Below are 56,845 nucleotides of genomic sequence, written 5' to 3' on the forward strand. Positions count from 1 at the left end.
TCGTCATACACCCACGCGCTGCGCTTGCCCGAGCAATCCGTGTACTGTGTGAGCAGCCCCGCGGCGTTGTAGGCCAGCAGTTTCTCGCCACCCCGGGCGTCCCGGATCGCAACCGGATTGCCCGCCGCGTCATAGGCGTATTCGGTCTTGTTGCCCAGCGGATCGATGGTCTCGATCAGATACCCGCGCGGGCTGTAGTCGCGCTGCCACAGGCCGCCTTCGGCGTCGCGGATCTTGAAAAGCTGGTCCTGGTCGTCGTAGGCGTAGTGGACCGAGGTGCCATCCGCGCGCAGATGTTCGAGCAGATCGCTGCGCTCGTCGTAGGCGTAGCTGTCGATGTTGCCGTCGGGGTGGATGTGCGTGACCACGTTCTTGGCGTCGTCGCGATACAGCCATTCCGACAGGCCGTCCGGGTGCACGATGCGGTAGGTATAGCCGTCGATGTCGTAGTAGTGCTCCGTGACGTGGCCCAGGGCATCCGTGACATAGGTCAAGCGGATCTCGGGGTGCCAGCGCAAGCGCGTGTCGAAGCTGCCGTCGTCGGCCCATTCGCGGATGGCGCGCGCCTTGGGGCCGGAACCTTCCCACTCCAGGTTCATGCCGCGTCCGGTGCGGTCGGTGTAGCGGGTGATGAGGTGCTGGCGATAGTGGTAGTCCCACTGGGCGCCGTGTTCGTCGCGCGCCTGCAGCAGGTCCCCTTGCTCGTCGTAGTCGTAGCCGGCCAATTGCCGCTGCGGTTGTCCGTCCTTGAGTTGCCAGAGCGCCACGATGCGGCCGGCGGCGTCGATCTGCGTGCCGACGTGGGTGTGGATGGCATCGTCCAGATACGTGACGAGGTCGGACAGCACGCTGCGCCGCCCGACTGTGTGGCGATAGAGCAATGCAACGCGCGCACCATTGCGCAGGTGGATGCCCGTCAGCCGAAACCGCCGGCCCTCGCGTTGGTAGGTGGCGCGCCGCTCGTACCCTTGCGCCACGGTCAGTTCGCTGTCGGAGGTGCGCACTACCGTCAGGTTCTCGACGGGGTCGTAGTGAAATTTGCCGACGCCCGGTAACGGCCAGGCGTGCGTGCGCCCGTCGGCGGCGTGATAGCGCAGGGTTTCGCGGTCCGCGCCTGCCGTCTTGATATCGATGCGCGTGGTGTATTCGTTGACCCAGCGTGCGCCGATGACGCCGTTGTCATACGCGGCCAGATCCGAGGAATACGTGCGTGCCCAGCGCAGCGCAAAGGGCCCGGGCAGCGAGCAATCCACATGCGTGATCCGCTCAGTCCCCATCGCAAAGCTGATGCTGTGGCAGGTCGCCGGACACGCGCCGCTCTTGTCCGGATTGGCATTCCGCCGCGCGCGGGCCTGGCGGCGGATGCGCGCCAGGCGCATCGAACGCGCCATCTGCCGGGCCTTGCTCGCCACGGCCGGTCGCACGTTCGCGCCGATCGCGTACCCCTTGCGCTGGCGCCACAGCACCACGGCCACCGACAGTTGCATGAGCAGCGACGCGATGCTGTTGACGTTGTTCTCGTCGGCCAGCGATTGCATGCTGTCATTGACTTGCGGCGCCAGGGCATTCAGGCGCTGGGCGGAGCGCAACATCAAGTCGCGCGCCTTGACGGGCAGCAGGTCCTTGGCGGCGTTGCCGACCGACTGCTTGCTGCCGCGCACGCCGCTACCCAGACCATCCCACAGGTCGCGCGCGGCACCCAGCGGCGAGTCCCACTTCTTGTCCCACGCGGACGAGAGCTGTTCGCCCGCCTTCTCAAACGAGGCGTCCGCGTTGGCGGGCACGGTCAGGCTGACCAGGACATCGGCCAGCGCCTTGATGATTTCTTCTGCCTTGGCCCCCGCATCCTGCAGCAGCCCTTCCAGCCGGGCCTGCGCCTGTTGCGCAAAGTCTTCGATGTCGCCGGCGATGTTCTCGCTCAGGTGAGCCGCCAGGGCCATGATGATGGCGTTGCCCAGGCCCGCCTTGGCCTGGCGTGCGACCTCCTTTTGCACGAGAAACAGCGCGGGCCGCAGGCTCATGCGCGCAGCCGCCGTGCCAGGCACGGGCAACACGCCGAAGAGGTTGATGCCCAGGCTGACCCAATCCAGGAATTGGGTGGGATTGCTGTCCACCAATGTCGTGATGTCGCCGATGGCGTCCACCAGCGCCATGAGGTTGCCCAGCACCGGCACCGCGCCCGCGGCCGCCTTGATGCGCGGCAGCGTGACCCAGCCGTCGCTGTTCTCGCGCAGCCACTGGTCAAAGGCGTTCTGGCCGGCTTCGACGTCTTCGGGGGCAATGGTGTTCAGCGGAGCGACGACGCCTTGCGGGCCGTCCAGGTCTTCGTCGCTCCATTGGATGCCGTCGTTCTCGGCTTCGGCTTCCTGGTATTCGGCTTCGGTGTAGTCCTCGTCAACCGGCGAGGCGATTCGATTTGGAACAGATGGGGCAGCGCCTGGCGGGGTTGGCATGACGGAGTCCGGTGTCGTCGCAAAGGCCTTCAAGAGGCCGGAGGCATCCCGGTGCGGGAATGCGGCGACATATGCGAAATCCGTGCCAGGGTTAGCGGTGCAAAGAAAACCCCTGCAACATCAAGGCCTTGAAGCTGAGTCTCGCGCGAATCAGCCAGCCGATCGCCATCGCGGCTCAAGAAAAGCCGCGGTTTGGCCGGAAAATCGGGCCAAATTTGGCCCGTTTATTTCCAAGTTATTGATAAATAAGAAAACGCACCGGGCCAGATTTGGCCCGGCCGGGTCAAATCTGGCCCAAAGCGCCCGTCGGAACGCGATCAGCCGCGACGCAGCGCACCCGTTTCGCCGTGGCTATCCAAACAAACGCGAGACCCCGGCGGCCCCGCCGACGCCCCCTGCCACGCCAGGTCAGAATCGGTGCCGCATTCCCACCGCATACTGTGCCTGGTGCCACGACGGATCGTCCCAGGCACCCCGCATGTAGCCGTAGATCGCGTACACGTTGGTGCGCTTGGACAGGTCGTACACATAGCCCGCCGAATACACCTGCTGGGAGTGCGTGGCGCCGTCGCGTTCAAGGGAACCACCGCCCGGCAGGCTGGCCTGCCATGACGCCATCACGGTGCCCGCCCCCGCGCGCCATGTCGCGCCCGCCATCACGCCGTGGACCGTGCTGCCCGGGAAGTAGCTGCGCTGGCCGGGCGATTGCACGGCCGGGATGGTGGACCCATTGCGCATCACGGACCAGCCGGCGTAGAACGTGAACGCGTCCACCGTGGCGCGGCCCGCGAGCGTATAGGCGAAGGGCTGGCGATCGGCGCCGGCCTTTGACATCGCCGCGGACTGCGCCGTGCCATCGGCCCAGCGCGCGCCTTCGTAGGTCGCGGCGATCGAATAGCCTGGCCGGTCAAACACGATCGCGGCGCTGTACAGCTTGTTGGTGGTGCCGGTCTGGAAGCCGCCTCCGCCGTCGTAGTCCAGGCTGGCGTCCACGCCCGCGCGCAAGCCGCCGACGGACGGCGTCCAGTAGGCCACGGTGTTGTCCGCGCGATTGGCGTTGTAGGGCAACAGCGTCGTCTGCGCCCCGGTGATCAAGTATGACGCCAGGAAGGCGTCGTAGTCGGCGAGCGTGGCGGAAGACGCCGACGTCTGCCGGCCCAGCCGCAGGTCGCCAAAGCCGCCCGACACGCCCACCCACGCCGCGCGCCCGAACAGGCGGCCGCCCTGCGCGGACTTGCCGTTGGTGGCAAGGACGCCGCTTTCGAGCTGGAAATTCGCGCGCAACCCGTTGCCGAGGTCTTCGCTGCCGCGAAGCCCCCAACGCGAGCCGGACTGCACGCCCGACTGCATGTTGATCGCCGTGCCGCGCTCCTGCGTGGAAAAGCCCGCCACGCTAAGGTCCACGACGCCGTACAACGTCACCGCGCCCGGCTGCGCGTCGGCCGCCCACGGGGCCAGCAAAACCGCGATGCCCGCGGAAAATTTTCGCACCACCATCGCCAGCCTCACAGGTACTTGAGCCAGGCGATGTCGCGGCGCGCCGCCTTCAGGCGGCCAAACCGGCGCACGGGCCAATACAGCGCCACGGCGAGCAGGATCGAGATCGCCCACACCGCCCCCATGCCGTCCACGCCGAAATACTTGCCCTGGTTCAGGCCCCAGATGGCTTCGCCCGCCAGGTACAGCGCCTTCAGCACGTACAGGTGCAGCAGGTAGAAGAACATGGGCGCGGCCCCGAAAACGCACAGCGCCCGCACCCACGCGGCCGATTTCGCCTTTTCGATCAGCACCAGCAGGCACAGGCCCAGGCCCAGCGTAAGCAGCAGGAACAGCAGCGACGGCGGGTACTTGGTGATGTTCAGAAAGCTCATTGCCGTATGCAGCGCATCGTCCTGGACGGTCCAATGCTGGGACTGGCCGTAGCCGTTCAGCATCCTCAACACCACGAAGCCGGCCACGGCGGCCAGGCCAGCCGTCCATAGACGACGCTGGCGCACACCGGCCTGCACGCCCGGCTGAAACCAGGCGCCCACCGCATAGCCCAGCGCGATCACGCCGATCCACGGCAGCAGGGGGTACGACGTGCGCAGGCGCAACGTTTCACTAACCTCGAGCCAGCCGCGGTCGTGCAACACCGCCCACGGCACGTGCATGCCATGGCCAGCCGCAAAATGCAGGCCGTCCAACGCGTTGTGGCCCGCCACCAGCACGACGCCCGTCACGACGAGCGCCCAGCGCGGCAGCCAGAGCAATGCCGCCAGCGACAGCATGGACAGGCCGATCACCCAGATGACCTGCAGGTAGACGACGGTAGGCGGAAACTGGAAGGTCCAGGCGAAATTCACCACGATGACTTCCAGCGCGATGAGAAAGAGGCCCCGCTTGGCGAGAAACGCGGCGGTCGCACCCCGGCTGCCGGCCTTGGCGCCATACAGCCAGGCCGACAGGCCCGTCAGGAAGACGAACACCGGCGCGCACAGGTGCGCCAGCAGCCGCGAGAAAAACAGGTCCGGCGGCGTGGCCGCCACGTCCATCGGATCGCCGACCTGATGATGCAGGAAGAAGGTCTCGCGCACGTGGTCCAGCAGCATGATCACGATGACCAGGCCGCGCAGGGCGTCGATGGATTGCAGGCGGGAGTGTTGCGGGGAAGCGGGAACGGGAATGGATGAAGCCATCTTGGAATGCAGCGGAGAAAAGCGCGCGAGGGACCGTCGTCCGCGGCGCGCAAAAACCCAGCATAGTAATGTAATAACATTACCTTTCCAAAACAGCGGTGCAGCCGCCTCCCAGCCTGGCTGCACCGACCCGCGCCGCAGTCACATCAGGAACTGCCGGTAAGCCGCGTTGCCCGTTTCCTCGGCATGCGCGTAGCCCAGTTGCCGCAGGAATGCGTCCAGCGCCGCGTCGTCGGCGACCGGGGCCTGGATGCCCACCAGCGCCGAACTGAAATCGGCGCCCTGGTTGCGGTAATGGAACAGGCTGATGTTCCAGTTGGGCGCCATCGCCGACAGGAATTTCATCAGCGCGCCCGGGCGCTCGGGGAATTCAAAGCGGAACAGGCGCTCTCCGCCCGCCAGTGGCGACCGGCCGCCCACCATGTAGCGGATGTGCTGCTTGGACACCTCGTTGTGGGTCAGATCGGTGGCCGAGAAGCCTTCGGTGGTCAGCGCGGCCATGATCTCGGCGGCCTCGCCGCGGCGCGCGATCTGCACGCTCACGAAAATATGGGCGGTGCGTGCATCGGCGATGCGATAGTTGAATTCGGTCACGCTGCGCTGGCCGATCACGCCGCAGAAGCGCCGGAAACTGCCGCGCTCTTCCGGGATGGTCACGGCAAACACGGCCTCGCGCGCCTCGCCCACCTCGGCCCGGTCCGCCACGAAACGCATGCGGTCGAAGTTCATGTTGGCGCCCGAAGTGATCGCCACCAGCGACTGCCCGCGTGCGCCCTCCCGCTCCACGTACTTCTTCAGGCCCGCCACCGCCAGCGCGCCTGCCGGTTCCAGCACGCTGCGCGTATCCAGGAACACGTCCTTGATGGCCGCGCACACCGCGTCCGTGTCCACCAGGATCACCTCATCCAGGTATTCGCGACACAGGCGGAAGGTTTCCTCGCCGACCAGCTTGACGGCCGTGCCGTCCGAAAACAGGCCCACTTCGGCCAGGATGACGCGCTCGCCCACGCGCAACGATTGCGCCATCGCGCAGGAATCCTCGGTCTGCACGCCGATCACCTTGACGCCGGGATGGACCGCCTTGACATACGTGGACACGCCCGCCGCGAGGCTGCCTCCGCCGATGGGCACGAAGATCGCATGCAGCGGCTCGGGGTGCTGGCGCAGGATCTCCATGCCGACCGTGCCCTGCCCCGCGATCACGTAGGGGTCATCGAAGGCGGGCACGAAGGTCAGGTCCTGTTCCCGCGCCAGTTTTTGCGCATGGGCGTAGGCGTCGTTGTAGGAATCGCCGGCCTGCACCACCGTGACGGTCGGTCCGCCATGGGCCCGCACGGCATCCACCTTGACCTGCGGCGCGGTCTGCGGCACCACGATGATGGCGCGCACGCCAAGCCGGGCCGCCGAGATCGCCACGCCCTGCGCATGATTGCCGGCCGATGCCGTGATCACGCCCCGGTCCAGCGCAGCCTGCGGCGTATTGCGCATCTTGTTGTACGCCCCGCGTACCTTGAACGAAAACACCGGCTGGTTGTCTTCGCGCTTGAAGTGGACGGTGTTGCCGAGCCGCGCGGACAGGCCGCGTGCCAGGTCCAGTTCGGTTTCACGGGCGATGTCATAGACCCGCGCGGTCAGGATATGCCGGAGGTATTCCATGGGCGAGGCGTTGCCGGCCTGGAAATCCGGGGTCGGGGTGGGAGATGGTGCGGACATGGACTCTCTGCTTGGGTAGGCTTGCCCGGCAGAGGCGGCCACAAAAAACCCGCCTCGTGGGGCGGGTGGCTGTGACTGTTGCGGTCGCGCGCTAACCCACCATTCCAGGAATGATGGTAATAATCAGCGAAATGCGAACAGCGCGGAAATTCATGCCCGCTACTTTCCTCTCAACGGGCGGCTTTGTCAAACGCGGCATGCCATCGGCGTGCCCGCCGGGCGGGGTCCGCAGCCGCTTGTCATCCGGGCGGCAGACCGCAGCGCGGTCCGCCCGGCCCCTTATCCGTCCCCGGTAAATGCCATTAGCTTATTCCGGCTTATTCCTGTTTATTTCAGCCCAAGCGGGAAATAGAACCATTTCCGCCGCGAAATGCGTAGCACGGTATTACAATGGAAAGTTCGTGGCAGCCGCACTTTCCAAGGCGGACCCGGATTTGGCCCAGCGTATCGGCCGATCCGGTCCAGTCAAAAAATAGGACGGGCGGCCGTCATGTTGGGGGGACGCTCGGCCTGCGCGTCCACCCATACGAACCCACTCTCGACAACATCTACCGGCTCACGCCGCATAGCATGTTCGGGTTTGCGCGTCAGCGCCTGAGCCGAACAGATTCAAGGATCATGTCTCTTACTCCTAAGATTATCTATACCCTCACCGACGAAGCTCCGGCACTTGCAACCCGTTCGCTGCTGCCCATCGTCCAGGCATTCGCCAAACCCGCAGGCATCACGGTCGAGACCCGCGACATTTCGCTGGCTGGCCGCATCATCGCCCTGTTCCCGGATTACCTCGACGACAGCCAGAAGCTGTCCGACGCCCTGGCTGAGCTGGGCGCCCTGGCGGTCAAGCCGGAAGCCAACATCATCAAGCTGCCCAACATCAGCGCCTCGATGCCCCAACTGAAGGCGGCCATCAAGGAACTGCAAGACCAGGGCTACAAGCTGCCGGATTACCCGGACGCCCCCGCCAACGACACCGAGCGCGACGTCAAGGCCCGCTACGACAAGGTCAAGGGCAGCGCCGTGAACCCGGTCCTGCGCGAAGGCAATTCCGACCGCCGCGCTCCGCTGTCGGTCAAGAACTACGCCCGCAAGCACCCGCACAAGATGGGCGCCTGGTCGTCTGACTCCAAGTCGCACGTCGCCCACATGAGCGAAGGCGATTTCTACGGCACCGAAAAGTCCGCCCTCATCGCCCAGGCCGGCGACGTGAAGATCGAACTGACCGCCGCCGACGGCAGCAAGACCGTCCTGAAGGAAAAGACCCCGGTCAAGGCTGGCGAAATTATCGACGCCGCCGTGCTGTCGACCGCCAAGCTGAAGTCCTTCCTGCAGGCGCAGATCGACGACGCGCGCGCCACCGGCGTGCTGTTCTCGGTGCACCTGAAGGCCACCATGATGAAGGTCTCCGACCCCGTCATCTTCGGCCACGTGGTCTCCGTGTTCTACAAGGACGTCCTGGCCAAGCACGCCGACGCCCTCAAGCAAGCCGGCTTCGACCCCAACAACGGTATTGGCGACCTGTACGCCAAGATCCAGTCGCTGCCCGCCGACCAGCAGGCCGCCATCACCGCCGACATCGACGCTGCCTACAAGACGCTGCCGCAACTGGCCATGGTGAACTCCGATAAGGGCATCACCAACCTGCACGTGCCCAGCGACGTGATCGTCGATGCGTCCATGCCCGCCATGATCCGCGACTCGGGCAAGATGTGGAACGCCGAAGGCAAGCTGCAGGACGCCAAGGCCGTCATTCCCGATCGCAGCTACGCCGGCGTCTACCAGGCCGTCATCGACGACTGCAAGCGCAATGGCGCCTTCAATCCGGTCACGATGGGCAGCGTGCCCAACGTCGGCCTGATGGCCCAGGCTGCCGAGGAATACGGTTCGCACAACAAGACCTTCGTCATCCCGGCCGCGGGCACCGTGCGCGTCACCGACGCCGCCGGCACCGTGCTGCTGGAGCAGGCCGTTGAAGCGGGCGACCTCTGGCGCATGTGCCAGACCAAGGACGCCGCGATCCAGGACTGGGTCAAGCTGGCGGTTGCGCGCGCCCGCGCCACCAAGACGCCCGCCGTCTTCTGGCTGGACGAAAAGCGCGCCCACGACGCCCAGGTCATCGCCAAGGTCAAGCAGTACCTGAAGGACCACGACACCAGCGGCCTGGACCTGCGCATCCTCGACCCCGTCGAAGCCACCAAGTTCTCGGTCAAGCGCATCCGCGAAGGCCTGGACACCATCTCCGTGACCGGCAACGTCCTGCGCGACTACCTGACCGACCTGTTCCCCATCATGGAACTGGGCACCAGCGCCAAGATGCTGTCGATCGTCCCGCTGGTTGCCGGCGGCGGCCTGTTCGAGACGGGCGCCGGCGGTTCCGCGCCCAAGCACGTGCAGCAATTCCTGGAAGAAGGCTTCCTGCGCTGGGATTCGCTGGGCGAATTCATGGCGCTGGCCGAGTCGCTGGACCACCTGGGCCGCACGTACAAGAACCCGACCGCCCAGATCCTGGCCAAGACGCTGGATCAGGCCACGGCCAAGTTCCTGGACGAGAACAAGTCGCCCGAGCGCAAAGTCGGCGGCCTGGACAATCGCGGCAGCCACTTCTATCTGGCGATGTACTGGGCCCAGGCCCTGGCCGCCCAGACCGAAGACCGCGCCCTGGCCGCGCAGTTCGCGCCCGCCGCGGGCGCGTTGTCGGAAGGCGAAGGCAAGATCCTGGACGAGCTCAAGGCCGCCCAGGGCAAGCCGGTGGACATCGGCGGCTACTACCAGCCGAACGAAGCCCTGGCCAGCCAGGCCATGCGCCCCAGCGCCACGCTGAACAAGGTGCTGGCCGCCATCGGCTAAGCGCCCTGCGTTGCTGGCCGGCGTGAGCGGGCCAGCTGGAAAAAGCCGGCAGTCCCAATCGGGGCTGCCGGCTTTTTTTGTGTGCGACTTGCTGCAGGTTTGGTCTGGCACCCGAAAAATGGAGTGCGGCCCTGTCGATGTGGATCGGGGCGGCCATCTCTACAAATTGCGAGTCAACTGCCCCGCCCCCCGGACAGCGCACCGCTCAGAGCATGTGCGCCAGAAACTCCCGGCTGCGCGCGTGCTGGGGCGCGGCGAAGAAATCGCTCGAAGGCGCTTCCTCGACGATGCGGCCGTCGTCCATGAAGATGACCCGGTGCGCCACTTCGCGCGCAAATCCCATTTCATGGGTCACGACCAGCATGGTCATGCGCTCATCCGCCAACTGCTTCATGGTGCGCAGCACTTCGCCGGTCAGTTCCGGGTCCAGCGCCGAGGTCGGCTCGTCGAACAGCATGATGTCGGGCTCCATGGCCAGCGCGCGGGCAATGGCGACGCGCTGCTTCTGGCCGCCGGACAGGCGCGTGGGATAGTTGTTGCGTTTGTTCAGCAGGCCGACCTTGCGCAGCAGCTCTTCCGCCTTGGGGACGATCTCGGCGCGCGCCATGCGTTTTACGGTGATGGGCGCCTCGATGATGTTCTGCAGCACCGTCATGTGCGGAAACAGGTTGAACGACTGGAACACCATGCCCATCTTGCGGCAGATGCGCCGCACGTCCGCGTCGCTGGCGTACTGGCTGCGTCCGCCGGGAACGGCGGCGGCCATGGTTTCGCCCTCGATGTCGATGCTGCCTTCGTCGATGGTTTCCAGATGGTTCAGGCACCGCAGGAAGGTGCTTTTGCCCGAGCCGGACGGGCCGATCACCGCCACCACTTCGCCCTGCTCCAGCGTCAGCGACACTTGATCCAGCACGCGGTTCGCGCCGAAGGACTTGACGATGTTGCGGGCCTGGATCATGACGGGTCGCGCGATGGCGCCGGCCGGGGAATTACTGGTCATATTTGGCATAGCGCTTTTCCATGTGCTGGAAGAACCACGTCAGGAGCAGCGTCATCAACAGATAGAAGGCGGCGGCGACGAGGAACGGCGTGGTCGAGAAATCGCGCTGCACGATGCCCCGCGCCGTGCGCAGGATGTCGTTGAGCGCCAGCACGTAGATGAGCGAGGTGTCCTTGACCAGGGTGATGGTCTCGTTGCTCATGGGCGGCAGCACGCGCTGGACCATCTGCGGCAATACGATGCGGCGCAGCGTCTGCAGGTACGTCATGCCCAGCACCTTGCTGCCCTCGTACTGCCCGCGGTCCACCGACTGGATGCCGGCCCGGAAGATCTCGGCGAAGTACGCCGCGTAATTCAGGGCGAACGCGACGACCGCGGCCGGGAAGTCGGGTAGCCGGATCCCGATCACCGGCACGAACGGCAGCGCGAAGTAGATGAACAGCATCTGGAGCATGAGCGGCGTGCCGCGCATCAGCCAGATATAGCCATTGACCGCACGGCTCAGCAGCGGCCACTTCGAGATGCGCGCCAGGGCCAGCACCAGGCCCAGCGGCACCGCGAGCGCCAGCGTGATGAAAAACAGCGTCAAGGTCACTTTCGCGCCTTGCGCCAATGGCCCCAGAAGGGAGAGTACGTAGTCCATGCAGTGGGTTCGCGCCGCGGGGGCAAGTGGAATTCAGGAGCAAGCCCGCCTGGCCTCGCGGCGCGGCGGCGGGCTGCGGACTGCAACGCCGTGGCGCCCCGGCCGGCTGGCCGCGGGCGCCTCAGCGCTTACTTGATGATGTTGGCGCCGAACCACTGGGTGGCGATGCGGCCGGCGGTGCCGTCCTGCTTCATCGAATCCAGCGTCTTGTCCAGCTTGGCGAGCAGTTCAGTGTCGTCCTTGCGCACGCCGACGCCGTAGTCTTCCGTGCCGAAGTTCTCTTCCAGCACGCGGTATTCGCCCGCGCGCTTGCTGATCAGGTACCGGCCCACGACCTCGTCGACGACGATGGCGTCGAGGCGACCGGCGGCCAGGTCCATCAGGGCCGTGACGTTGTCGCCAAACTTCTTCACTTCCTTGATCTGGGCGGCCACGGGGTCCTTGGCGATGGCGTCGGTGGCGCTGCTGCCGTCCTGCGCGCCGATGACCTTGCCGGCCAGGTCATTCTTGACCTTGATGGGCGAGGTGTTGCCCACGATGATGATCTGGTGGTTGGCCATGTAGGGCGCGGTGAAGCTGATGTTCTTCTTGCGCTCTTCGGTGATGGTCAGGCCGTTCCACAGCACATCGACGCGCTTGCCGTTCAGTTCGGCTTCCTTGGCGCTCCAGTCGATGGGCTTGAATTCCACTTCGATGCCCAGGCGCTTGCTGGCTTCCTTGGCCATGTCGATGTCAAAGCCGACGATCTGGTTGCTGGCGTCCCGGAATCCCATGGGCGGGAAGTTGTCGTCCAGACCGACGACGACCTTCTTGGGGGTGGCCGGCGCCTGGGCGCCCGCGGCGGGCGCGTTGTCGCCGGGACCGCAGGCCGTGAGCAGCGTGGTTGCGGACACAAGAAGTACAGCAGTCAGTTTTTTCATCGTTGTGGGTGCGCCAGGCGCGAGGAGTGAAGAATGCCGGAAAGACGGGCATAAGCCGCGAGGCGGTATTTTAGCCTCCCCGCCGGGAAGTGCCGGCGCGCGCCCTGGCCCGGGATGCGTCCGCCTGGCGGACGCCCCCGCCATGCTAGGCTGGCGCCCTTCCCCGCCTGGAGTCCGCATGTCGCCCGCCATTCGTCTTGGTCCCCTGGTCTTTCCCGCCGAACTGGCGGTGCTCGCCGCCGCGGCGGCCATCGGCCTGCTGGCTGCGCGCCTCCTGGACCGTCCGGCCCGGGACAGGCCCGGCGCGGACGCGGCGGGCGTCCTGTGGCGCGCCCTCATCGCCGGGCTGGTGGCCGCCCGGCTGGGGTTCGTCTGGCAGTATCGGGATCTGTTTGCGCAGGATCCGCTGTCCATCCTGGACGTGCGCGACGGCGGCTGGGCGGGCATGACGGGCCTGGCGATCGGCTGGATCTATGCGGTGGTCGCCATGCTGCGGCGCGGCGCTCGCCGCCCGGCCGTGCTGGGAGCCCTGGCCCTGGCCAGCGTGGCATGGCTGGCAGGCGGCCGGATGCTGGCGCCCGAGGGCCAAGCGCAGCCCGCGCTCGCGGCGCTGACGCTCCAGGACCTGACCGGCGCCCCAGCGGGGCTGGCCGCCTTTCAGGGCAAGCCCGTCGTCGTCAATCTGTGGGCAAGCTGGTGCCCGCCGTGCCGCCGCGAGATGCCCGCTTTCGCGCAGGCGCAGGCCAGCCGCCCCGACGTGCACTTCGTCTTTTTGAACCAGGGCGAGGCCAGCCCCGAGATCCTGCAGTATCTGCGGCAACATGCGCCCGGCCTTCGGAATTTGCTGCGGGACCCGGCCAGCGAAGCCTCGCGCAAGTTCAGCAATCGCGGGCTGCCGGCCACGCTGTTCCTGGATGCCGGCGGACGGCTGGTGGACCTGCGCGTGGGGGAATTGTCGGCGGCAACCCTGGCCCAGCGTCTGGACGCGCTGGGCGGCGCGGGCAGGCAACCGATACCGGCGAAGGCCAGCACCGCGCCGGCCAACAAGTAGCCGAGGAAGTCAGTCCGGCAAGACCCGCCCCCAAGGCAGCGGCTGGCCCTGCATCGAGCGCTCAATCGAACGCTCAAACAGGTCGACCCGCTGTCCGATCCGCGACGGCGCGGCTTCAAGCCGCACGACCAGGACAGGACCGTCAGGCAACGCGCGCACGGTCGCGACGACGGCAGGCGGCGCCGAGCCCTGCGCCGGAGCCACCGTCCAAGCCTGGATCTGCGCCGCTTGCACCGGCGCGGAATGCATCCGGTCGTGTCCGCAGGCCGGGCACCAGAGGCGCGCCGGAAAAACCCGGTGTCCGCAGGCGCTGCATTGGCTGATCTGGACGCTCATGCCTCTTCCCTCGCCAGCACGGCGGCATTCGCGCACATGCCATATCGCAGTTGCACCATGCCATAGCCCGTCGCAACGCCAAACCGCGCGCCGTTCAATTGCCGCCCCTGCGCGCGGCCCAGCAACTGGCGCGCGACCTCCACCAGGCCGTGCATGCCGCCCGCCGTGCCCGCCTGCCCCGCCGACAACTGACCGCCTGCCGTGTTGACCGGCAACGCCCGGGAAGCGATCCGGCGCGCGATGAAACCCGGAAGGTCGCCGGCGTTGGCGATGCCCAGATCGCAAAGCTGCGCCAACGCCATCGCGGGATAGTCGTCATAGACGCTGATCACGTCCATGTCCTGCGGCCCCACCCCTGCCTGCCGCCAGAGCGCCTGCGCGAAGTCGGCAATGCCCGTCTGCAGGCCATCGCCCTCCTGCTGATCCCAGTTGTAGCGCGCGTCGCTCGCCAGCAGCCGCACCCGGACGCCTTCGGGCCGCGCGCGCAGCACCAGCGCGCTGGCCCCGCTGACGACCGGCACGCAGTCCAGCCGCCCCAGCGGCGGCGCCACCATGGGGGCATCAAGGTATTGCGCCAGCGTCAGCGGCTGCCTGTACGCCGCGTTTGGATTGGCCGACGCCCAGGCGCGCTGCGCGACGCACAGGCGGCCGTAGTCTTCGCGCTGCAGGCCTGTGCGGGCCATCTGGCGCTGCGTCACCATCGCGAAAAGCGGGTTCGGCCCCGCGCAGCCCAGCGGGCTCAGATAGTCCTGGGCGCTGCGGTTGTATCCGCGCACGAGCGCCGCAAAGTCCGCTTCCGCGAAGTGGTCGCCAGCCACCAGCACAATCGTCTCGGCCTGGCCCGCCTGCAAGGCCAGCCAGGCGTGGCGCAGCATATTGATCGCGCCGGCTCCGCCCATCTCGTCCTGCATGCACCATTTCAGGCGCAATCCCAGACGCCAGCCCAGGTCGATCGCCCGATCCGGACGCAGCGTGAAGGATGCCACCCCCAGCCCGTCGACTTGCGCAGGCGTAAGACCGGCGCTGGCCAGCGCCTCCCGGATGGCCTGGGCCATCAGCGCCGCCGTGGAGCAATCGGGGCCGGGATGGCGCAGCGAGGGCGTTTCGCCCACGCCGACCACGCCGGGACCGCGATCCGGATCCGCCCTCATGCCTCGGCCTGCCGGTTGGGTTCACGCGTGAGCAGCAACGTGACCACCGTGACGGCCGCCATGCCGACCAGAAACCACGCCACCGGCGTGGCCGACTCATATTTGCGCAGCAGCGCCATGGCGATCAGCGGCGACAGTCCCCCCGCGAACACGGACGCCAGTTCGTGGCCCAGGGCCAGCCCCGTGTAGCGGACCTCGGCCGGGAACAATTCCGCGAAGTACGCGGGCTGGGTCCCGATCATGGCCGCGTGGCAGAGGGTGTTGCCCAGGAAGAACGCAAGAAAGATCCACAGCGGCGCCTTGGTCTGCACCATCCAGAAAAACGGAAAGGCCACCAGCATCAAGCCCACCGACCCGATCAGATAGACGGTGCGGCGTCCGATGCGGTCGGAAAGGTGGCCGAACCACACCAGGGTCCCCAGCTCGATGAACATGGAGAGCAGCACGCCGCCCAGCATGACGTCATTGGGGATGCCCAGGAACTTGCCATACGCCAGCGCAAAGGCCAGAAAGATGTAAGACCCGCCGTTTTCCGCGACACGCAGGCCCATCGCGGTGAAGACCTGCCGCGGATAGCGCCGGAATACCTCCACGGCCGGCATGCCGCGCTTGGCCGTCTTGGTGGCCTGCACGAACTCTTCGCTTTCCGGGATGTGCTTGCGGATGTACAGCCCCACGCCGAAGATCAGCACGCTCAGGATGAAAGGCAGGCGCCACCCCCAGCTCATGAACGCCTCCTGCGGCAGTTGCTGCGCCAGCATGAACACGCCGGAGGACAGCACGAAGCCGCCCGCCACGCCCAACTGGCTGAACGACGAAAAGTAGCCGCGGCGCTTGCCCCCCACCGCCTCGCTGATCAGCAGCACGCCGCCGCCCCACTCTCCGCCGGCCGCCGCGCCCTGCAGGATGCGCAGCACGACCATCGCCACCGGCGCCCAGACGCCGATCTGTTCGTAGGTCGGCAGCAGCCCGATCAGGAACGTTGCCGCGCCCATCAGGCCCAGGGTCCATTCCAGCGCCAGCTTGCGGCCATAGCGGTCGCCGATGTGGCCGAAGATGACACCGCCCAGCGGCCGCGCCAGAAAGCCCACCGCAAAGCCCGCGAAGGCGCCCATCGTGCCCAGCAGCGGGTCGGTGCCCTTGGGAAAGAAGAGCTCGCCGAACACCAGCGCGGCCGCGGTGCCGTAGATGAAAAAGTCGTACCACTCCATCGCGTTGCCCGCGATGGAGGCCATCACGACGCGCCGCGTGCGCTTTCTGCGCGCATCGTCGCCGGCGGACACCGCCGTCCCCTTGTATGCCATCGTCATTGCCGCCCCTTGTCTGTCTGAATGGATCAAATGGCGCCTAGCGCGCCACGCGATAACCGGCGGCGTCCCGGTCCCAGGTGTCGCCGGTGATGCCTTCCTCCCGCAAGCGGAACTTGCGGACCTTGCCGTTCTCGGTGCGCGGCAGATCGTCCACGACGCGCAAGTAGCGCGGCACAGCGAAATACGGCATGCGCGGCTGGCAGAAATCGAGGAGCGCCTGCGGCGTGATGGCCTGGCCGGTCTTGTAGACGAGTGCCGCCATGACCTCATCCTCGGCCAATTCGGATTGCACGGCATACACGGCGGCGGCGGCCACGGCGGGATGCGCCTGCAGCACCTGCTCCACTTCATAGGACGAGATGTTCTCGCCCCGCCTGCGGATCGCGTCCTTCATGCGATCCAGGAAACGGTAGTAGCCGTCGGCGTCCCGCAGCACCCTGTCGCCCGTGTGGAACCACAGGTTGCGCCAGGCTTGCACGGTCTTGTCGTCCATCCCGAAATAGCCCGTCGCGATGGCGAAGGGCGGACGCGCGCGCAGCAACAGTTCGCCAGGCTGACCGTCCGGCACCGGTGCGTCCTGCGCGTCGGCCACCATGGCGTCGAACTCCGGCACGACGCGGCCCATGTAGCCGGCGCGCTGCTCAGCCAGCGTGCCGCCGAGCGCGAAGTTGGTCTCCGTGGATCCGTAGCCCTCAAGCAAGGCAATGCCCGTGCGCTCGACGAAGGCTGAATGGAAACGTTCCGGCACGCCGGGCGCCAGGGCGATGCGCGTGCGGTGCTGGCGCTCGGCGCCGGTCCGCTCCTGGGCCAGCAGCATCGGCACCATTGCGCCGAGCAGATAGGTCACGGTCGCGCCGCAGGCCGTCAGCCGGTCGAAATAGCGGCTCGCGGAAAAGCGTTCGTCGCAGACGATGCTGGCGCCGGTCACCAGCGCCTGGAAACAGGCGTTCAGCGCATTGGTGTGAAAGAGCGGCAGGCTGGTGTAGAGAATATCGTCCTGTGTGATTTCCAGATTGCGCGCCGCGATCCTGCCCCACCAATAGAACTGCGCGTGCGGGCAGCACACGCCCTTGGACAGACCAGACGTTCCCGACGTGTAGAGGATGGCAAGCGTCTCGCCGGGCTGGATGTCCGCTGCCGGCATACCTTGTTCAGGCTCGGTGGGCGGCGCCTCCACCGCTGCGGGCAGCGATACCGCATCCGCCTCCTGGTCCAGCAACCAGACGCGGACCAGGGCCTGCGGCCAACTTTCCAGCGCCGCCAAGGCAGGACAACTTGCGGCGTCCGCCACAACCAGTGTGCAGCCGCTGTTGGCCAGGATGTGCTGCAACTGCATGCCCCGCGACGCGGTATTGATCGGCACCACCACGGCGCCCAGCCAGCCGCAGCCCAGCACCACCGACAGGAATTCAATGCGGTTCCCGGCCATCAGGCCGACGCGGTCGCCACGCCGGATCCCGGCCGACGCCAGGCGCGCGGCCCACTGCGCCGCCAGTGCGGACGCATCCGCATATCGCAAGCTGCCGCCAGGCGCCTGCACCCACAGCCGATCGCCCAGGCGGGCGCCCTGTTCCCGCAACAACGACGGCAATGTCAACGCTTGCATGGCGACGCTTCCCCTGTTGTGCGGCTGCGGCCAGACGGCCCCGCAGCCTTCTGGATTTAGTCTAGGAATCAACTATTTATGTGTCAAATTTATGGGTATTATTCGCCTTATAAACTCCATTGATATCAAGGGCATGCATGGAACTGGACCTGAATCTGATGCGGGTTTTCCTGACCGTGTTGCAAGAGCGCAGCGTGACGCGGGCCGCGCAACGGCTGAACCTGACCCAGCCCGCCGTGAGCTACGCGCTGGGGCGGCTGCGCGAACAATTCGGCGATCCGCTATTCCTGCGCACGCCGTCCGGCATGCAGCCGACGCCAATCGCGTTTGCGCTGGCCGACCCCATCGAACGCGGCATGAACAGCTTTGCCGAAGCGGTCAGCCTGCGCCTGCGCTTTGAGCCCGCCACCAGCACGCGCCGGTTTCAACTGTCGATGTCGGATATCGGTGAAATGGTGTTTCTGCCGCCGATCATGGAGCGCGTGCACGCGCAGGCGCCGCGCCTGCGGATCGAGGTACGCGAAGTGCCGCTGGAGGACTTGCCACAGGCGCTCAAGGACGGCGCGGTGGATCTTGCCATCGGCAACCTCGCGGGGCTGGGACGCCAGACCTGCCATGCCGATCTCTTCAGCGAACGCTATGTCTGCATGGGGCGTCGCGGCCATCCCGTCATGGCGACAGGCCTGACGCGCGGGCAGTACAAGCGGCTCGACCACATCCTGGTGGCCTCGCGCGCCAGCGCGCACCGCCTGCTCGACGACGTGCTGGCCGAGGCCGGCCTGCATCGCCAGCCCTACCTGACGCTACCGCATTTCTCGGCAGCGGCCGAAATCGTCCGCCGCACGGATCTGACCGTGACGCTGCCCTACCGCGCCGCCGTCTGGTTCAACCATGACGACGCGTTCGAGGTGCGCCCGCTACCCATTGCGCTGCCGGGGCTGTGCGTCACGGTGCATTGGCACGCGCGCTTTGAAAGCGATCCCGGCACCACGTGGTTGCGCCAGTTGGTGGTGGACACGCTGGCGGATCATCACGAAGCGCGATAGCCCTCCTCCCCCGCCCGCCGCAGAAAGCCCGCGTCCAGCTCCGGCAGGTCCACCACACCCAAGAGGCCCATGTTTCGCCTGACCTCTTCGGCGATCAGGCCGAGGGCGTGGGCCACGCCGCGCTGGCCGGCCACCGCGGCCGCATAGTTGAAGGGACGCCCCACGAACACGCAGCGCGCGCCCAGCGCCATGGCCTTCAGCACGTCCGACCCGCGCCTGACGCCGCTGTCCAGCATCACTTCCATGCCGCCCGCCGCGTCCAGGATCGCCGGCAAGGCATGCAGGGGCGACATGCTGCCGTCCAGTTGCCGGCCGCCGTGATTGGACACGATGACCGCGTCCATGCCCAGGGCGCGGGCGGACCGCGCGTCGTCCGGATGCAGGATGCCTTTCAACACCATCTGGCCCTGCCAGCGCCGCCGGATGGCCGCCACGTGCCGCCAGTTCAGGTGGCCGCGGTCGGAGAAGTCGCGCAGCACGCTGGCCGACAGGATGGGCGCGCCGCGCGTCGCGTAGTTGTTCTCGAAATGCGGCATGCCGTGGCGCGCCAGCGTTCGCAGAAAGGTGCCGAACAGCCATCGCGGATGCGTCAGTCCCTGCCATGCAAGGCCCGCGCTGGGCCGCAGCGGCGTCGAGAATCCGGCGCGCACGTTGTTCTCGCGGTTGGCGGCGACCGGCGTGTCGACCGTCAGCACCAGCGTGGTCACGCCGGCGGCGGCTATGCGATCGATCAGGGCCGCGATCCGCGCCTCATCGCCCGGCAGGTACGCCTGGAACCAGGTGCCGGGCGCCGCCTCCATGACCGTTTCCAGGCGGATCAGCGACGAGCCGCTCATGATGCACGGCACGCCGGCCTCGAAGGCCGCGCGTGCCAGCACGATGTCCCCGCGGTAGCAGGACAGCGCCGAAATCCCCATGGGCGCCACGCCCACGGGCGCGGCGTATTCCCGTCCCAGCACGGTGCAGCGGGTACTGCGGGCGGACACGTCGACCAGCACCTTCGGCCGGAACGCATACCCGGCGAATGCCTCGCGGTTGCCCCGTTCGGACTGGCCGTCCTCGACCGCGCCGGATACGTACGCGTGGATGGGCTTGGGCAGACGCTTCCTGGCGGCGGGTTCGAAGTCGTGCAGGCTGAGCATGCGGCGCAATGGGTCGGGCATGATGGCTCCTCGCAGCGCCCGCAAGGCGAGCCGCCGCGCTGTGGTCTGGTCTCAGGGTGTCGAGGTGACGGCGGATGACTATAGGCCCGGCGTCCGTTTGAATAAAGTGACTTTATTGATTGCCCTCTTTACACTTTTATTCACCCTTAGCGACTTTTGCGCCGACCGGCCCGCCGCCATGACCCTCAAGCAACTTGAAGCCTTTTATTGGGCCGCCACCTGCAAGAACTTCGCCATCGCGGCGAACCGCCTGAATATTTCCGTGTCCTCGCTGTCCAAGCGCATCGGCGAGCTGGAATCTTCCCTGGGCGCCGAGCTTTTCAGCCGCAGCGCCCGCAGCGCGACGCTGACCGCGCTGGGCGAGCAGCTCGTGCCGCACGCCAAGGACCTGCTGCGCAATGCCGACCAGTTCATGCAGCAGGCCAGCACCAACCGCAGTTATTCCGGCCGCTGCCGCTTCGGGGCGGGCGAGCTGACCTCTCTGACCTGGATGGCGCGCCTGATCGAAGTCATCCAGCAAGCCCATCCGGATCTGCTCGTCGAACCCTTCGTGGGCGTGGGAGAACTGGTGGAGCGGGGGCTGGAGGAAGGCGAGCTCGACTTCGCCGTCATCGCCGGCCCCTCGTCGCGCCCCGCACTGGCCTCGCGCGTCATCGGCAGCGCCCACTTCGAGTGGGTGGCGTCCGTCCGGGCCGTGCCCGACCCTGCCACCCTCACGCCGGCCGACCTGCCCGGCCTGACGCTCATCACCTTGCCGCAAAGCTCAGGCGCGATCCGCATTCTGGACGACTGGCTGACCGAACAGCGCGTCTCCCCCGGCCGCAATCAATGCTGCAACAGCTGGGGCGGCATCGCGGCGATGCTGCGCCAGGGCCTGGGGCTCGGCTTTCTGCCCGCGGCGTGGGCGCGCATCCTGATCGATCGTGGCGATCTGATGCCGCTGCCGGGTTTCGCGCCGCTGCGCCCGCTGACCTACACCTTCCAGTGGCGCCGCGACGATACCCGGCCCATGCTGGAAAGCCTGCGGGCGCACGCGCAGGCCTGCCTCGATTTCCATGCGCCGGCGGGCATGGTCTAGCGTCTTCGCCCCAGGCGTTGCGCCCAAACGGTTTCCAAAAAGCGTTTCTTTCGAAGGCAAATTATTCGCTTTATCTCCCGACACACCCGGCGTAGAGTCGCCCCGGATACACCTCTGGAGACAACGCGCCATGCCGGAAATCGGATTCCCCTTGCACGACTGCCCGAATGGCGGCCCCCTGGACCGCGCCCCGGTCGACGCCGCCCTCAAGGCGCGAGGCGCGCTGTGAACGCGGCCGCGCCCCGCAAGACCGCGCGGCTCTGCCGCCTGGATCTTTGGCTCAATCCGGTATTCGACGAGATCATCCGCGCCACGCCCGGCGTGTCCTTGTCGGTGCTGCCGGCCAAGGGCGATGACGCCCGCACGCTGGCTGGCCTGAAAACGGCGCACGCCTATCACGTCTCCGCGGCCAAGGACGAGCTGCCTCGCGCGTGGTTCGTCAGCGCCGAACTGATCGCGCAATGCCCGGAACTGGTCTGCGTGTCCTCGGGCGGCGCGGGTTACGACACCATCGACGTGGCCGCCTGCACGGCGGCCGGCATCGCGGTCGTGAACCAGGCCGGCGGCAACGCGGAGTCCGTGGCCGAGCATACCTACGCGCTGCTGCTGGCCGTGCAACGCCGCGTGGTCGAATCGCACAACCGCCTGCGCCACGACACGGGTTTTACCCGGGAAGACCTGATGGGCCATGAGATCCATGGCAGCGTGATCGGCCTGGTAGGCATCGGGAAGATCGGCGCCAGCGTGGCGCGCATTGCGCACGGCTTCGGGCTGCGCGTGATTGCGCACGATCCGCTGCTGGACGCCGCGACCATCCGCAGCCGCGGAGCCGAGCCCGTGGCGCTGGACGAGTTGCTGGCGCAATCCGACATCGTGTCGCTGCATTGTCCGCTGGATGCGTCCACGCGCGGACTGTTCGGCGCCCAGGCCTTCGCGGCGATGAAGCGCGGCGCGGTGTTCGTGTCGACGGCGCGCGGCGGCATCCATGACGAGAACGCGCTGCACGACGCGCTGCGCAGCGGACACCTGCGGGGCGCCGGGCTCGACGTGTGGGAACAGGAACCACCCGATCGTTCGGCCCCATTGCTGGCACTGGACAACGTCGTGGCGACGTTTCATACCGCCGGGGTGACGCACGAAGCGCGGCGCAACGTCGCGCGATCATCCGCGAACCAATTGGCCGCAATGCTGCGGGGCGAAAGGCCGCCGCAGCTCGTCAATCCGGAAGTCTGGCCGCGGGCCGCCCAACGCATTGCCAATCTGACATAACAAGGCGGCATGCGCGCCTGTCCGCGCCGCAAGGCCGGCGCAGGCCCATGACCGCCACGACAACCCCAAGGAGACAACCATGCAACACCAGAACAATCAACGACAGCACAATCAACGACGCCACAAGCGCCACACGCTGCGCATCCTGGCGACCTTCCTGGCAGGCGCCGCGCTTTGCTCGGGCGCCGCGCAGGCGGCCGGCTATCCCGATCGACCGATCAATCTGATCGTGTCCTACGGCCCCGGCGGCGGCACCGACCTGGTGGCGCGGATGATGGCCCCGTATCTGCAGAAGCACCTGGGCGGCGACGCGCGCATCGTGGTGTTGAACCGCCCCGGCGCGGGCGGCGCCATCGGCTTCGCGGAACTGGCCCGCGCCCAGCCCGACGGCTACACCATCGGCTTCATCAATACGCCCAACCTGCTGACGATTCCCATCGAACGCAAGACCGGCTTTACGTGGCGCAGCTTCGACCTGCTGGGCAACCTGATCGACGATCCCGGCGCGTTCACGGTGTTGCAGGACAATCCGCTGAAGAGTCTTGCCGACCTGACGGCCTATGCCAAGACGAATCCCGGCAAGGCCACGGTCGGCACCACCGGCACGGGGTCGGACGATCACCTGGCCATGCTGCGATTCGAGCGCACCTCGGGCACCAAGCTCAGCCACATCCCCTATAAGGGGGCTGGGGAGGTGCGCGGCGCGCTGGCAAGCGGCGAAATCACCATCGGAGCCATCAACGTCGGCGAAGCGCTCCAGTACCAGAAAGGCGGCACGCCCCTGCGATTCCTCGGGCAGATGGGCAAAACGCGCTCGGCGGCATTACCCGACGTGCCGACCTTCAAGGAACAGGGCTTCGATTTTGAACTGGCCTCGCTGCGCGGCCTGGCCGCGCCCAAGGGCCTGCCCGACGATGTGCGCACCAAGCTGGTCACGGCCGTGAAGCGCACCGTGGACGATCCGGAGTTCCAGGCCAAGGCCAGGGAGATGTTCGCCCCGCTGCGCTACCTGCCGCCCACGGACTACGCCAAGGAGCTGGCGGCGGGCGAGGCCGAGTTCCAGCAGCTTTGGAAAGACGCGCCGTGGCTTGACAAGTAATCGCCCTCAGCGCAGCGCCGCCAGCATCAAGTCCAGATTCTGCACCGCCGCGCCCGACGCCCCTTTGCCCAGATTGTCGAAGACGGCGGTCAGGAGCGCCTGGCCGTGCTGCGCATTGCCGTACACCGCCAGGCGCAGGTCGTTGGTGCCATTCAGGACCTGCGGATCCAGGTGCGTATGGGACGCGGCGTCCTCGGTCGCCACCACCTGCACATGGGCCGCGCCGGCATAGTGGCGTTGCAGGACGCCGTGCAGCGCCGCGGCGTCCACGCCCGCCGGCAGCAGGCGCAGGTGCAGCGGCACCGTCAGGACGATGCCCTGGCGGAAGGCGCCATACGACGGCACGAAGACCGGGCGCTGCGACAGGCCGGCGTGGCGCTGGATCTCGGGCGTGTGCTTGTGCGCCAGACCCAACCCATAGACCTGGAAATCGGGGCCGCGCGCGCCTTCCGGGTCCTCGTACGCCTGCACGCTGGCGCGGCCGCCGCCCGAATACCCTGACACGGCATGCACGACCGCCGGATAGTCCGCGGGGACCAGGCCAGCCTGGACCAGCGGACGCAGCAACGCAATCGCCCCGGTGGGATAGCAGCCGGGATTGCTGACGCGCTGCGCGTGGGCAATGCGTTCGGCCTGGCCCTCGCTCATTTCCGGAAAGCCGTACACCCAGCCGTCATCCGTGCGGTGCGCGGAGCTGGCGTCGATGATGCGCACCTTGGGGTTGACGACGGAGGCGGCCGCCTGGCGCGCGGGTTCGTCGGGCAGGCACAGGATCGCGATGTCGCTGGCGTTGATCGCCTCGGCGCGGCGCTGCGGGTTCTTGCGGTCGGCCTCGGGCAGCGTGAGCAGGCGCAGATCGGTACGGCCGTGCAGCCGTTCATGGATCTGCAGGCCGGTCGTGCCCTGGTCGCCGTCGATGAAAACAAGGGGTTGGGTCATGATGCTGTCCGCGTGGTTCGAGGTTGCCTGATGCGCTCAGGAAGGGCTTTATCTTCGATCCGGGATGCCGATAAGAAAAGTCGAATATCATGACCGTTCAATTCAGCTTTTCTGAACGATAGCTTTTCTGAACGACACAAGCGGCGCGCAAGGCATAAACGCCCCAGCGCCCCAGCACCCCAACGCCCAGCCCCCCGGATCTGCAATGCGAGAAATCAGCCTGGACCGCCTGCGCACCCTGGTCGCGATCGCCGACCTCGGCTCGTTCGCCGATGCCGCGCGCGCCCTGCACCTGGCGCCGCCCACCGTCAGCCTGCACGTGGCGGACCTGGAAGACCGGGTCGGCGCGCCGCTGCTTACGCGCAAGCGTGGCCAGGTCCGGCCCACGGCCATCGGCGAAACGCTGCTGGATCGCGCCCGCCGCCTGCTGGCCGAAGCCGATCAGGCGCTGGACGACGTGCAGCGGCAGGTGCAGGGGCTGGCCGGCCGGGTGCGCCTGGGCGCCTCGACCGGCGCCATCGCGCATCTGCTGCCGCAGGCGCTGGAAACGCTGGGGCGCGACCACCCCGGCATCGACGTGCAGGTGGCGGTGCTGACGTCACAGGAAACCTTGTTGCGGCTGGCCAACGGCACCCTGGACGTGGGACTGGTGGCGCTGCCGCAGCCGCCGCTGGACGGGTTGGTGCTGCGCCCCTGGCGCCGCGACCCGGTGATGGCCTTCCTGCCCGCGGCCTGGAAGGCGCCCGCGCGCCTCACGCCGGCCTGGCTGGCCGAGCGGCCGCTCATCCTGAACGACGCCAGCACGCGGCTGTCGCGCCTGACGGGGGAATGGTTCGCCGCCGCCGGGCTCAATCCCCGCGCGCGCATCCAGCTGAACTACAACGACGCCATCAAGAGCCTGGTGGCCGCGGGCTACGGCGCCACCCTGCTGCCGCACGAAGCCACCGCGCCGCAGCCCGACCCGCGCGTCATCATGCGGCCGGTGCGCCCCGCCCTGTGGCGCCCGCTGGGCATGGCGCACCGCGCCGGCCAAGTGGAGCAGGCGACGCAGCATGTGCTGGATGTGCTGTGGGAACTGCGCGCTTCCGGCGGCCGCGCCATGGCCGCGTGACGCGCGGCCGGTCGTGGCGCGGGCCCGCACGCAGAGACCCAGAGGCGCAGAGCGTTTGCGATAAATCATCTATATCGCTGCACGACCTAGATTAGAATCGCGCCGTGAACGCCTCTCCGACTCCTCCCCGACTGTCCGCCGCCGACTACGAACTGCTGGCGGACTTCCGTTATGCGCTGCGCAAGTTCGCGGCGTTCAGCGAAAGCGCGGCAGCCGCCCTGGACCTGATGCCGCAGCAGCACCAGGCCTTGCTGGCCATCAAAGGCACCCGCAAGAATGCGCCCGGGCGGCGCGGACTGTATGTCGGAGAAATCGCCGATCGCCTGCTGATCCGGCCCCACACCGCCGCCGAACTGGTGGGGCGCCTGGCGCGGCTGGACCTGGTCCAGCGCGAAGCCGACCCCGAAGACGGTCGCCGCGTGGAGGTCGTGCTGACGACCAAGGGCGAACGCACGCTCGAAGACCTGTCCGCCGCGCACCTGGAAGAACTGCACGCCATGCGCCCGCTCCTGACGCGGCTGCTGGCGCGCATGGGCGCCGACACCGGCCCGACCTGATCCGGCCCCACCCCGCGCGCTGTCCCGCCTGCCGGGCATAAGCCCATGCCGCCCGGCAATCTGCCTCGTGATAAAGTGTCGCCCCGCGATATATCTTTGACTCGCGAGGAGAGACTGTTTTGGGTGTTGCATTCAAGCGCTGGCTGGGCTCGTTCGCGCCGGCGCCGGTGGGCGTCAACGGGCGCGAGAAACTCTACGGCGTGTTGGGCGCGCTGCTCGGCCTGTTCTGCACCGAGTGGGTGGGCCGCCATGCGCTGGGCGCCGCCAATCCCTGGTTCATCGCGCCGATGGGCGCGTCCGCCGTGCTGCTGTTCGCCGCGCCCGCCAGCCCGCTCGCCCAGCCGTGGTCGCTGATGGCGGGCAACCTCGTGTCGGCCCTGATCGGCGTCTTCTGCGCCCAGTTCATTGCCCCGCCGGGCGTAGCCGCGGCCGTGGCCGCGGCGCTCGCCATCGGCGCCATGTTCTCGCTGCGTTGCCTGCACCCGCCCGGCGGCGCGGTCGCGCTGACCGCCGTGCTGGGCGGACCCGCCGTCGCCAAGCTGGGCTTCGGGTTCGCGCTGTGGCCCGTGGCGCTGAACTCCGCCATCCTCCTGTGCATCGCCGTGGTCTTCAATGGCGCGCTCAAGCGCAACTACCCGCGCCGCCATGCGGAGCCGGCCGCCGGCCACCACACGCGCGATCCCATCCCAAGCGCCCGCCTGGGCTTTTCACTTTCCGACCTGGACGCGGCGCTGAGCCAGCGCGGCGAGCTGCTGGACATCAGCAAGGAAGACCTGGAGGAAATCGTGCTCGACGCCGAACTGCGCGCCAGCGTGCGGCGCTTTGGCGACGTGCGCTGCGCCGACATCATGTCGCGCGACGTGGTCACGGTCAGGGAACAGGATCCGCTGGACTACGCCGTCCGCCTCTTCGACCGGCACCGCCTGCAGGCCCTGCCCGTGCTCGATTCGGCGGGCCGCTATGCCGGGATGGTCGCCCAGGGCGACGTGCTGGCGCGCAGGAGCCGGCTGACGCCGGTCGCCGCCGACGCCCAGCCCGCGTCCGATCTGCTGGTGGCGGACTGCATGCGTAGCGAAGTGCCCTTCGCCACGCCCGGCCTGCCCGCGATCGAACTGGCCCGCCCGATGTCCGACAGCCTGCACTGCGTGCCCGTGCTGGACGAGGCGCGCACGCTGCTGGGACTGGTGACGCAGTCCGATCTGGTGGCGGCGCTGTACCAGATGGCGGTGTCGGCCAATTCCCGGCCCGCGGACGACGCCAGCCCGCACCAGCGGGCGGCCTGACCCTCCGTAGCCCTACGGATTCCGGCGCGCGTTTGCCGCAAGGCATAATTCCGGGCGTGAATCCCTTCTCGCGCACGCGCGCCCTCTTCTGCTGGCTGGCCCTGTTCTGTGCGGGCGCGATCTGGATCGCGCGCCAGGAATACGTGGACCAGTACGAACGCTTCTTCCAGAGCACCAGCATTGCCCAGCGCATGCTGAGCCAGAAGACGGTGCAGCATGAAGCCGTGCTTGCCACGCTGGCGGCGCTGTCGCACCCGCCCGCTCCGGAGCGTCTCTATCCCAGCCTGCAGCCCGCGATGCCCCAACTGCTGGGGCTGGGCCATCTGCCCGGCGGCGTCTGGGCCGGCAGCCAGCCAGAGCCGCCCGGCCTGTCCGCCGCGGCGGGGCGCGCGCAACAGCTTGGCCGTCCCGTGACCATGCCCGTGGACGGCGCGCGCTACTGGCTGGTTTCGCCGTCCGGGTGGAGCCTGCTCATCGACGCGCGCCAGCTCGTGCCCCCAGCCGACTTTCCGCCCGGCCTCGGCCACCTGACCCTGACGGTGGATCGCGAACCCCTGTCCCTGCTGGACAAGCCGTCCGAAGGCGGCCTGCCCGGCTGGACGCTGGCGCTGCAAAAGCCGCTGGGCGCGGCAAGCCAGCCGTTCCCGATGCGCAGCACCCGCACGCTCACCCCCGCCACCTGGCCGTGGACGGCCTGGCTGGGCTGGGCCGCGGCCAGCGGCCTGCTGGTGGCCGGCGCCGCCGCCTGGCAACGCTCGCGCGCCGAAGCGCGCCGCCAGCAGGAACAGGCGCGTCTCGCGGCGATGGCGCGGCTGAGCACGCTGGGCGAAATGGCCGCCGGCATCGCCCATGAACTCAATCAGCCGCTGACCGCCATCCTGGCGCAGACGCGCGCCGCCGAGCGTCTGCTGGATGACGACGAGGAACGGCCCGCCGTGCGCCACGCCCTGCTGGCCAGCGCCGAACAGGCCAGGCGCGCCGCCGACATCATCAGCCGCATGCGCGCGCTGGTGCAGCCCAGCCCGCCCGCGCGGCGCGAGGCCCTGGATCCCGACGCGCTGGTCGCGTCGCTGCGCTTTCTGCGCGAACCCGAACTCGCCAGGCAAGGTATCCGCCTGACCTGGACCAACGCCACGCCCGGCGCGCGCCCGCTGGGCGACCGCGTGGCGCTGGAGCAGATTCTGCACAATCTGGTCCAGAACGCGGCGGACGCGCTGGCCGGCGTCCCGGGGGCGCGCCACATCGCGCTCGAAGGCCGGGCGGTGGACGGCACTTACCAGTTCAGCGTCAGCGACACCGGGCCGGGCATCGCCGCCGACGCGCTGCCGCGCCTGTTCGCCCCGTTCTACACCACCCGCGAGCAGGGCATGGGCCTGGGCCTCGCGCTGTGCGACACGCTGGCCGGCTCCATGGACGGCCGCATCGCCGCGCGCAATCTCAGCCCGGCGGGCGCCTGCTTCACCGTGAGCCTGCCGCAAGCGGGCGTCCCCGCATGACGCCAAACGACCAATCCCCCCTGGTGTACCTGGTGGACGACGACGACGCGGTCCGCGACGGCCTGGCGCTCTTGCTGCGCAGCGTCGGCCTGCGCAGCGCGGGCTTCGGCGATCCGATGGCGTTCCTGGACGCGCTGGCGCAGCCTGCGATCGGCTGCGTGGTGCTGGACATCCGCATGCCGGGCATCAGCGGGCTGGACGTGCTGGCCCGGCTTGCCGAGCGGTCCGACCTGCCCGTGGTCATGTTGACCGGCCACGCCAACGTGGACCTGTGCCGCCGCGCCTTCAAGGGCGGCGCGATGGAGTTCCTGCAAAAGCCGGTCGACGACGACGTGTTCCTCGACGCCGTGCAGGCCGCCGTGCGCACCCACATCGCCAGCCGCGAACGGCTGGCCGTGACGCAGGCGGCGGCGGACCGCCTCGCGCGCCTGTCCGGACGCGAACACGAGGTGCTGGCGCGCATCGTGCGCGGCATGAGCAACAAGGAAATCGCCCGCGAATTCGCGCTCTCGCCGCGCACCGTCGAGACCTACCGCGCCAATGTCTTCGCCAAGCTGGAAGCCGACTCGCTCGCCCAGCTCATCCGCCAGTACGCGAGCCTGCTGGATTGAAGCGGCCTCCGTAACGCTACGGAGACGCGCGCGTAGTCGGGCGTATACCGCCCGCGCGGCCTTTTGGCCACACTGTCTGCTCCTTACCGCACCACCCCTACAAGGATGCAGACACCATGATGAAACGTTCCCTCGCCGCCCTGATTTCGACGGTCGCTTGCGCCAGCGCCGCCCACGCCGCGGTGCTGAGCGAAAGCAACCTGTCGATGGCCGACGCGCAGAAGCTGGCCACCGCGACCGTCGCCGCCTGCCAGGCCAAGGGCTACAACGTCAGCGCCGCCGTCGTGGACCGCGCCGGCCTGCTCAAGGCATTCGCGCGCGCCGACAACGCCGGCCCGCACACCATCGAAGCCAGCCGCGCCAAGGCCTTCACGGCCGCGTCGGCCAAGACGCCGACGCTCGCCATGCTGGAGAACACGCAGAAGAATCCGGGCGCGGCCACCCTGACCGACATCCCGGGCTTTCTGGTCCTGGGCGGCGGCGTCCCCATCAAGGCTGGCAATGGCGTGATCGGCGCCATCGGCGTGGCGGGCGCGCCCGGCGGCCACCTGGACGCGCAATGCGCCGAGGCCGTGCTGGAAGAAAACGCGGCGCTGTTCAAGTAAGCGCACGTTGGCGTCATTGATCGCGAGGGCGCAATGGCGGGATGACGCAATGGCGGGATGACGCGATACGGGGCCGGGCGACAACCGCCGCCCGATTCCCTCAGCGCTTGAGCGCCCTCAGTCCTGGCGCTCTCGCGCCACCGCGCTGGCCAGCGCCAGATGCTTGCCCAGCAGCATCGCGTCCGCCGCGGCCGGATCGCGCCGTTGCAGGCGCTCCAGTTCCGTGGGCTCCAGGTTCGCGGACCGCACCAGCGACATCAGGTCGCGCGTGCGGGTCTCAAGCACCGGCGTCAGGGTGTCTTCCGTCAGCTCGCCCTTCACGTACGCCTGCACCCGCGTGGACAGGTTGCGCGTGTGCGTCAGGGTCGCTTCGGCCAGCAGGCCCTGCTCGTAGCGGATGCCGGTCTGGCTGGTGACTTCGTCCTTGATCTGGTGGAAGCGGTAGTACTGCGAATCCTTGTCCTGCGTCAGATCTAGCTTTTGCTGCGGCGTCAGCGCGGTGTGGAAGCTGGCGGTCAGGTTCGCGCGCTGTTCCTGCCTGACGCCCAGGTCGAACAGGGGCCGGCCGCTCACGCTGCTGCTTTGCGAGACCTGATAGGTGAACTGGTCGATTTCGCCGGTCTTGTAGGGATTGCTGGCCGTCATGGTCTGCGAGACCGAGGCCGAGAAATCCGCCACGCCCGACAACAGGCTGCGGTAGGTGTAGCCGGCCGACGCAATGCGCGGCGCCTGGCTGGACGGGGCGGCCGCCGCGTCGTAGCTCTGGTGCAACTGCGCAAACGCATCCTTGAAGATCGACATCAGCGCCTCGTCGCCGCGGCCCCGGGTGCGCGCGGCCTCGAACTGCTGGAGGTAGTTGCCCACTGCCGCGGCGCGCTGCTGCGCGTTGCCAAAGAGCGCGGATTTGCTTACGTCGACGTCCACTTTCACGACGCCTTCGGCGTTCTTGACGGTCAGCGACCGCTGCGTGCTGTCCGCGACGAATTCGACAGACTGCGACACGACGCCTTGGGCGGTCGTGGTGGCCTGTAGCGACACCGAGGACAGGACCGCCGTGTCGAACTTGCCCAGGCTGGACCAGGCCATGCGCGGCGGCACCGATGCCAGGCCGTCCACGGCATCCTGGAATGCCTTGGACAGGCCGGCGATGGCGTTGCGCTCGGCTTCCGTCAGCTCGCCTTCGGCCACGTCGATCTGCACCTCCAGGCCATCGGGGCCGCTGCGCAGGCCCACTTCCACCTTCACGCCGCTGGCCGTGGTGATGCGCAGCGTATAGGCATCCTCGGGCTGCGCGGACGCGCCGGCTTGCAAGGCGCCCAGTGCGTCCACCTGGGCAGCGCCCGGTGCGAACGTGGCGGACTGCGAAAAATTGCCGCCGTCGGTCTTGAAACGGTCCAGCAGCGCCGCGGCGACGCCTTCCACGCGGCCGGCCAGCGTGCGGGCCGAGACCGTGTTGGCAATAGTGGCGGAAACCGCGTCCGCCGCGTCGCGCGCCAGCGTCACGCCTGCCGCGACGGGCTGCGGCGTGTAGGTCAGCGCCGGGGACGCGCCCTGGCCCAGCGTGACGGTCGTGGAAGCGGGCACGACGGCCACGTCTTCTCGGGGAACCGCGCGGATCACGCCGGCTGCCGGCGGCGCCAGGCCGATCGTGGTGACGGCGCTGGTGGGGGCAACGGATGTCATGACGTCTCTTCCTCCTTGGGAACCGCGGGCATGCATGCGCGCCCGGCCGGGATCCCATGGGAAATGTAACGGCAGCAATCCGCCAGACTTAAACCCGCCAGACTTGCCAGACTCATGACTGAGGGCGGGCGCACCCGGCGCGCGGACGGCGCGCCGTCTGGGCCGTTGACCGCGCCACCCGCTCGGCCTTCAGCGTGGAGCCTTCAACGTTCAACGTTCAACGTTCAACGTTCAACGTTCGGCCCGGGTCGATTCGTAGAGGAACCAGGTGCGGCGCTCGGCCTCGTCGATCCAGTTCTCGATCAGGCTGGTCGAGGCGACGTCATTGTGGCTCTCGCACACGGCGTGGGTGGCGCGCAGAAAGCCCGTCAGGCGGCGGTTGTCGTCGGCCAGCTCGGCCAGCATGTCCTCGGGCGTGACGTAATCGGCGTCGTTGTCGAGCAGGCGCTGCAGGCGCTGGATATGGCCGATCGAACGCAGCGTCGTGCCGCCGATCTTGCGGGCGCGCTCGGCGATGGCGTCGGTGGTGGCGAAGATCTCGTCGCCCTGCTCATCCAGCATGAGGTGGTAGTCGCGAAAGTGCGGGCCCGAGACGTGCCAGTGAAAGTTCTTGGTCTTCAGATACAGCGCGAACATGTCGGCCACCAGGGCCGTCAGCGCGGCGGCGATGTCGATCCTGGCCTGCGCGCCCAGGTCGGAGGGCGTGTGCAGGGGGGCGGTCATGCGGGATTGAAGCGAAAGATCGTTCATGGATTTCTCCGGGTTGGCTGCGGAAACCGGGCATCGATTTCCGATGGAAACCAGCATAGCGACGGCCTTGCGCCGGAAAAATCGGCTCATCGTTTCCTCGGCTCATACCAAGGTTTACCCGGAAAATACGGGTGTTTCGTGGCAAAGTTCGCGGATAATGTGCGCGTCTCATTGCGCGCCCCTGGTTTTCCGCCCGATCCGCGCGCTCCCAACCAGAGGTGGATCTTGCTCACGTCACCACTCGGCCGCACGCCTGGCCAGCCGCCGCGGTCGCGTCCCGACGCGCCGGAGACGGCCGGCCCGCGCCGCATGCAGTTCCTGTTCCGCGCGGCCGCGCTGGTCCTGGCGCTGGTCATCGCGCTGGTCGACACCTTCACCGACTTCGACGGCGCGGTCGCGGTGCTGTATGTGGTGGTCGTGCTGCTGGCGGCGCGCACCTCGCGGCGCCTGGACATCATCGTGGCCGGCGCCGCCGGCATCGTGCTCACCATCTCCGCCTATCTGAACTCGCACGGGCTGAACCACGTGGGCTCGCCCACCGCGCGGGCGCTGGTCAGCCTGGCGGCCATCGGCATCACCGCCCTGCTCGCGCTCCAGAACCAGCATGCGACGCGCCGGCTGGCGTCGCAGGCCCGCCTGCTCAATCTGTCGCACGACATGATCTTCGTGCGCGACCATCACGGCGTCATCACGTTCTGGAACCGCACCGCCGAGGACGTCTACGGGTGGCCCGCGAACCTCGCCCTGGGCCGCATCGCCGACACGCTGCTGCAGACCCGCTACCCCGATCGCCGCGAGGCCATCGAGGCCGAACTGCTGGCCACGGGCGCCTGGGACGGCACGCTGGAACAGAAGACCCGGGCGGGCGCCACCCTGGTGCTTGAAAGCCGCTGGGTGCTGCAGCGCGACCATCATGGCCGCGTGACGGGCGTGATGGAAACGCACCGTGACGTCACCGACCGCAAGGCCGCCTATGCCGCCCTGGTCAGCAGCGAAAGGCGCTATCGGCGCATGTTCGACGCCAGCCGGATCGGCGTCGTCCAGGAGGACTGGCGCGCCGTGCGCGCCGCGCTGACCGCCCTGGGCATCATGGACGGCCCCGCCCTCACCGCGCACCTGGCCCGCCATCCCGAGTTCATCGGCCAGGCGCGCCTGCTGACGAAGGTCGATGACATGAACCCGGCGTTTCTCGCGATGGTCGGCCGCTGCGGCCCGGCGCCCGGGCTGGAGTCGGTCGACGACATCCTGTGCGATGACGACCGCATGTACGCGCAGTCCCTGCTGGCGTTCGCGCAGGGCGAGGCCTTCCACGAAGGCGAGACCGAGGTCGTGCGCCCGGACGGCGCGCGCGTGCCGGTGCTGTTCACGATCACCTTTCCGTCGGCGGACGACCCGGACGGCGCCGTGCTCGTATTCGTGGTGGACAACACCGAACGCAGGCAGGCGCAGGACGCGCTGCTGCTGGCCCAAACCGAACTCGCGCACGCCGCGCGCGTGGCGACGCTGGGCGAACTGACCGCCTCCATCGCGCACGAGGTCAACCAGCCGCTGATGGCGGTCGTGACCAGCGGCGACGCGGGAATGCGCTGGCTGCGCCGTCCGCAGCCAGACCTGCACGAAGTCGAGCTGGCGATGGCGCGCATCGTCTCTGAAGGCCGGCGCGCCAGCGAGATCGTCAAGCGCATCCGCGCGTTCCTGAGCAAGGCGCCGGTGCAGCAGGCGCCGCTGGACATCGGGACCGTCATCGAAGAGGCCACGCGCCTGGTGGCCCACGAGCTCACGCGCGAACGCGTGGCGCTGCAGGTCGAGATCGCGCCCGGCCTGCCGCCCATCACGGGCGATCGCATCCAGCTGCAGCAGGTGCTGGTCAACCTGATGGTCAATGCCAGCCAGGCCATGGCCGGCCAGACGCGGCCGCGCCAGTTGTCCGTCCGCGCGGCGCGCCGGGAGGACGGCATGGTCGCGATAACCGTGACCGACACCGGCCCCGGCATCGCCGCGGACGACCTGGAACGTCTGTTCGATCCGTTTTTCACCACCAAACCGCAAGGCATGGGCATGGGCCTGCCGATCTGCCGCACCACGGCGCAGGCGCATGGCGGCAGCCTTGCCGTCGACAGCACGCCGGGCGCAGGCGCGGCATTCACGCTGACACTTGCGGCCACGCAGGGGAACCCTTCCGCATGAACCACCGAACCCCACCGACTTCCGGCACCGCCGCCCCGCCCTCGCAGGTCATCGTGGTCGATGACGAGGCCAGCGTCCGCGACTCGCTCGACAGCCTGTTCCGGTCCGTCGGCCTGCGCACCACGCTGTGCGCGTCGCCCGCCGAACTGCTGCAGGCGCCGATCCCGGACGCGCCGGGCTGCATCGTGCTGGACGTGCGGCTGCCCGGCATCAGCGGCCTGGACTTCCAGGACCAACTGGCGCGGCACGGCATCGACCTGCCCATCGTGTTCCTCACCGGCCATGGCGACATCCCCATGACGGTGCGCGCCATGAAGGCCGGCGCGGTCGACTTCCTTTCCAAGCCATTTCGCGAACAGGACATGCTGGACGCCGTCGCCGCCGCGATCGAACGCGACACCCAGCGCCGTTCCCGCGACGCCGCGATGGACGGCCTGCGCGCCCGCTACGACACCCTCACCCCGCGCGAACGCGAGGTCATGGCGCACGTGGTGTCGGGGCTGATGAACAAGCAGGTGGCCGGGCTGATCGGCCTGAGCGAGATCACGGTCAAGATCCACCGCGGCCACGTGATGCGCAAAATGGGGGTGCGGTCGCTCGCCGACCTGGTCCGCCATGCCGAGGCGCTGGGCATTTCCGCGCCTTGACGGTGCCGGGGACAAACCTCTGTATGATTTTCCTGGCGGTTGCAAAGGTTCATAAGGAGACTTGCCGGGCATCGGATGCGCAATGTGATCCGTCCGGGCCGAAGGATCTTCCTACATGAATCACACTCCCACTATCGCGGTTGTCGACGACGACGATGGGGTCAGAATCTCGCTGTCCAGCCTGTTGCGCTCGCTCGGCTACGAGGTGCGGGCCTACGGCTCGGGGCCCGACTTCCTGAACGACCGGGGCGCGGGCGACCCCGACTGCATGATCACGGACGTCCAGATGGCGCCCATGACGGGCGATCAGCTCCAGGCGGAACTCATCGCCGCCGGACGCCGCTTTCCCCTGATCTTCATGACCGCCTTTCCCACCGAGGCCGCGCGCCTGCGGCTGCTGGCGCTGGGCGCCTGTGCCTACCTGGACAAGCCCGTCGATGGCGAGGCCATGGCCCGGTGCGTGGCCGATGCCTTGCGGCACGGACGCGACGCGACGAATTAGCGGGAAGCGGCGGAAAACGGCGGGAGGCGGCGGATTGGACACATCCGCCCGCGGCGCCCGCCTATACCTTTGTATTACGCGCCAAGCCCAGCGTAGGATGTTCCGGGAACGCATAAGGCCCTAGTCTATCCCTGCGGTCCAACCAACCCGGAGAATCCCGACATGAGCACGATCACCACCCCCGATGGCGTTGAAATCTTTTTCAAGGACTGGGGCCCCAAGACAGCCCAGCCCATCATGTTCCACCATGGCTGGCCGCTGTCCAGCGATGATTGGGACACGCAGATGCTGTTCTTCCTCGCCCAGGGCTTTCGCGTCATCGCGCACGACCGGCGCGGACATGGACGTTCCAGCCAGGTCAGCGACGGCCACGACATGGACCACTACGCGGCCGACGCGGCGGCCGTGGCCCAGCACCTGGACCTGCGCAACGCCGTGCACATCGGCCACTCCACGGGCGGCGGAGAAGTCGCCCGCTATGTCGCCCGCCATGGCGAACCGCAAGGCCGCGTCGCCAAGGCCGTGCTGGTCAGCGCCGTGCCTCCCCTCATGGTCAAGACGGACGCCAACCCGGGCGGCACGCCGATCGAAGTGTTCGATGGCTTTCGCAAGGCGCTGGCCGACAACCGCGCGCAGTTCTTCCTGGATGTCGCCGCGGGCCCGTTCTACGGTTTCAACCGCGATGGCGCCAAGGTGTCGCAGGGCGTGATCAACAACTGGTGGCGCCAGGGCATGATCGGCGGCGCCAAGGCGCACTACGAAGGCATCAAGGCTTTCTCGGAGACCGACCAGACCGAGGACCTGAAGGCCATCACCGTGCCCACGCTGGTGATGCACGGCGACGACGACCAGATCGTGCCCATCGACGACGCGTCGCGCCTGTCGGTGAAGCTGCTCAAGAACGGCACGCTGAAGGTCTACCCGGGCTTTCCTCACGGCATGCTCACGACCCATGCCGACGTGATCAACGCGGACCTGCTCGCGTTCATCAAGAGCTGATCAGTTCGCCTTCTGATCCTCGCCCGCATAGCCATCGATGTACGCCCGGCCCGAGCAGCGCACCATCGCCACGCAGGCCGGGCTTCCCGTTTTTGCGATGCAGGCCGCGCGCGAGGCATCGCGGGCGGCTTTCGGATCGGGGTCGAGCGCGGTGAAGCTCGTGCCCCGGCCCTTGATTCCCTTGGCCCAGGCCAGGCCGACGCAGCTATCGGTGTAGGTCAGCACCTTCCTGCAGCCTTGGCAGTCGTCCCATTCCAGCAATTGCGACAGCGCGTCCTTCTCGTGGGGATAGCCGTCGGCATAGACCAGGTCGCCGGTCTCCTTTTCGGCGATGGCGCCCCAGTACTCTCGTTCGTCCATCCGCGCCGACAGGCTTTCCAGGTCGGCGGGCGTGGCCTTGACGGGCGCCTGCAGGTCGGCCGCGCTGTAACCCGGACCCACGCACAGCGGCATGGTCGAAAGGCGGCACTTTCCGTCGGGGCTGGCGGCGGTGCAGCGGCGGATGGCCTTCTTGGCGGCCATCTCGGGCGACACGCTGTTGCCCGGAAACAGGTCCTGCACGGAATTGCGGGCATAGACCATGCAACTGTCGGAAAACCAGCTCAGCACCTTGCACTCCTTGCCCCCCGCCTTGCGGCATTGGGCCAGGGCCGCGGCTTCGGCCGCCTTGCCGTCGGTTTCGGGCAGCACCCAGAAAATCCTGGAATGCTTGCCGTCGGTGGCGATGCCGCCGTAGAGCTTTTCGGCGGCATGGGCGGCCGGGGAAGCCAGTCCCGCCACCAGGACGAGTGTGGCGAAGGCGGCGCGAAGCAAGGCAGATAGGCGAGCGGGCATGATCGTCAGGAAGTCCGTGGAATTGGGCGGGAAAATCTTATCCCAGCGCGCCTCGGTTCCGTCCCTCTATGAGACGCCCGTCCCGGCATATTAGGTAACAAATTTCACATCTGCCGGACCGGACTCCGCCCCCGTTTATCGGTAAAAATGTGGCACTTTTTGAAGCCGGCCGTCAGCACCCAGGCCGTGCGAACCTGCGCACCGGCCGACAGGGCGCGGTTCTCGTGTCACGAACAGAAACAAACGGCGCCGCGCCGCTCGCATTGTGCAGAGCGGCAGGCGGCCAGTCTCGGAGCCTGGACACCCGCATGAACACGCCACAGCATCCCCTTCCCCGCCGCGGACGGCGCTTTTTGTTTGCGGGGGTTCTGACCGCGCTGGGCGTGGCTGGCTGCGCGCCGATGCCCACGGGCGGCAGTTCCACCCTGCCTTCGCTCAGCCAGGTGTTCAAATCGGGGCTTTCGTTCTCGCCCAGCGTGAACGTGGCCAAGAACATGGAAGGCCGTTCCATCGACGACGCCATCGCCGCGCTGGGCGAACCGTCCCGCATCCGGCCCGTCGGCAACACGATGGAGCTGGAATGGTCCGACTACCAGTCCGCCCCGTACTCGGAATGGGTCGTGGACAGCTCCAGTCAGCAGGTCGTGGGCATGATCCCCGGCAACCGGAACAGCGCGCCCACGCCGGTGTTCCAGACCAACACCACCGGCCACTATGCCAACCGCACCCGCATCTACGAATGCACGGTGCGGATGCGCATGCAGAACAGCCTCATCGTCGACACCTCCGTCGACGGCAATGTCTGCCCCGAGTTCATCTCCGCCCTGCGCAAATGGGCGGGCGAAGCCGAAGCCAGGAATTACGTGGTGAAGTGAGGCACGGGGCGCGGCTGCGCCCACGCGCTGTCCGCATCCCCGCGCGCCAACCGGCGCCGGGTCGCCACCGCCATCCAGGCAAAACCCAATCCCACTGCCAGCGCGGTCGCGTCGACTCCCAGCGCGGCAGGCGACGCGTGTGCCCACAGCCCGCTCGCGGGCCAGAGCAGGCCCAGCAACGACGTCGCGGGGATGGCAAGCGTCAGGGCCGCGGCCAGCCTCAGCAGATGCACGCCCGCGACCGCGCCGCCGCGCAGGAACGACCAGGCGATGCCCGCGAAGAACATCGCGTAGTACGCGCCCTTCAGCCAGGCATCCAGGTCCCCTACCCGTCCGTGCAGCGCCTTGGCCGCGATCATCATCAGCGAAATGCCGCACACGCTGCCCAGGCACACGCCCACGGTCGCCGACGCCATCAGCCGCGTATCCCGCCGCTGCGCCGGCACCTCTCCCGTGCGCCGGTCCGCGCGCTTGCGGCGCGTCTCGATCCAGAGCAGGTTGCCGCTGTAGAACAGCCATGCGCCGGCCAGGCCCAGCAAGAAGTACAGCCACTGCACCGCCGCCCCGCCGAACGACGCCATGTGCAGCGCGAAAAAGCTGCTGATCCACAGGTTGGCCGCGTCCTGTCCCCCGGGCAGGTAGTCGGTGTTCAGGACCTTGCCGCCATACGGATCGATCGCGACGAATCCGCCGCGCGCACGCGGCGAGACCGCGGCCGGATCCTTGCCCCAGATGCGCACCACGGCGCGCGGCGAGGTGACCTGGGCGTATTGCAGCGCGATGGGCTCGAACGACGGCGACAGGCTGCGCGCGCGCGCCAGCAGCTCGGCGGGCGGGAGCATGGCGGACGGGTCGCGCGGCGCGGTGTCCGCCGCCGGTCCCCCGGACCGCTGGAACACCGACGCCAGCTTGCCTTCGTACATCAGCCGGTCCTGGATGTCGTAGATCCCGTCGTGAAACGCGAAGACGACCGAGCTGAGCGCCATGACAAGGTGAAACGGCAGCGAAATGATGCCGACCACGTTGTGCGCGTCGAGCCACATGCGCTTGAGATTCCTGCCCACGCGCAGCGCAAAGAAGTCCTTGACCAGCGAAGGCAGCAGCACGATCACGCCGGACACCAGCGCGATCGCGTACAGGGACGCCACCACGCCCATGAACCAGCGGTTCGGGTCGCTGTCCACGGGCAGGCCCACCACGCGATGCAGCACGTCGATGAAGTTGCCCAGCCCGCTGGGGTGCGCCTCCTCGATGCGCACCGCGCCGTCCGCGTCCAGGCGCGCCAGATAGTGCCGCACGGCCGATTCGTCGTGGTCTTCGGCCTGGGGGTCGCGCACTTCCCAGCCCATGCGGGCGGGCACGTTCTCGTCGTCCTGCAGGTGAATGGTGAAGCCCTGGGCCACATCGGGCCGCGCCGCGAGCGTCCTGGCGATGAGGTCGGGCGCCGACTCCAGCGGCGCCAGCCCCGCTGCCGCGTGCGGCGAGGCCCAGCGGGCAATCGGTTCCTTGAACACGGTCAGCGCGCCCGCGTAGAAGGCGATGAAAAGCGCCATCCCGGTCAGGATGCCCGTCCAGGTGTGGACCGATTTGTAGATGCGGATGTAGTCGGCTCGCATGGTCGCGGCCCTCCTGATCAGAGCGCGCCAGCGGCGTAAAGGCCGCCATAGAGCGCCAGGCATGCGCCGCCCAGCCAGCCCCAGGCGCGCAGGCCGCTGCCAAAGAAATAGACGGTGGAAAGAATGCCCAGCCATAGGGGCGGCACCAGCCACATGGCCAGCTGCGAGCGCGTGGCAAGCGGCACGCCGGCGGTCAGCGCCGCCAGCAGCACGCTGGCGCCCAGCGCGATGGCCAGGCCCAGCACCGCGCCCGCCAGGCTCTTGGAAATCCAGTCCCGGCGGATGGGCGCGGGCTTGGCGGACTTGGCCGGGTCAGCGGGCTTCATTCGCGTCTCCCCGGCGCAATTGCCGCAGCACGGCGAGGTAAGGAACGAGGCAGAAGAACAGCATCAGCGCCGTGCAGAACACGAACACCGCCGCCAGCACCGTATGGGCCGCCAGGCACCCCCAGGCGCCCAGCGCCAGTAACGCCACGCCGGACACCCGCGCGGGCGCGACGGGCCATGGCGCCGCGCCCCATCGCTGGTTGGGCGACGCACGATAAAGGCAGAAGCAGCCCAGCAACACGGCAGCGAGGATGGAAAGGATCAAGACGGGCATGGTCGACGTTCGAGGAACAAGGGTTTTTGTACCCGCGCGCCCGGATGCAGCAATCCGGGCGCGGCAGGCAGCGGCGTTCAGAAGCTGATCGTGGCCGATGCCATGACGCTGCGGGCCGGGCCCAAGGTCGCGATCGGCGTGGTGTCGCTGAAGATGCCGGCGTAGTAGTACTTGTTGAAGACGTTGTTGACGTTCAGCCGCAGCACCACGTCGCGGCCATTGACCTGCGTGGCGTAGCGCGCGCCCAGGTCGACCTGACCCCATCCCGGGATCTCGATGTTGTTGGCCGAGTCCGCGTATTGGCGCGACGTGGCCTGGATGCGCCCCGACAGCGTCAGGCCCGGCACCCAGGGCGTGTCCCACTCCAGTCCCGTGTTGACCTGCCAGCGCGGCGCGCCCACCGCGGTGTTGCCGTCGTAGCGGCCATACGAGGTCTTGACCTGCGTGCCCTGCGTGTACGTCACGCCGCCCAGCACGCGCACGCCTTGCGCGATCTCGCCGAACGTATTCCATTCCACGCCGCGCACGCGCTTTTCGCCCCCGTCCGCGTAGGTGGGATTGGACGTCGACCCTTCGGTCACCAGCATTGGCTTTTCGATCTCGAACAGCGCCAGCGTGTTGGTGAAGGTGCCGGCATTCCACTTCACGCCCAGTTCCTTCTGCTTGGTCTTATACGGCGCGAAGACTTGTCCGAAGTTGGTCGCGGTGGTGTCGGTGACGCTGTCGCCTTTGCTGAGGCCCTCGACATAGTTGGCATAGAACGACAGGTCCGGGCCCCACGGCTTGACGACGAGGGCGACGGCCGGCGTCACCGCGTCTTTGTCGTAGCGCGCCGTGGTCTTGCCGGTCTTGTCGAAGTTGCTGGTCTTTACGCGCTGGTTGCGCAGCCCGGCGGTCAGACGCAGCTTGTCGTCCAGGAACGACATGGTGTCGACCAGCGCCAGGCTGGTCAGCGTGTTCTCGCTGCTCTTGGGCGCGCTGTCCGGCACCGCCGGCATGACCGGCGTGATGGGATGGTAGATGTTGGACTTGAACACCGAGGCGGGGCCGGTGGCTGAACCGTCCTCCAGCTTGAGGTACGAGGCCTGCAAGACGAGCTCATGCCCCACGCTGCCGGTCCTGAAGCGCGAGCGCAGGCCGCCCTCGGCGGTCATGGCGTCGGTGTAGGCGCGCTGGCCCACCATCTGGCCCGTGAAATTGCCGTTGGCATCGATCTGCCGCGCGTGGGTGCCGTTGATGAGGCCGGACTGGTCGCTGTCGCGCCAGCCGACCCCCGCGAACGCCGAGACGTGCTCGTTGAAACGGTACTCCGCCTGGCCCATCACGGCATTGCTCTGGATGCTGCCGTAGGCGGTGCTGAACTGGTTGATGCGGGGATCGGGCGCGACCGGCACCACGGGGCCGGCAAACCAGAACATGGCGGGCGTGCCGCCGGTGAACGATTCCTGGCTGTGATAGGCGTCGATCGACGCCGTCAGCGCGCTGCCGCGGTAGTCCAGGCCGGCGGACAGGAACTCGCGCTTGCGGGACTGGCCGTCCAGCGTGGTCGCGCCGTCGCTGAACGAGCCATTGACGCGCGCGCCCCATTCATTGTTCGCGCCGTAACGCCGGCCGGCGTCGATGGTGGTACCCAGTTGCCCGTCGGACAGCCAGTTCACGCCGAACGTGGCGGTAGGCGTGTCGGTCGCGCGCTTGGTCACGAGGTTCACCGTGCCACCCACCGCGCCGCTGGGCGCCATGCCGCTAAAGAGCGCATTGGGGCCCTTCAGCACCTCGACCCGCTCGACGAATTCCACGGGCGTGCGCCCCATGGGCGCCAGGCCGTACAGCCCATTGATGGCCACGTCATTCTGATTGACGTCGAACCCGCGGATGCGGAAGTTCTCGTACGCATGGCCGCTGGACGTGGTGAAGCGCACCGACGGGTCGTTCGCCATGACGTCGGCCAGCGTGCGGGCCTGCTGGTTCTTGATCAGCTCGGACGTGTAGCTCGTGACGTTGAACGGCGTGTCCATCACGGACTGGTTGCCCATCAGCCCCAGCCGCGCGCCCTCCGCGACCTGCCCGCCGGCATAGACGGGCGGCAGGTCCCCGCTGTCCACCGCGCCTCCGGTGACCGTCACCGGCTGCAGCGTGGTGGTCGGCTGCGCCTCCTGCGCCCATGCCGCCGGCCACGGCAGCAACATGCTCAACGCGACGCAAGGCGCGATCCGCCCTGCCCGCGACGCGATCAGAAATGGCCTTTCCCCAGACACTTTCCTACCCCTAATAGTTAATGCAAATGCGAATGATAGTCGCTTATGCTACTTTAATTTTCGTTAACAAGGCAGTGTTCTGGGGGTAATAAAGGGGGGGGTTTGCGCTTCGTCAAAGACGATCATGCGGCCCTTTTTTGGGCGACGCGGCGCGGCGCGGCGCTACCCCACCGTCCGCAATTGCTCGGCCAGGAACTCGATGAAGCGCCGGGCCCGCACGGGCGCATGGCGGCCAAAGGCATGCAGCACCGAGACCGGCACGCGCGGCAGCGGCGCGTCCGGCAGCAGCTCGACCAGCCGGCCGGCCGCGATATCCTCGCGCACCGCCAGCCGCAGGATCTGCGCGATGCCCAGGCCGCCCAGCGCGGCGGCGCGCAACGCCGATCCGTCGTCCGTGTCGAACACGCCCTGCGGCTGCACGACCTGGCCGGACGCGAACGTGATGGGAAACGCGCTGCCCGCCAGCATGTAGCGCACGTGTGCATGGCGCGCCAGGTCGTCGATGCCTTGCGGTGTTCCATGGCCAGACAGATAGCCGGGCGATGCCACCAGCACCAGCGGAAGCTCGGCCAACTGGCGCGAATTCAGCTCCGAATCGGCGACGCGGCCGGCCCGGATGGCGAGGTCGAACCCTTCGCGGATCAGGTCGACGTGCCGGTCGGCCAGGCTCATTTCCAGTGTCAGCGCGGGGTGGGCAGGCAGGAACCGGTCCACGATGGGCGCCATCAGCAGCCGTCCCAGGTCGCCGGGCGCGGTGACGCGCAGGCGCCCCTGCGCGGTGGCTTGCGGCTGCATGACCTCGCCGGCGTCTTCAAGCGCGCGCAGCAGCGGCGCGATGCGTTCGTAATACGCCGCGCCTTCGCGCGTCAGCGACAGGACGCGCGTGGACCGCTGGAACAGCCGGACGCCGAAGCGCTGTTCCAGCCGGGCAATGGCCTTGGACACCGCCGAGGGCGAGGACCCCAGAATCCGGCCGGCGGCGCTGAACGAGCCGGCTTGCACCGTCGTGGCAAAGGCGACCAGGGCCGAGGCGTGCGGCAGCAGATCCATTCAAGACATCCAGGAAAAGGTGATTGAAGTGCAGCCACCTATTTAACCTTTTGTGGAATAGATAGAGTGGGTTTTCCTTCAACCATCTGGAAAAAACCATGAATCCCCACCAACTATCGGGCAAGGTCGCCCTCGTCACGGGCGGCAACAGCGGAATCGGCCTGGCCAGCGCGCACGCATTCGCCCAGGCCGGCGCGCGGGTCGTCATCCTGGGCAGGCGCCAGGACGCCGTCGACGCCGCGGTGCAATCCATCGGCCATGACGCGGTGGGCGTGACGGGCGACGTGGCGGAGCTGGACACGCACGACCGCGTGGCGGCAGAGATTCGGCAGCGATTCGGCGGCCTGGACATCTACATGGCGAATGCGGGCGTCGCCCTGATCGAGCCGTCGCCCGAGGTCTCCGTTGCGCATTACGACCAGCAGTTCGCCACGAATGCGCGCGGCGTCTTTTTTGGCGTCACCAAGACCCTGCCCGTCCTGAATCACGGCGCGTCCATCATCCTGGTCAGCTCGATCGCCAGCGCCAAGGTGCTGGAAGGCCATGCGGTCTATGCCGCCAGCAAGGCGGCCGTCGAGGCCTTTGCCCGCAGTTGGGCGCTGGAACTGAAGGACCGGTGCATCCGCGTAAACGTGATCAGCCCGGGTCCGGTCGACACGCCGATCCTGGAAAAGCTGGGTCTGCCCTCAGCGGCGCGCGCAGGCCTGGACGACGCCATGGCCGCCGCGATCCCGCTGGCGCGCATGGGCCGGCCGGGCGAACTGGCGCGCGCCGCGCTGTTCCTGGCAAGCGACGCCAGCTGCTTCGTCACCGGCGCCAACATCCGGGTCGATGGCGGGATGGCGCTGACCTAACAGTCGCGCGGACGTCCTGGCGGGCCGGCCTGCCGGAACGTCCCGCAATCGGCGCTACAATCCGCGCCGGATTCCCGCCGCGCCCGCGCGCCCGCGCCGGCCGGCCCGCGCCCAAGCGCATGGCATTGCCCTCCCAAGCCAGGCGAACCATGACGCATTCCCCCCTCCCCCATTGATCGTTTGTCCGGTCTCACCGGATGCTTTTCGCTGTTCTGGAAATCGAGGATTTCATGTCTCGGCAGTTGTTGGGCCTGGTGCTCGGGCCCTTGCTTGGCTTGTTCGTTGTCTGCATCGGCAACGCGTTCATCTCTTCCCTCACGACCCTGCAATTGGACGCCGCCGGAGAGTCGGCCACCGTCATCGGCGTCATTTCGTCGTCGTATTTCATCGGCCTGACGCTGGGCGCCATCTTCAATGACCGGCTGATCCTGCGTATCGGCCATATCCGCGCCTACAGCAGTTTTGCCTCGCTCATCGCCGTCACGGTGCTGCTGCAAGGCCTGATCTTCAACCGCGAAGCCTGGTTCGTGCTGCGCCTGATCAATGGCTGGGCCAGCGTCGGCGTGTTCCTGGTGGTCGAAAGCTGGCTGCTGCTGGCGGGCGACTCCCGCATGCGCGGACGCCTGCTGGCCCTGTACATGATCGCGCTGTACGGATCCGGCATGCTTGGGCAGCTGGAGCTGGGCGCGATCACGCGGCTGGGCGACATGGCGCCCTTCATGGTGGCCGGCCTGCTGGCGTCGCTGTCGGTGCTGCCCATGGTCATCATTCCGCGCGTGTCGCCGCTGGTGGAACGGGTCGAGCCGCTGCTGCCGCAGCACCTGGCGCGCATGACACCCACGGGCGTGATGGGCTGCTTCGGGTCGGGCGTAGCGATCGCCGCGGTGTACACCCTGCTGCCGCTGTACTTGCAGCGCATCGGCCTGGACGTGGCCGAGGTGGGCAAGATGATGGGCGCCGTGATCCTGGGCGCGATGGTGCTGCAGTATCCGGTGGGCCGCTGGTCCGACCTGCGCGACCGTCAGGTGGTGCTGATCGCCCTGGCCGTGTTCTGCGCGCTGCTCAGCCTGCTCATCCTGGCGCTGCCGCCGGCCTCGCCGCTATTGATGCCGCTGCTGTTTCTTCTGGGCGGCGGCGTGTTCGCCATCTACCCGGTGGCGGTCAGCCACGCCGCGGACCGCGCGCCCGCCGATGCGCTGGTGCGAATGATCCAGGGATTGCTGCTGATCAACTCGCTGGGGTCGGCGCTGAGTCCGCTGGCGATCTCGCCCGTGATGGCGACGTTCGGGGAAGCCGGGCTGTTCTGGTGTTTCGCCTTGCTCAATCTGAGCCTGGTCACCTTCTTTGTCTGGCGCCGCAACGAGCGCCCGGCGCCCGCGCCCGTGGCCCCCTTTGCCGCCGCCGCGCAGATGTCGCCGGTGGGCGTGGAGCTGCGCGTGACCGAAGACCTGTTCCAGGGCGCGCTGGACCACGAAATGACCGAGGACCTGACGAACGCGGTGCCGGGCGCCGAGGCGGCCGAACCGATCCTGTCGGCCGCCCGGGACGCGCCGCCGGCCGGCTAGGCCTCAGCCGCGCCGGCTCAGCGCGCGCGCAATGCGCTGCCGCGCCACCGTCGTGCGCGGCACCTTGAACGGGAACCAGCTGCGCACGTCTTCGTCAAGGCCGATGCCGTGCATGTAGTTGTAGATGGCCTTCTTCAGCCCCCGGCCCAGCGCATCGTGGTCCACGCCCGTGGGGTCGTGGAAACCGACGTCGTTCTTGGCGAACGTGATGTCCGGCAGCGGCTTGAGCCGGATGCCGTATTCCTCGGGGTTCTGCCCCACCGGCGAGTGCACCGTACAGGCGAAGCGGTGAAAGAACCCGCTCTGGATGCAGTCGTTCTCAAACAGCTGGCGCACGTATTCCAGCGCGTCCACCGTGTCCTGCACGGTCTGCGTCGGAAAGCCATACATCAGGTAGGCATGCACCAGCACCCCCGCATCGGTGAAGGCGCGCGTCACCCGCGCCACCTGGTCGATCGACACGCCCTTCTTCATCAGGTTGAGCAGCCGGTCGGACGCCACCTCCAGGCCGCCCGACACGGCGATGCAGCCGCTGTCGGCCAGCAGTTCGCAAAGCTCGGGGCTGAAGGTCTTTTCAAAGCGGATGTTGCCCCACCACGAAATCCCGGCGTTGCGTTCGATGAGCTCGGTGGCCAGGGCTTTCAACGCCTTGGGCGGCGCGGCCTCGTCCACGAAGTGAAAGCCGGTCTGGCCGGTTTCGGCCACGATGGCTTCGATGCGGTCGGCCAGCACGGTCGCCTCCGCGCCTTCGTAGCGACCGATGTAGTCCAGGCCCACGTCGCAGAAGCTGCACTTCTTCCAGTAGCAGCCGTGCGCCACGGTCAGCTTGTTCCAGCGGCCGTCGCTCCAGAGCCGGTGCATGGGATTGAGCATGTCCAGCAGCGACAGGTAGCGGTCCAGCGGCAGGCCGTCCCACGTGGGCGTACCCACTTCCGCGAACGCGACGTCGGGTTCGACCAGGTTGACGTAACGCACGGCGCCGCTGTCGGCGTCGCGCAGAAACGTGCGCACCAGGCGCTGGCGCGAGCGCTTGCCCTGCACATGCTCCAGCAGCGCGAGCAAGGGGCGCTCGCCCGCGTCGAGCGTGACGAAATCGAAGTAATCGAATACCCGCGGGTCCTTGAGTTCACGCAGTTCGGTATTGACGAAGCCGCCGCCCAGCACGATCACGATGCCGGGATCCTGCGCCTTGATCGCCTGCGCGATCCGGAAGGCCGCGTACACCGCGCCGGGGAACGGCACCGACAGCAGCACCATCGTCGGCTTGTGGCGCGCCAGCGCGTCCATCGTCAGCGCCCGCAACGTCTCGTCCACCAGATTCAAGGGCGCGGCCAGCGCCTCGGCCAGCGGATCGAAGGTGGGCTGGCTGCCCGCCAGCGATTCGGCGTAGCGCACGAACTCGAAGCGCGGATCGATGGCGTCGCGCAGCACGTCGGCCAGATCGTTCAAGTAGAGCGTGGCCAGGTGCTTGGCGCGGTCCTGCAGGCCCAGCGCGCCGAATGCCCAGCCCAGCGGATCGCCGCCTTCCTCGTCCAGGTAGACGTCCAGCGAACTGAAGCGCGGGCCTTCAGGCAGATAGTTGCGACCGGCGATGCGGTGCGCCAGCGTGGAGTCGCGGCCTTGCAGGAAGGCGATCACGGGTCCGATGGTGGCCAGATAGCGCGGCTGCATGGCGACGAAGGCCTGGATCGCCGGGGTGTGCTTCTCAAGGGGAAGCGCATCCACCTGCTGCGCGACGGCCCGCAGGCCGTCGGCCGACAGCAGGCGCAGCACCAGGGCGAGCGCCAGGTCCTCCTGGAACGACGTCACGCCGCGAGAACGCAGGAACCCGGTCAGGTAGGCGGTGGACGGATAGGGGGTATTCAGCTGCGTCATCGGCGGAATCACCGACAGCACGCGCAAAGGCAAGGTGGACATGAGGCACGGCAGGTCTGCCGTCAAAAAACGCGGGAATCGACGCAATTATAGGCAGCGCTGGCGCCGCGGCCTTGCGCCGCCCTCACAGCACACCGTCCAGCCAGTCCAGCACACGGCGGTTCAGCAGCGACCGGTTGGCCGATTCGCAGTGGTCGCCCGCGCCCTCGTCGGCGGAAAACCGCAGCAAGTGCTTGGGGCAGCGCAGGCGGTCGTAGAACAGCTCGGTGTCCGCCGCCAGGGGGTCGTTTCCGGCGACCGTCATGAGCGTCGGGCACGCAATGCCGTCGACCCGGCCATCCATCGTGAACTGCTCGATCGCGCGCAGGTAGTCGCGCAGGTTGTCCACGCCATGCACCCAGAAGCCGCGCTGCACGATCTTCCAGGCAAGCACGGGATTGGCCATGACGAACTGCCACAGGCGGTCCAGCACGGGCGGCTCCAGCTCGCCCAGATTGGCCGCGGCGTCGGGGCTGGCGCCCAGCTTCACGGCCAGGGGCCGGAACAGCCCCGCGATGCTCCATTGGCCGGGATCGGCGATGCAGGCGGCCAGGCGATGCTCGCCCGATGCGGCGCGCGGCGCCAGATGGCCGCCCAGGCTCCAGCCGCTGAGCGCGATGCGTTTCGGATCGACGATGGGCGACTCCACGGCAAGATCGACCACGGCCCCCACCACCATCTCCCAATCGGGACGCATGGGCACGCCCTGTTCGTACAGCATGCCGCCCTGCCCGGGGCCATCGAACACCAGGGCGTGATAGCCCCTGCGGGTGGCGGCCACGGCGCAGGCGAAATACATATCCGTCACGGTGGCGTCATACCCATTGGTGAAGATGACGAGCGGCCGCACCTCGGTCTCGCGGCCTTCGGCCGGCAACAGGTACGCGGGCATGTGGCCGCCCGCCAGCGGGATGCGCAGGGGTTCGACCGGATGCCGCGACAGCGCCAGCCCCCGGTCGAAGGCGGCCATCTGCTTGCGAAAGGCCGCCAGCAGCCGCGCGTCCGTCGGCGCGCCGTACAAGGGGCGATACGCCGTCGAATAGAAGGCGCTGGCGCGCAGATGCAGTTCGCGGGCGCTGGCCCGCAGGTTGCGGCGTTCGGCATCGAGCGCCTCGGCGGCAAGGCGGTCGCCCGCCGCCATCCAGGCCTGGAAGAACGCCGTGTCGTCTCCGTCCCCCACGGCCCGTCCCACCGCCAGGATTTCACCCAGGTCCGCCCCGCCATAAGGCAGATAGGCCACCGGCCGCGTGCCGAACTCGTCGTGCAAGTCGTTCTGGAAGGCCAGTCCCATGGTGAGTCTCCGGTAGCGGACAGCGTTGGCGCGGCGCAGCGGGAGCGTCCCGGCCCTGGACCCGGACCTACGCAGCCTACCCGAGCCGCCCGCCCGTGGCGATACCGGCTATCCCTGATGCCTGATGCCTGATCCGCGCGGCGTTGGTTGAATTGCGCGGCCACCGCAATCACAATCTTCAAACCGGCGGACTATCGTTCAATACGTTTCGCCTGCCCGCTGGCACATTGCGGGGGTCCCTCACCACGGCAACCAACGGAGTCATCCATGCCCATCACCGCGACCCCCACCCCCGGCGCCAAGCTGCTGTCGCCCAATGACCACACGCTCATCATGATCGACTTCCAGTCGCAGATGGCGTTCGCCACCCACTCCATCGACGCCGTCACGCTGCGCAACAACGCCGCGCTGGTTGCCCACGCCGCCGCCGGCTTCGGCGCCTCCACCATCCTGACGACCGTCGCCGAAAAGAGCTTCTCGGGCCCCATGTTCGAGGAAGTCACCGCCCCGTTCCCCGGCCAGGCCCTGCTGGACCGCACCTCCATGAACACCTGGGAAGACGCCGCCGTCATCAAGCAGGTCAATGAAATCGGCAAGAAGCGCATCGTGCTGGCCGGCCTGTGGACCAGCGTGTGCATCGTCGGCCCGGCCCTGTCGGCGCTGGACCAGGGCTTCGAAGTCTATGTGATCACCGACGCCTGCGGCGACGTGTCCGCCGAAGCCCACAACCGCGCCGTCGAGCGCATCGTGCAGGCCGGCGGCCAGCCCATCACCGCCCTGCAATACCTGCTGGAAATGCAGCGCGACTGGGCCCGCACGGACACCTACGACATGACGACCGGCATCGCCAAGAAGTTCGGCGGCGCCTATGGCCTGGGCATCATCTACGCCAAGTCCATGTTCAACGCCCACGAAGGCTGATGGGAGCACGCCGATGAAGGTCTACCTCGTTTCGCTGGGACTCGGCCTACTGGTCGGGGTCATCTACGCACTCTTTAACGTGCGATCGCCGGCGCCCCCGGTGATCGCCCTGGTAGGCCTGCTCGGCATCCTGGCGGGGGAACAGATTCCCCCGCTGGTCAAGCGCCTGCTTGCGGACGAGCCCGCCCGCGCGTCGTTCATCCATGAGCAGGTCAAACCCCATATGTTCGGCGAACTGCCCAGCTGCCCCAAGCCGGCCGCCGATTCCGCCCGCCAACCCACCGATGCATGTGGAGACAAGCGCAATGGCTGACATCCTGGACCCCGCGCGCGAAGGCGCCCCCGACCTCATCCTGCACCAGGGCCGTTTCACGACCCTGGACCCGGCCAATCCCGTCGCCGACGCCGTCGCCATCAAGGACGGCCGCTTCACGCGCGTGGGCGCGGCCAGCGACATCCTGCCCCTGGCCGGTTCCGGCACGCGCGTGATCGCGCTGGGCGGGCGCGGCGTGCTGCCCGGGCTGATCGACAACCACCTGCACATCATCCGCGGCGGGCTGAACTACAACATGGAGCTGCGCTGGGACGGCGTGAGAAGCCTGGCGGACGCCATGGCCATGCTGCGCCGCCAGGTCGCCATCACCCCCGCCCCGCAATGGGTGCGCGTGGTCGGCGGCTTCACCGAGCACCAGTTCGCCGAAAAGCGCCTGCCGACCATCGAAGAGCTGAACGCGGCGGCGCCCGATACGCCCGTGTTCATCCTGCACCTGTACGACCGCGCCCTGCTCAACGCCGCTGCCCTGCGCGCCGTGGGGTACGACAAGAACACCCCGGCGCCGCCCGGCGGCGAGATCGTGCGCGATGCTGCCGGCAATCCGACCGGCCTGCTGCTCGCCAAGCCCAACGCGTCCATCCTGTACGCCACGCTGGCCAAGGGCCCCAGGCTGCCGGTCGAATACCAGCTCAATTCCACGCGCCACTTCATGCGCGAATTGAATCGCCTGGGCGTGACCGGGGCCATCGACGCCGGCGGCGGCTTCCAGAACTACCCCGAGGACTACCAGGTCATCCAGCAATTGGCCGACGCCAATCAGCTCACGATCCGGCTGGCCTACAACCTCTTCACGCAAAAGCCCAAGCAGGAAAAGGAAGACTTCCTGAACTGGACGGCCACCTCGCAGTACAAGCAGGGCACGGACTACTTCCGCCACAACGGCGCGGGCGAAATGCTCGTGTTCTCGGCCGCCGACTTCGAAGACTTCCGCCAGCCGCGCCCCGAGATGGGCCCCGAGATGGAAGGCGAACTGGAAGAAGTGGTGCGCATCCTGGCGCAGAACCGCTGGCCGTGGCGCATGCACGCCACCTATGACGAGACCATCTCGCGCTCGCTGGACGTCTTCGAACGCGTGAACAAGGACGTGCCGCTGGCCGGCCTGAACTGGTTCTTCGACCATGCCGAGACGATCTCGGAACGCTCCATCGACCGCATCGCCGCGCTGGGCGGCGGCGTGGCCGTGCAGCACCGGATGGCCTACCAGGGCGAGTACTTCGTCGAACGCTATGGCGCGGGCGCCGCCGAGGCCACCCCGCCCGTCAAGCGCATGCTGGAAAAAGGCGTCAACGTGTCGGCGGGCACCGACGCGACCCGCGTCGCGTCCTACAACCCCTGGGTGTCGCTATCCTGGCTGATCACCGGCAAGACGGTGGGCGGCCTGCGCATCACCCCGCAGCGCAACTGCCTGGACCGCGACGCGGCGCTGCGCATGTGGACCGAGAACGTCACCTGGTTTTCCAACGAACAGGGTAAGAAGGGCCGCATCGCCGCCGGCCAGCTTGCCGATCTGGTCGTGCCCGACCGCGACTTCTTCGCCTGCCCCGAATCCGAGATCGCCGACACCACCAGCCTGCTCACCGTCGTCGGCGGCAAAGTGGTCTGGGGCGCGGGTGAATTTGCCGGGCACGACGAGGCCGCGCCGCCGCCCGCCATGCCCGACTGGTCGCCCACGCGCCTCTTCGGCGGGTACGGGGCCTGGGGCGATGCGGATGGCGAGGGCAAGCCCCTGCAGGCCACGCTGCGCGAAGCCGCCGCGGCCTGCGCATGCGCCAACGACTGCAACGTCCACGGCCACCAGCACGCCGGCGCGTGGGCCAGCAAGCTGCCCGTGTCCGACCTCAAGGGGTTCTGGGGCGCGCTGGGCTGCGCGTGCTGGGCGGTATGACGGCGCGCCGGCTGTTGACCGCGCCGGCGGTGCGCTGGTTCGCCCTGCTGGCGCTGTGCGGCGCCTACATCCAGGGCGGGCTGGTCAAGCTGCTGGACTTCGACGGCGCCCAGGCCGAGATGGCGCATTTCGGCCTGCAGCCCGCCGCGCTGGCGGCGGTCGCCGTCATTCTTCTTGAACTGGGCGCCAGCGCGCTGGTGCTGTCCGGCCGCCTGCGGTGGCTGGGCGCGCTGGCATTGGCGGCCTTCACCGCCGCCGCGGCGCTGATGGCCAACCGCTACTGGGAATCGCCCCCCGACGCGCGTTTCATGACGATGAACGCCTTCTACGAGCATTTCGGGCTGGCCGGGGCATGGGTCCTGGTCGCCTGGCACGATTTAACGGAGCGCCCGCATGGCCGGAGCTGACCGCAGTACCCCGCCGCCCGCCGCCGGCGGCATGGCGCCCCTCAAGCACACGCTTTTCGCGGTGCTGTGGGGCGCCACCATCCTGGGCAACATCGGCAGCTTCATGCGCGACGTGGCCAGCGCCTGGCTCGTCACCGACCTGTCGACCAACCCGGCCGCCGTCGCCATGATGCAGACGGCCGCCACCCTCCCCGTCTTTCTGCTGGCCATCCCGGCGGGCGTGCTGTCCGACATCCTGGACCGGCGGCGTTTCCTCATCGTCATCCAGGTGCTGCTCGCCTGCGTCAGCTTCACGCTGCTGATGCTGGCCAAGACCAACACGATGACCGTCGAATACCTGATCGCGCTGACCTTCATCGGCGGCGTGGGCTCGGCGCTCATGGGGCCGACCTGGCAGTCCATCGTGCCCGAACTCGTGCCCAAGGCCGAACTGAAGGCGGCGGTGGGCCTGAACTCGCTGGGCATCAACATCGCCCGGGCGCTGGGACCGGCCGTGGGCGGCATGCTGCTCGCGGCCTTCGGCGCCGCGGCCGCCTATGGCGCCGACGTGCTGAGCTACGTGTTCGTGATTGCCGCGCTGCTGTGGTGGAAGCGGCCCAAAAAGGTGGACGACGGCCTGTCCGAACAGTTCTTCGGCGCCTTCCGGGCCGGCGTACGCTATGCCCGCGCCAGCCGCGACCTGCACGTCGTGCTGCTGCGCGCGGCGGTGTTCTTCATCTTCGCCAGTTCCGTCTGGGCGCTGCTGCCCCTGGTGGCGCGCAAGATGCTGGGCGGCACCGCGGGCTTTTACGGCCTGCTGCTGGGCGCGGTGGGCGTGGGCGCCATCCTGGGCGCGCTGGTCCTGCCCAAGCTGCGCCAGAAGCTCGACGCCGACGGGCTGGTGCTGGCGGCCGCGACCGCCGCCGCCGTCGTGATGGCCGCCCTGTCGTTCGCGCCGCCCCAGTGGGCCGCCGTGCTGCTGCTGTTGCTGCTGGGCATGGGCTGGATCGTCGCCCTGACCACGTTCAACGGCGTGGCGCAGGCCATTCTGCCCAACTGGGTGCGCGGGCGCGGGCTGGCGATCTACCTGATGGTGTTTAACGGCGCGATGGCCGCCGGCAGCCTGGGCTGGGGCCTGCTGGCCGAGCAGATCGGGGTGCCCGCGACGCTGCTGGCCGGTGCCGTCGGGCTGCTCGTTGCCGGCTTCGTGCTGCATCGCATGCGCCTGCCGCGCGGCGAAGCCAACCTGGACCCGTCCAACCACTGGCCGGAACCGCTGCTGGATGCGCCGGTGGAACACGATCGCGGCCCTGTCATGGTGCAGATCGAATATCGCATCCGCGTGGCGGACCGCCCCGCCTTCCTGCAGGCGCTCAAGGCCGTGGCCGAGGAACGTCGCCGCGATGGCGCCTACGCCTGGGGCATCGCCGAACACACGGGCGACCCGGAACGGGTGCAGGAATGGTTCCTGGTGGAATCCTGGGCCGAGCACCTGCGCCAGCACCACCGGGTGTCGCAGGCGGACGCGGACCTGCAGGGCGAAGCGCAGCGTTTTCACGTCGGACCGGACAAGCCTGTGGTGCATCATTTCCTGGCGCTGGACATGCGCCAGGCCGGGCCACGATAAGCCAGGCCGCGGCGCTCAATGCGCGGAGGCGTCCAGGAAGCGGTGCACCACGCGCACCGCGTCCGCGCCTTCGGCAATGCTCGCCAGCACATGCTTGACCGAACCGGCGCGCGCCGCGCCCACGGCAAAGACGCCGGGCTGCGAGCTCTCGTAGGGCCGGGCCTGCATCGACCCCGCCGCGGCGCGGCCCGTGTGGATGTAGCCCTGGTCGTCGGTGTCCAGCCAGCCGTCCAGCCACGCGGTATTGGCGTCGATGGCCGGCTCCCCCGCGAGCGATTCCTGCATGCCCGTCGCCACGATGAGGCTGCGCGCCTCGATCATGCGGCCGTCATCCAGCCACACACGGTACGGATAACAGCCGCCGTCGAACCGGCTGACGGTGCGCCGCGGCAGCACGTGCGCGCCAAAGCGCTTGCTCTGGTCTTCGGCGCGGCGCAACAGCGATCCCTCGCACAAGCCTGTGATGGTGCCCGGGAATCCCTTCAGCACCCCCAGCCCAGACCCGTCGCCGCAGGACAGCGAGCCGCCCACCAACATGGTCTGCAGTCCCTCGGATGCGGCGTAGGCCGCGGCGGCCAGCCCAGCGGGGCCTCCGCCGATCACGGCCAGATCCATTACGGGGTCGTCCTGGCCGACCCGGGCGGCCGACCGGAGAATGGCGCCGCCGTACGGCCGCTGCCGCAGGTAGCCGATGCGACGCAGGATGAACGCGCGCAGGATGATTTCGGCCAGGGGCCGCTCCGCAAGAATCATCGCCTGCAGCGCCGCGCGGCTCAGGCGCAGCAGCCGGCTCGGCGTATCGGCCCGCACCGTGACGGCGTTGGGCCGGTCGGTGAACAGATCGAGGCTGCCCGTAAACTCACCGTCACGATGCACGAGCAAACTGTGCAGGGCGCCGTCGGCTTCGCATTCCAGCACCTCGACATAGCCCTGGAGCAGGATGTAGAAGGCCCCCTCGCGGTCGCCGCTGTTGAGCAGCACGCTGCCGGGCTCGGCCAACATCTCCTCGCCATAGGGCGCGGCGCGGTCGATCATGGCGCGGGCCAGCATCGGGAAGGCCTGCGCGTGCAGCGCGGCCAGATCCGGCGGCGGGTTGGCCGGCGGGGCGCCGGTGGCAAGACGAATCATGGGGGAAACTCCCGGGTCATCCGAGGAAAGCGGCAGGATATATGAACAAAGTAGCGAGCGGAGGCCGGGCCGTCTTGCCCACTTGCGTCCTGCTTTGTATGAAAGAGTAATGCGCGCACCGTGATCCGCCCGGCATCCTGTAGCCTCGAAGCCGGGCCGCAGCGCGCTTTCGTGCAAACCAGCGCACTTGCGTCCAATCCTTCCGGCGCGCGCCTGCCTAGCATGACGCCATCTTGCGCGATGCCGTTTGCGCAATCGCAAGCCCTGGAGATTCATCCCTGACCGTGCCTGCCCTGCTCGAAGCGCCTACCCGCCTGCGCGACGCCTATCCTGGCGCGTCGGTCCAGGCCATCCGGACCAGCCCCGGGTGCAAGGCCGCGCTCGAAATCGCCCGCGTGGCCTACCCACGCCCCGGTTTCGGCACGGCGTGCGCGGAGGCGGACGGCGACGACTTCCTGCTCAGCGTGTCGCTCACCCGCGCCCAGCGTGTGCTGTATTGCGCGGACCAGCCCCGCGCCATGCCGCTCGCGGCCGAGGAAATCACCATCCGGCGCACGGCCGACGGCTATCGCGCCGAACTGCACGATCCCTTCGATTTCCTGTACTTCCGCGTATCGCGCGCGTCGCTGGACCGCGTGGCCGAAGCCCTGGGCGCGGGCCGCGTCGGCGCCCTCGTGTGCCCGCCCGGACGGTCCGATCCCGTCCTGGCCCGCCTGGGCAACGCGCTGCTGCCCGCGCTGGCCCACCCGGCGCAGGCCGATCCGCTGTTTGTGGATCATCTGGCGCTGGCGGCGCAGGCTCACATGATCCAGGCCTATGGCGCGCCGGGGGACGAACCGCCCGCCAGCCATCTCGCGGCGCGCGGCGGCCTCGCGGGCTGGCAAGAGGCATTGGCCAAGGAAATGCTCGCCGCCGACCTGTTGGGCGACGTTTCCATTTCGGAGGTCGCGCAGGGCTGCGGCCTGTCGCGCAGCTAC

At 68.1% G+C, this 56,845-nt stretch carries 49 protein-coding genes (1 of these 49 cut by a window edge); 25 read left to right on the plus strand and 24 right to left on the minus strand.

What is annotated here, in order from left to right; all coding sequences use genetic code 11:
- The 4 genes from BMW75_RS07050 to ilvA form a co-directional block, all read right to left on the minus strand.
- Positions 1 to 2,453: DUF6531 domain-containing protein (locus tag BMW75_RS07050; protein ID WP_254791948.1), on the minus strand; the 2,453-nt coding region annotated here is incomplete at its 3' end.
- Between the two features lie 408 nt (positions 2,454 to 2,861).
- Positions 2,862 to 3,944: a porin gene (locus tag BMW75_RS07055; protein ID WP_175493116.1), complete on the minus strand. Its 1,083-nt coding sequence runs from the start codon at positions 3,942 to 3,944 to the stop codon at positions 2,862 to 2,864.
- 14 nt (positions 3,945 to 3,958) lie between these two features.
- Positions 3,959 to 5,131: an acetyltransferase domain-containing protein gene (locus BMW75_RS07060; protein ID WP_092578078.1), complete on the minus strand. Its 1,173-nt coding sequence runs from the start codon at positions 5,129 to 5,131 to the stop codon at positions 3,959 to 3,961.
- A gap of 141 nt (positions 5,132 to 5,272) precedes the next feature.
- Positions 5,273 to 6,844 carry a threonine ammonia-lyase, biosynthetic gene (gene ilvA, locus BMW75_RS07065; RefSeq protein WP_092578079.1) on the minus strand — a complete coding sequence of 524 codons (1,572 nt, stop codon included), beginning with the start codon at positions 6,842 to 6,844 and terminating at the stop codon, positions 5,273 to 5,275.
- Positions 6,845 to 7,462: 618 nt separating this feature from the next.
- Here ilvA and BMW75_RS07070 point away from each other — a divergent pair.
- Positions 7,463 to 9,691, plus strand: a complete 2,229-nt coding sequence (locus BMW75_RS07070) for an NADP-dependent isocitrate dehydrogenase (RefSeq protein ID WP_092578081.1) — start codon at positions 7,463 to 7,465, stop codon at positions 9,689 to 9,691.
- A 205-nt stretch (positions 9,692 to 9,896) separates the two neighbouring features.
- On the opposite strand, the gene BMW75_RS07075 is transcribed toward BMW75_RS07070, so the two are convergent.
- From BMW75_RS07075 to BMW75_RS07085, 3 genes are all read right to left on the minus strand, one after another.
- On the minus strand, positions 9,897 to 10,649 hold the full coding sequence (locus BMW75_RS07075; RefSeq protein WP_092578596.1) for an amino acid ABC transporter ATP-binding protein: 753 nt from the start codon (positions 10,647 to 10,649) through the stop codon (positions 9,897 to 9,899).
- A gap of 31 nt (positions 10,650 to 10,680) precedes the next feature.
- The gene (locus tag BMW75_RS07080) at positions 10,681 to 11,334 is read right to left on the minus strand and encodes an amino acid ABC transporter permease (RefSeq protein ID WP_092578082.1); all 654 of its coding nucleotides are present in this window, start codon (positions 11,332 to 11,334) and stop codon (positions 10,681 to 10,683) included.
- A gap of 128 nt (positions 11,335 to 11,462) precedes the next feature.
- Positions 11,463 to 12,254 carry an amino acid ABC transporter substrate-binding protein gene (locus tag BMW75_RS07085; RefSeq protein ID WP_092578084.1) on the minus strand — a complete coding sequence of 264 codons (792 nt, stop codon included), beginning with the start codon at positions 12,252 to 12,254 and terminating at the stop codon, positions 11,463 to 11,465.
- Positions 12,255 to 12,432: 178 nt separating this feature from the next.
- Between BMW75_RS07085 and BMW75_RS07090 the strand changes: the two genes are divergently transcribed.
- The gene (locus BMW75_RS07090; RefSeq protein ID WP_092578085.1) at positions 12,433 to 13,305 is read left to right on the plus strand and encodes a TlpA disulfide reductase family protein; all 873 of its coding nucleotides are present in this window, start codon (positions 12,433 to 12,435) and stop codon (positions 13,303 to 13,305) included.
- Positions 13,306 to 13,314: 9 nt separating this feature from the next.
- Here the strand turns inward: BMW75_RS07090 and BMW75_RS07095 are convergent, their stop codons facing one another.
- From BMW75_RS07095 to BMW75_RS07110, 4 genes are read right to left on the minus strand one after another with little or no spacing between them, the layout of a single operon-like run.
- Positions 13,315 to 13,641, minus strand: a complete 327-nt coding sequence (locus BMW75_RS07095) for a Zn-ribbon domain-containing OB-fold protein (protein ID WP_092578086.1) — start codon at positions 13,639 to 13,641, stop codon at positions 13,315 to 13,317.
- Positions 13,638 to 14,792 (minus strand): thiolase family protein, encoded by a 1,155-nt coding sequence (locus BMW75_RS07100; protein WP_092578088.1) that lies wholly within the window; start codon positions 14,790 to 14,792, stop codon positions 13,638 to 13,640. The genes BMW75_RS07095 and BMW75_RS07100 overlap by 4 nt, the downstream gene beginning before the upstream one ends.
- Complete coding sequence (locus BMW75_RS07105; RefSeq protein ID WP_092578089.1) at positions 14,789 to 16,102, minus strand: MFS transporter; 1,314 nt, start codon at positions 16,100 to 16,102, stop codon at positions 14,789 to 14,791. Before BMW75_RS07105 ends, BMW75_RS07100 begins: the two co-directional genes overlap by 4 nt.
- A 37-nt stretch (positions 16,103 to 16,139) precedes the next feature.
- On the minus strand, positions 16,140 to 17,777 hold the full coding sequence (locus tag BMW75_RS07110; RefSeq protein ID WP_256381718.1) for an ATP-dependent acyl-CoA ligase: 1,638 nt from the start codon (positions 17,775 to 17,777) through the stop codon (positions 16,140 to 16,142).
- Positions 17,778 to 17,845: 68 nt separating this feature from the next.
- Here BMW75_RS07110 and BMW75_RS07115 point away from each other — a divergent pair, with 68 nt between their 5' ends.
- Positions 17,846 to 18,754, plus strand: a complete 909-nt coding sequence (locus BMW75_RS07115) for a LysR family transcriptional regulator (RefSeq protein WP_092578092.1) — start codon at positions 17,846 to 17,848, stop codon at positions 18,752 to 18,754.
- On the opposite strand, the gene BMW75_RS07120 is transcribed toward BMW75_RS07115, so the two are convergent.
- Entirely contained in the window at positions 18,739 to 19,917 is a 1,179-nt protein-coding gene (locus tag BMW75_RS07120) for an alpha-hydroxy acid oxidase (protein WP_092578093.1), read from the minus strand. The genes BMW75_RS07115 and BMW75_RS07120 overlap by 16 nt on opposite strands.
- Before the next feature lie 178 nt (positions 19,918 to 20,095).
- Here BMW75_RS07120 and BMW75_RS07125 point away from each other — a divergent pair, with 178 nt between their 5' ends.
- From BMW75_RS07125 to BMW75_RS07135, 3 genes are all read left to right on the plus strand, one after another.
- A complete protein-coding gene (locus BMW75_RS07125) occupies positions 20,096 to 20,995 on the plus strand; it encodes a LysR family transcriptional regulator (protein ID WP_092578094.1) in 900 nt (299 codons plus the stop codon).
- Between the two features lie 225 nt (positions 20,996 to 21,220).
- Entirely contained in the window at positions 21,221 to 22,264 is a 1,044-nt protein-coding gene (locus tag BMW75_RS07130; RefSeq protein WP_092578095.1) for a hydroxyacid dehydrogenase, read from the plus strand.
- A 79-nt stretch (positions 22,265 to 22,343) separates the two neighbouring features.
- The gene (locus BMW75_RS07135; RefSeq protein ID WP_092578097.1) at positions 22,344 to 23,363 is read left to right on the plus strand and encodes a Bug family tripartite tricarboxylate transporter substrate binding protein; all 1,020 of its coding nucleotides are present in this window, start codon (positions 22,344 to 22,346) and stop codon (positions 23,361 to 23,363) included.
- 6 nt (positions 23,364 to 23,369) lie between these two features.
- On the opposite strand, the gene argC is transcribed toward BMW75_RS07135, so the two are convergent.
- A complete protein-coding gene (gene argC, locus BMW75_RS07140) occupies positions 23,370 to 24,302 on the minus strand; it encodes an N-acetyl-gamma-glutamyl-phosphate reductase (protein ID WP_092578098.1) in 933 nt (310 codons plus the stop codon).
- Positions 24,303 to 24,507: 205 nt separating this feature from the next.
- On the opposite strand from argC, the gene BMW75_RS07145 reads away from it, so the two are divergent.
- The 6 genes from BMW75_RS07145 to BMW75_RS07170 all read left to right on the plus strand — a co-directional run bounded on the left by BMW75_RS07145 (position 24,508) and on the right by BMW75_RS07170 (position 29,965).
- The gene (locus BMW75_RS07145) at positions 24,508 to 25,413 is read left to right on the plus strand and encodes a LysR family transcriptional regulator (RefSeq protein WP_092578099.1); all 906 of its coding nucleotides are present in this window, start codon (positions 24,508 to 24,510) and stop codon (positions 25,411 to 25,413) included.
- Between the two features lie 104 nt (positions 25,414 to 25,517).
- Entirely contained in the window at positions 25,518 to 25,970 is a 453-nt protein-coding gene (locus BMW75_RS07150) for a MarR family winged helix-turn-helix transcriptional regulator (RefSeq protein ID WP_092578101.1), read from the plus strand.
- Between the two features lie 119 nt (positions 25,971 to 26,089).
- A complete protein-coding gene (locus tag BMW75_RS07155; RefSeq protein ID WP_092578102.1) occupies positions 26,090 to 27,253 on the plus strand; it encodes an HPP family protein in 1,164 nt (387 codons plus the stop codon).
- Between the two features lie 56 nt (positions 27,254 to 27,309).
- Complete coding sequence (locus tag BMW75_RS07160) at positions 27,310 to 28,749, plus strand: sensor histidine kinase (protein WP_092578103.1); 1,440 nt, start codon at positions 27,310 to 27,312, stop codon at positions 28,747 to 28,749.
- The gene (locus BMW75_RS07165) at positions 28,746 to 29,360 is read left to right on the plus strand and encodes a response regulator transcription factor (protein WP_076520726.1); all 615 of its coding nucleotides are present in this window, start codon (positions 28,746 to 28,748) and stop codon (positions 29,358 to 29,360) included. Before BMW75_RS07160 ends, BMW75_RS07165 begins: the two co-directional genes overlap by 4 nt.
- A gap of 116 nt (positions 29,361 to 29,476) precedes the next feature.
- A complete protein-coding gene (locus tag BMW75_RS07170) occupies positions 29,477 to 29,965 on the plus strand; it encodes a GlcG/HbpS family heme-binding protein (protein WP_092578105.1) in 489 nt (162 codons plus the stop codon).
- A gap of 117 nt (positions 29,966 to 30,082) precedes the next feature.
- Here BMW75_RS07170 and BMW75_RS07175 read toward each other — a convergent pair whose 3' ends face one another.
- Together BMW75_RS07175 and BMW75_RS07180 are read right to left on the minus strand one after the other, a co-directional pair.
- Entirely contained in the window at positions 30,083 to 31,648 is a 1,566-nt protein-coding gene (locus tag BMW75_RS07175; RefSeq protein ID WP_092578107.1) for a hypothetical protein, read from the minus strand.
- 231 nt (positions 31,649 to 31,879) lie between these two features.
- Positions 31,880 to 32,398, minus strand: coding sequence for a Dps family protein (locus BMW75_RS07180; RefSeq protein WP_092578109.1), 519 nt, complete (start codon positions 32,396 to 32,398; stop codon positions 31,880 to 31,882).
- A 225-nt stretch (positions 32,399 to 32,623) separates the two neighbouring features.
- On the opposite strand from BMW75_RS07180, the gene BMW75_RS07185 reads away from it, so the two are divergent.
- From BMW75_RS07185 to BMW75_RS07200, 4 genes are all read left to right on the plus strand, one after another.
- A complete protein-coding gene (locus BMW75_RS07185) occupies positions 32,624 to 34,585 on the plus strand; it encodes a PAS domain-containing sensor histidine kinase (RefSeq protein ID WP_217646933.1) in 1,962 nt (653 codons plus the stop codon).
- Positions 34,582 to 35,232, plus strand: a complete 651-nt coding sequence (locus tag BMW75_RS07190; RefSeq protein WP_092578113.1) for a response regulator transcription factor — start codon at positions 34,582 to 34,584, stop codon at positions 35,230 to 35,232. Before BMW75_RS07185 ends, BMW75_RS07190 begins: the two co-directional genes overlap by 4 nt.
- A gap of 115 nt (positions 35,233 to 35,347) precedes the next feature.
- Positions 35,348 to 35,734 carry a response regulator transcription factor gene (locus tag BMW75_RS07195; RefSeq protein WP_092578115.1) on the plus strand — a complete coding sequence of 129 codons (387 nt, stop codon included), beginning with the start codon at positions 35,348 to 35,350 and terminating at the stop codon, positions 35,732 to 35,734.
- Positions 35,735 to 35,896: 162 nt separating this feature from the next.
- Entirely contained in the window at positions 35,897 to 36,733 is an 837-nt protein-coding gene (locus BMW75_RS07200) for an alpha/beta fold hydrolase (RefSeq protein ID WP_092578117.1), read from the plus strand.
- On the opposite strand, the gene BMW75_RS07205 is transcribed toward BMW75_RS07200, so the two are convergent.
- The gene (locus tag BMW75_RS07205; RefSeq protein WP_254791949.1) at positions 36,734 to 37,567 is read right to left on the minus strand and encodes a DUF4189 domain-containing protein; all 834 of its coding nucleotides are present in this window, start codon (positions 37,565 to 37,567) and stop codon (positions 36,734 to 36,736) included. It abuts the gene before it with no gap.
- Between the two features lie 308 nt (positions 37,568 to 37,875).
- Between BMW75_RS07205 and BMW75_RS07210 the strand changes: the two genes are divergently transcribed.
- On the plus strand, positions 37,876 to 38,442 hold the full coding sequence (locus tag BMW75_RS07210; protein WP_092578121.1) for a hypothetical protein: 567 nt from the start codon (positions 37,876 to 37,878) through the stop codon (positions 38,440 to 38,442).
- On the opposite strand, the gene BMW75_RS07215 is transcribed toward BMW75_RS07210, so the two are convergent.
- The 5 genes from BMW75_RS07215 to BMW75_RS07235 form a co-directional block, all read right to left on the minus strand.
- The gene (locus BMW75_RS07215; RefSeq protein ID WP_092578123.1) at positions 38,427 to 40,058 is read right to left on the minus strand and encodes a PepSY-associated TM helix domain-containing protein; all 1,632 of its coding nucleotides are present in this window, start codon (positions 40,056 to 40,058) and stop codon (positions 38,427 to 38,429) included. The genes BMW75_RS07210 and BMW75_RS07215 overlap by 16 nt on opposite strands.
- 17 nt (positions 40,059 to 40,075) lie before the next feature.
- Positions 40,076 to 40,384, minus strand: a complete 309-nt coding sequence (locus tag BMW75_RS07220; protein ID WP_092578125.1) for a hypothetical protein — start codon at positions 40,382 to 40,384, stop codon at positions 40,076 to 40,078.
- On the minus strand, positions 40,371 to 40,658 hold the full coding sequence (locus BMW75_RS07225; protein WP_092578127.1) for a hypothetical protein: 288 nt from the start codon (positions 40,656 to 40,658) through the stop codon (positions 40,371 to 40,373). The genes BMW75_RS07220 and BMW75_RS07225 overlap by 14 nt, the downstream gene beginning before the upstream one ends.
- 77 nt (positions 40,659 to 40,735) lie before the next feature.
- The gene (locus BMW75_RS07230; RefSeq protein WP_092578129.1) at positions 40,736 to 42,844 is read right to left on the minus strand and encodes a TonB-dependent receptor; all 2,109 of its coding nucleotides are present in this window, start codon (positions 42,842 to 42,844) and stop codon (positions 40,736 to 40,738) included.
- Between the two features lie 231 nt (positions 42,845 to 43,075).
- Positions 43,076 to 43,963 carry a LysR family transcriptional regulator gene (locus tag BMW75_RS07235; RefSeq protein WP_092578131.1) on the minus strand — a complete coding sequence of 296 codons (888 nt, stop codon included), beginning with the start codon at positions 43,961 to 43,963 and terminating at the stop codon, positions 43,076 to 43,078.
- A gap of 98 nt (positions 43,964 to 44,061) precedes the next feature.
- Between BMW75_RS07235 and BMW75_RS07240 the strand changes: the two genes are divergently transcribed.
- Positions 44,062 to 44,817, plus strand: a complete 756-nt coding sequence (locus BMW75_RS07240; RefSeq protein ID WP_092578133.1) for an SDR family NAD(P)-dependent oxidoreductase — start codon at positions 44,062 to 44,064, stop codon at positions 44,815 to 44,817.
- Between the two features lie 230 nt (positions 44,818 to 45,047).
- Positions 45,048 to 46,382: an MFS transporter gene (locus tag BMW75_RS07245; RefSeq protein ID WP_092578598.1), complete on the plus strand. Its 1,335-nt coding sequence runs from the start codon at positions 45,048 to 45,050 to the stop codon at positions 46,380 to 46,382.
- Between the two features lie 3 nt (positions 46,383 to 46,385).
- On the opposite strand, the gene BMW75_RS07250 is transcribed toward BMW75_RS07245, so the two are convergent.
- The gene (locus BMW75_RS07250) at positions 46,386 to 48,299 is read right to left on the minus strand and encodes a B12-binding domain-containing radical SAM protein (RefSeq protein ID WP_076520716.1); all 1,914 of its coding nucleotides are present in this window, start codon (positions 48,297 to 48,299) and stop codon (positions 46,386 to 46,388) included.
- A gap of 82 nt (positions 48,300 to 48,381) precedes the next feature.
- Complete coding sequence (locus BMW75_RS07255) at positions 48,382 to 49,587, minus strand: alpha/beta hydrolase family protein (protein WP_092578135.1); 1,206 nt, start codon at positions 49,585 to 49,587, stop codon at positions 48,382 to 48,384.
- Between the two features lie 267 nt (positions 49,588 to 49,854).
- On the opposite strand from BMW75_RS07255, the gene BMW75_RS07260 reads away from it, so the two are divergent.
- From BMW75_RS07260 to BMW75_RS07280, 5 genes are read left to right on the plus strand one after another with little or no spacing between them, the layout of a single operon-like run.
- Positions 49,855 to 50,508 (plus strand): hydrolase, encoded by a 654-nt coding sequence (locus tag BMW75_RS07260; protein WP_092578137.1) that lies wholly within the window; start codon positions 49,855 to 49,857, stop codon positions 50,506 to 50,508.
- A gap of 13 nt (positions 50,509 to 50,521) precedes the next feature.
- The gene (locus BMW75_RS07265) at positions 50,522 to 50,821 is read left to right on the plus strand and encodes a XapX domain-containing protein (RefSeq protein WP_092578139.1); all 300 of its coding nucleotides are present in this window, start codon (positions 50,522 to 50,524) and stop codon (positions 50,819 to 50,821) included.
- Positions 50,814 to 52,727, plus strand: a complete 1,914-nt coding sequence (locus tag BMW75_RS07270) for an amidohydrolase (RefSeq protein WP_092578141.1) — start codon at positions 50,814 to 50,816, stop codon at positions 52,725 to 52,727. The genes BMW75_RS07265 and BMW75_RS07270 overlap by 8 nt, the downstream gene beginning before the upstream one ends.
- Positions 52,724 to 53,134: a DoxX family protein gene (locus BMW75_RS07275; RefSeq protein WP_076520711.1), complete on the plus strand. Its 411-nt coding sequence runs from the start codon at positions 52,724 to 52,726 to the stop codon at positions 53,132 to 53,134. Before BMW75_RS07270 ends, BMW75_RS07275 begins: the two co-directional genes overlap by 4 nt.
- Positions 53,121 to 54,740: an MFS transporter gene (locus BMW75_RS07280; RefSeq protein WP_175493117.1), complete on the plus strand. Its 1,620-nt coding sequence runs from the start codon at positions 53,121 to 53,123 to the stop codon at positions 54,738 to 54,740. The genes BMW75_RS07275 and BMW75_RS07280 overlap by 14 nt, the downstream gene beginning before the upstream one ends.
- 15 nt (positions 54,741 to 54,755) lie before the next feature.
- On the opposite strand, the gene BMW75_RS07285 is transcribed toward BMW75_RS07280, so the two are convergent.
- Positions 54,756 to 55,868: a cyclic nucleotide-binding domain-containing protein gene (locus tag BMW75_RS07285; RefSeq protein WP_092578144.1), complete on the minus strand. Its 1,113-nt coding sequence runs from the start codon at positions 55,866 to 55,868 to the stop codon at positions 54,756 to 54,758.
- Positions 55,869 to 56,152: 284 nt separating this feature from the next.
- Between BMW75_RS07285 and BMW75_RS07290 the strand changes: the two genes are divergently transcribed.
- Positions 56,153 to 56,845: the 5' portion of a helix-turn-helix domain-containing protein gene (locus BMW75_RS07290; protein ID WP_254791950.1), read on the plus strand. 219 nt of this gene lie beyond the right edge of the window; only the first 693 of its 912 coding nucleotides appear in the window; its start codon is at positions 56,153 to 56,155; its stop codon lies beyond the right edge, outside the window.

Origin of the sequence: Achromobacter sp. NFACC18-2, assembly GCF_900108985.1 — a bacterium.
Lineage (GTDB): Bacteria > Pseudomonadota > Gammaproteobacteria > Burkholderiales > Burkholderiaceae_B > Achromobacter.

What these genes read in the sequence shown, in the direction of transcription:
- BMW75_RS07060 (WP_092578078.1), bottom strand. Translation starts at nt 5,131, where the DNA reads ATGGCTTCATCCATTCCCGTTCCCGCTTCCCCGCAACACTCCCGCCTG.
- ilvA (WP_092578079.1), bottom strand. Translation starts at nt 6,844, where the DNA reads ATGTCCGCACCATCTCCCACCCCGACCCCGGATTTCCAGGCCGGCAAC.
- BMW75_RS07070 (WP_092578081.1), top strand. Translation starts at nt 7,463, where the DNA reads ATGTCTCTTACTCCTAAGATTATCTATACCCTCACCGACGAAGCTCCG.
- BMW75_RS07075 (WP_092578596.1), bottom strand. Translation starts at nt 10,649, where the DNA reads ATGATCCAGGCCCGCAACATCGTCAAGTCCTTCGGCGCGAACCGCGTG.
- BMW75_RS07080 (WP_092578082.1), bottom strand. Translation starts at nt 11,334, where the DNA reads ATGGACTACGTACTCTCCCTTCTGGGGCCATTGGCGCAAGGCGCGAAA.
- BMW75_RS07085 (WP_092578084.1), bottom strand. Translation starts at nt 12,254, where the DNA reads ATGAAAAAACTGACTGCTGTACTTCTTGTGTCCGCAACCACGCTGCTC.
- BMW75_RS07090 (WP_092578085.1), top strand. Translation starts at nt 12,433, where the DNA reads ATGTCGCCCGCCATTCGTCTTGGTCCCCTGGTCTTTCCCGCCGAACTG.
- BMW75_RS07095 (WP_092578086.1), bottom strand. Translation starts at nt 13,641, where the DNA reads ATGAGCGTCCAGATCAGCCAATGCAGCGCCTGCGGACACCGGGTTTTT.
- BMW75_RS07100 (WP_092578088.1), bottom strand. Translation starts at nt 14,792, where the DNA reads ATGAGGGCGGATCCGGATCGCGGTCCCGGCGTGGTCGGCGTGGGCGAA.
- BMW75_RS07105 (WP_092578089.1), bottom strand. Translation starts at nt 16,102, where the DNA reads ATGACGATGGCATACAAGGGGACGGCGGTGTCCGCCGGCGACGATGCG.
- BMW75_RS07115 (WP_092578092.1), top strand. Translation starts at nt 17,846, where the DNA reads ATGGAACTGGACCTGAATCTGATGCGGGTTTTCCTGACCGTGTTGCAA.
- BMW75_RS07120 (WP_092578093.1), bottom strand. Translation starts at nt 19,917, where the DNA reads ATGCCCGACCCATTGCGCCGCATGCTCAGCCTGCACGACTTCGAACCC.
- BMW75_RS07125 (WP_092578094.1), top strand. Translation starts at nt 20,096, where the DNA reads ATGACCCTCAAGCAACTTGAAGCCTTTTATTGGGCCGCCACCTGCAAG.
- BMW75_RS07135 (WP_092578097.1), top strand. Translation starts at nt 22,344, where the DNA reads ATGCAACACCAGAACAATCAACGACAGCACAATCAACGACGCCACAAG.
- argC (WP_092578098.1), bottom strand. Translation starts at nt 24,302, where the DNA reads ATGACCCAACCCCTTGTTTTCATCGACGGCGACCAGGGCACGACCGGC.
- BMW75_RS07145 (WP_092578099.1), top strand. Translation starts at nt 24,508, where the DNA reads ATGCGAGAAATCAGCCTGGACCGCCTGCGCACCCTGGTCGCGATCGCC.
- BMW75_RS07165 (WP_076520726.1), top strand. Translation starts at nt 28,746, where the DNA reads ATGACGCCAAACGACCAATCCCCCCTGGTGTACCTGGTGGACGACGAC.
- BMW75_RS07170 (WP_092578105.1), top strand. Translation starts at nt 29,477, where the DNA reads ATGATGAAACGTTCCCTCGCCGCCCTGATTTCGACGGTCGCTTGCGCC.
- BMW75_RS07175 (WP_092578107.1), bottom strand. Translation starts at nt 31,648, where the DNA reads ATGACATCCGTTGCCCCCACCAGCGCCGTCACCACGATCGGCCTGGCG.
- BMW75_RS07180 (WP_092578109.1), bottom strand. Translation starts at nt 32,398, where the DNA reads ATGAACGATCTTTCGCTTCAATCCCGCATGACCGCCCCCCTGCACACG.
- BMW75_RS07190 (WP_092578113.1), top strand. Translation starts at nt 34,582, where the DNA reads ATGAACCACCGAACCCCACCGACTTCCGGCACCGCCGCCCCGCCCTCG.
- BMW75_RS07195 (WP_092578115.1), top strand. Translation starts at nt 35,348, where the DNA reads ATGAATCACACTCCCACTATCGCGGTTGTCGACGACGACGATGGGGTC.
- BMW75_RS07200 (WP_092578117.1), top strand. Translation starts at nt 35,897, where the DNA reads ATGAGCACGATCACCACCCCCGATGGCGTTGAAATCTTTTTCAAGGAC.
- BMW75_RS07205 (WP_254791949.1), bottom strand. Translation starts at nt 37,567, where the DNA reads ATGCCCGCTCGCCTATCTGCCTTGCTTCGCGCCGCCTTCGCCACACTC.
- BMW75_RS07210 (WP_092578121.1), top strand. Translation starts at nt 37,876, where the DNA reads ATGAACACGCCACAGCATCCCCTTCCCCGCCGCGGACGGCGCTTTTTG.
- BMW75_RS07215 (WP_092578123.1), bottom strand. Translation starts at nt 40,058, where the DNA reads ATGCGAGCCGACTACATCCGCATCTACAAATCGGTCCACACCTGGACG.
- BMW75_RS07220 (WP_092578125.1), bottom strand. Translation starts at nt 40,384, where the DNA reads ATGAAGCCCGCTGACCCGGCCAAGTCCGCCAAGCCCGCGCCCATCCGC.
- BMW75_RS07225 (WP_092578127.1), bottom strand. Translation starts at nt 40,658, where the DNA reads ATGCCCGTCTTGATCCTTTCCATCCTCGCTGCCGTGTTGCTGGGCTGC.
- BMW75_RS07230 (WP_092578129.1), bottom strand. Translation starts at nt 42,844, where the DNA reads ATGTTGCTGCCGTGGCCGGCGGCATGGGCGCAGGAGGCGCAGCCGACC.
- BMW75_RS07235 (WP_092578131.1), bottom strand. Translation starts at nt 43,963, where the DNA reads ATGGATCTGCTGCCGCACGCCTCGGCCCTGGTCGCCTTTGCCACGACG.
- BMW75_RS07240 (WP_092578133.1), top strand. Translation starts at nt 44,062, where the DNA reads ATGAATCCCCACCAACTATCGGGCAAGGTCGCCCTCGTCACGGGCGGC.
- BMW75_RS07245 (WP_092578598.1), top strand. Translation starts at nt 45,048, where the DNA reads ATGTCTCGGCAGTTGTTGGGCCTGGTGCTCGGGCCCTTGCTTGGCTTG.
- BMW75_RS07250 (WP_076520716.1), bottom strand. Translation starts at nt 48,299, where the DNA reads ATGTCCACCTTGCCTTTGCGCGTGCTGTCGGTGATTCCGCCGATGACG.
- BMW75_RS07255 (WP_092578135.1), bottom strand. Translation starts at nt 49,587, where the DNA reads ATGGGACTGGCCTTCCAGAACGACTTGCACGACGAGTTCGGCACGCGG.
- BMW75_RS07260 (WP_092578137.1), top strand. Translation starts at nt 49,855, where the DNA reads ATGCCCATCACCGCGACCCCCACCCCCGGCGCCAAGCTGCTGTCGCCC.
- BMW75_RS07265 (WP_092578139.1), top strand. Translation starts at nt 50,522, where the DNA reads ATGAAGGTCTACCTCGTTTCGCTGGGACTCGGCCTACTGGTCGGGGTC.
- BMW75_RS07270 (WP_092578141.1), top strand. Translation starts at nt 50,814, where the DNA reads ATGGCTGACATCCTGGACCCCGCGCGCGAAGGCGCCCCCGACCTCATC.
- BMW75_RS07275 (WP_076520711.1), top strand. Translation starts at nt 52,724, where the DNA reads ATGACGGCGCGCCGGCTGTTGACCGCGCCGGCGGTGCGCTGGTTCGCC.
- BMW75_RS07280 (WP_175493117.1), top strand. Translation starts at nt 53,121, where the DNA reads ATGGCCGGAGCTGACCGCAGTACCCCGCCGCCCGCCGCCGGCGGCATG.
- BMW75_RS07285 (WP_092578144.1), bottom strand. Translation starts at nt 55,868, where the DNA reads ATGATTCGTCTTGCCACCGGCGCCCCGCCGGCCAACCCGCCGCCGGAT.